Annotated in this window: 48 protein-coding genes, 1 tRNA gene and 3 pseudogenes (1 of these 52 running past the window's edge); 23 read left to right on the top strand and 29 right to left on the bottom strand. The window is 64.4% G+C overall.

Going from position 1 to position 57,423, the window contains the following annotated elements; genetic code table 11:
* Positions 1-1,079 carry the 3' portion of a S10 family peptidase gene (locus tag ACUXH0_RS10525; RefSeq protein ID WP_182594293.1) on the top strand. It extends 736 nt beyond the left edge of the window, so 1,079 of the gene's 1,815 nt are visible here — the last part of the coding sequence; the start codon falls outside the window, past its left edge; it ends in the stop codon at positions 1,077-1,079.
* 72 nt (positions 1,080-1,151) lie between these two features.
* Here the strand turns inward: ACUXH0_RS10525 and ACUXH0_RS10520 are convergent, their stop codons facing one another.
* A complete protein-coding gene (locus ACUXH0_RS10520) occupies positions 1,152-2,087 on the bottom strand; it encodes a DMT family transporter (protein ID WP_182594266.1) in 936 nt (311 codons plus the stop codon).
* 118 nt (positions 2,088-2,205) lie between these two features.
* Here ACUXH0_RS10520 and ACUXH0_RS10515 point away from each other — a divergent pair, with 118 nt between their 5' ends.
* Positions 2,206-2,640, top strand: a complete 435-nt coding sequence (locus ACUXH0_RS10515) for a DUF1841 family protein (RefSeq protein ID WP_012435197.1) — start codon at positions 2,206-2,208, stop codon at positions 2,638-2,640.
* Between the two features lie 68 nt (positions 2,641-2,708).
* Here the strand turns inward: ACUXH0_RS10515 and ACUXH0_RS10510 are convergent, their stop codons facing one another.
* Entirely contained in the window at positions 2,709-3,107 is a 399-nt protein-coding gene (locus ACUXH0_RS10510) for a c-type cytochrome (protein ID WP_012435196.1), read from the bottom strand.
* Positions 3,108-3,118: 11 nt separating this feature from the next.
* Positions 3,119-3,487, bottom strand: a complete 369-nt coding sequence (locus ACUXH0_RS10505) for a c-type cytochrome (protein WP_012435195.1) — start codon at positions 3,485-3,487, stop codon at positions 3,119-3,121.
* A gap of 300 nt (positions 3,488-3,787) precedes the next feature.
* On the opposite strand from ACUXH0_RS10505, the gene ACUXH0_RS10500 reads away from it, so the two are divergent.
* The 4 genes from ACUXH0_RS10500 (at position 3,788) to ACUXH0_RS10485 (ending at position 7,043) form a co-directional block, all read left to right on the top strand.
* Positions 3,788-4,681, top strand: coding sequence for an AAA family ATPase (locus tag ACUXH0_RS10500; RefSeq protein WP_004629029.1), 894 nt, complete (start codon positions 3,788-3,790; stop codon positions 4,679-4,681).
* 13 nt (positions 4,682-4,694) lie between these two features.
* The gene (locus ACUXH0_RS10495) at positions 4,695-5,303 is read left to right on the top strand and encodes a GNAT family N-acetyltransferase (protein ID WP_182594265.1); all 609 of its coding nucleotides are present in this window, start codon (positions 4,695-4,697) and stop codon (positions 5,301-5,303) included.
* Between the two features lie 16 nt (positions 5,304-5,319).
* Positions 5,320-6,495 (top strand): vWA domain-containing protein, encoded by a 1,176-nt coding sequence (locus ACUXH0_RS10490; protein ID WP_024973123.1) that lies wholly within the window; start codon positions 5,320-5,322, stop codon positions 6,493-6,495.
* Positions 6,496-6,644: 149 nt separating this feature from the next.
* Positions 6,645-7,043 (top strand): nuclear transport factor 2 family protein, encoded by a 399-nt coding sequence (locus ACUXH0_RS10485; protein ID WP_182594264.1) that lies wholly within the window; start codon positions 6,645-6,647, stop codon positions 7,041-7,043.
* Positions 7,044-7,113: 70 nt separating this feature from the next.
* Here the strand turns inward: ACUXH0_RS10485 and ACUXH0_RS10480 are convergent, their stop codons facing one another.
* The 3 genes from ACUXH0_RS10480 to ACUXH0_RS10470 form a co-directional block, all read right to left on the bottom strand.
* Positions 7,114-7,989 (bottom strand): class I SAM-dependent methyltransferase, encoded by an 876-nt coding sequence (locus ACUXH0_RS10480; RefSeq protein ID WP_182594263.1) that lies wholly within the window; start codon positions 7,987-7,989, stop codon positions 7,114-7,116.
* Positions 7,990-7,997: 8 nt separating this feature from the next.
* Positions 7,998-8,756: a tetratricopeptide repeat protein gene (locus ACUXH0_RS10475; protein WP_182594262.1), complete on the bottom strand. Its 759-nt coding sequence runs from the start codon at positions 8,754-8,756 to the stop codon at positions 7,998-8,000.
* 177 nt (positions 8,757-8,933) lie between these two features.
* Complete coding sequence (locus ACUXH0_RS10470; RefSeq protein ID WP_024973127.1) at positions 8,934-9,443, bottom strand: DUF1993 domain-containing protein; 510 nt, start codon at positions 9,441-9,443, stop codon at positions 8,934-8,936.
* Positions 9,444-9,876: 433 nt separating this feature from the next.
* Between ACUXH0_RS10470 and ACUXH0_RS10465 the strand changes: the two genes are divergently transcribed.
* Entirely contained in the window at positions 9,877-10,608 is a 732-nt protein-coding gene (locus ACUXH0_RS10465) for a type IV pili methyl-accepting chemotaxis transducer N-terminal domain-containing protein (protein WP_012435190.1), read from the top strand.
* Between the two features lie 78 nt (positions 10,609-10,686).
* Here ACUXH0_RS10465 and ACUXH0_RS10460 read toward each other — a convergent pair.
* Both ACUXH0_RS10460 and ACUXH0_RS10455 read right to left on the bottom strand, forming a co-directional pair.
* Positions 10,687-11,067: pseudogene (locus ACUXH0_RS10460) on the bottom strand (DNA-deoxyinosine glycosylase); the annotation flags it as partial.
* Positions 11,068-11,182: 115 nt separating this feature from the next.
* Positions 11,183-12,226: an MBL fold metallo-hydrolase gene (locus ACUXH0_RS10455; protein WP_249262894.1), complete on the bottom strand. Its 1,044-nt coding sequence runs from the start codon at positions 12,224-12,226 to the stop codon at positions 11,183-11,185.
* A 594-nt stretch (positions 12,227-12,820) separates the two neighbouring features.
* On the opposite strand from ACUXH0_RS10455, the gene ACUXH0_RS10450 reads away from it, so the two are divergent.
* Positions 12,821-13,576, top strand: a complete 756-nt coding sequence (locus tag ACUXH0_RS10450; RefSeq protein WP_012435187.1) for a substrate-binding periplasmic protein — start codon at positions 12,821-12,823, stop codon at positions 13,574-13,576.
* Positions 13,577-13,633: 57 nt separating this feature from the next.
* On the top strand, positions 13,634-14,068 hold the full coding sequence (locus ACUXH0_RS10445; RefSeq protein WP_182594261.1) for a hypothetical protein: 435 nt from the start codon (positions 13,634-13,636) through the stop codon (positions 14,066-14,068).
* A gap of 139 nt (positions 14,069-14,207) precedes the next feature.
* On the opposite strand, the gene ACUXH0_RS10440 is transcribed toward ACUXH0_RS10445, so the two are convergent.
* From ACUXH0_RS10440 to ACUXH0_RS10430, 3 genes are all read right to left on the bottom strand, one after another.
* Positions 14,208-14,711, bottom strand: a complete 504-nt coding sequence (locus tag ACUXH0_RS10440) for a DNA-deoxyinosine glycosylase (RefSeq protein ID WP_182594260.1) — start codon at positions 14,709-14,711, stop codon at positions 14,208-14,210.
* Positions 14,712-14,719: 8 nt separating this feature from the next.
* Positions 14,720-16,642, bottom strand: coding sequence for a molecular chaperone HtpG (gene htpG, locus ACUXH0_RS10435; protein WP_182594292.1), 1,923 nt, complete (start codon positions 16,640-16,642; stop codon positions 14,720-14,722).
* A 100-nt stretch (positions 16,643-16,742) separates the two neighbouring features.
* A complete protein-coding gene (locus tag ACUXH0_RS10430; protein WP_182594259.1) occupies positions 16,743-18,221 on the bottom strand; it encodes an aminotransferase-like domain-containing protein in 1,479 nt (492 codons plus the stop codon).
* 131 nt (positions 18,222-18,352) lie between these two features.
* On the opposite strand from ACUXH0_RS10430, the gene ACUXH0_RS10425 reads away from it, so the two are divergent.
* The 7 genes from ACUXH0_RS10425 (at position 18,353) to ACUXH0_RS10395 (ending at position 24,744) form a co-directional block, all read left to right on the top strand.
* A complete protein-coding gene (locus ACUXH0_RS10425; protein ID WP_182594258.1) occupies positions 18,353-19,072 on the top strand; it encodes an alanyl-tRNA editing protein in 720 nt (239 codons plus the stop codon).
* A 9-nt stretch (positions 19,073-19,081) separates the two neighbouring features.
* Entirely contained in the window at positions 19,082-20,020 is a 939-nt protein-coding gene (locus ACUXH0_RS10420) for a DMT family transporter (RefSeq protein ID WP_182594257.1), read from the top strand.
* Positions 20,021-20,065: 45 nt separating this feature from the next.
* A complete protein-coding gene (locus tag ACUXH0_RS10415) occupies positions 20,066-20,536 on the top strand; it encodes a RidA family protein (RefSeq protein ID WP_004629056.1) in 471 nt (156 codons plus the stop codon).
* A gap of 131 nt (positions 20,537-20,667) precedes the next feature.
* Positions 20,668-21,858: an aminotransferase-like domain-containing protein gene (locus ACUXH0_RS10410; protein ID WP_182594256.1), complete on the top strand. Its 1,191-nt coding sequence runs from the start codon at positions 20,668-20,670 to the stop codon at positions 21,856-21,858.
* Between the two features lie 47 nt (positions 21,859-21,905).
* Positions 21,906-22,547 carry a glutathione S-transferase family protein gene (locus ACUXH0_RS10405; protein ID WP_004629060.1) on the top strand — a complete coding sequence of 214 codons (642 nt, stop codon included), beginning with the start codon at positions 21,906-21,908 and terminating at the stop codon, positions 22,545-22,547.
* Positions 22,548-22,636: 89 nt separating this feature from the next.
* The gene (locus ACUXH0_RS10400; RefSeq protein ID WP_004629063.1) at positions 22,637-23,923 is read left to right on the top strand and encodes an MASE1 domain-containing protein; all 1,287 of its coding nucleotides are present in this window, start codon (positions 22,637-22,639) and stop codon (positions 23,921-23,923) included.
* An 8-nt stretch (positions 23,924-23,931) separates the two neighbouring features.
* Positions 23,932-24,744 (top strand): alpha/beta hydrolase, encoded by an 813-nt coding sequence (locus tag ACUXH0_RS10395; protein WP_024542241.1) that lies wholly within the window; start codon positions 23,932-23,934, stop codon positions 24,742-24,744.
* A gap of 12 nt (positions 24,745-24,756) precedes the next feature.
* Here ACUXH0_RS10395 and ACUXH0_RS10390 read toward each other — a convergent pair whose 3' ends face one another.
* From ACUXH0_RS10390 to ACUXH0_RS10380, 3 genes are all read right to left on the bottom strand, one after another.
* Entirely contained in the window at positions 24,757-27,912 is a 3,156-nt protein-coding gene (locus tag ACUXH0_RS10390; RefSeq protein WP_182594255.1) for an efflux RND transporter permease subunit, read from the bottom strand.
* Between the two features lie 2 nt (positions 27,913-27,914).
* Positions 27,915-29,096, bottom strand: a complete 1,182-nt coding sequence (locus ACUXH0_RS10385; RefSeq protein WP_182594254.1) for an efflux RND transporter periplasmic adaptor subunit — start codon at positions 29,094-29,096, stop codon at positions 27,915-27,917.
* A gap of 170 nt (positions 29,097-29,266) precedes the next feature.
* A complete protein-coding gene (locus tag ACUXH0_RS10380) occupies positions 29,267-31,630 on the bottom strand; it encodes a patatin-like phospholipase family protein (RefSeq protein WP_182594253.1) in 2,364 nt (787 codons plus the stop codon).
* Positions 31,631-31,891: 261 nt separating this feature from the next.
* On the opposite strand from ACUXH0_RS10380, the gene ACUXH0_RS10375 reads away from it, so the two are divergent.
* Together ACUXH0_RS10375 and ACUXH0_RS10370 are read left to right on the top strand one after the other, a co-directional pair.
* Entirely contained in the window at positions 31,892-33,568 is a 1,677-nt protein-coding gene (locus ACUXH0_RS10375) for an L-lactate permease (protein WP_004629075.1), read from the top strand.
* A gap of 537 nt (positions 33,569-34,105) precedes the next feature.
* A complete protein-coding gene (locus ACUXH0_RS10370; RefSeq protein ID WP_012435176.1) occupies positions 34,106-35,938 on the top strand; it encodes an ABC transporter ATP-binding protein in 1,833 nt (610 codons plus the stop codon).
* Positions 35,939-35,941: 3 nt separating this feature from the next.
* Here the strand turns inward: ACUXH0_RS10370 and ACUXH0_RS10365 are convergent, their stop codons facing one another.
* The 10 genes and pseudogenes from ACUXH0_RS10365 to ACUXH0_RS10320 form a co-directional block, all read right to left on the bottom strand.
* Positions 35,942-37,261 carry an MFS transporter gene (locus ACUXH0_RS10365; protein ID WP_012435175.1) on the bottom strand — a complete coding sequence of 440 codons (1,320 nt, stop codon included), beginning with the start codon at positions 37,259-37,261 and terminating at the stop codon, positions 35,942-35,944.
* Positions 37,262-37,305: 44 nt separating this feature from the next.
* Positions 37,306-38,688, bottom strand: a complete 1,383-nt coding sequence (locus ACUXH0_RS10360) for an amino acid permease (RefSeq protein WP_012435174.1) — start codon at positions 38,686-38,688, stop codon at positions 37,306-37,308.
* A gap of 238 nt (positions 38,689-38,926) precedes the next feature.
* Positions 38,927-39,472, bottom strand: coding sequence for a chromate transporter (locus tag ACUXH0_RS10355; protein WP_170816368.1), 546 nt, complete (start codon positions 39,470-39,472; stop codon positions 38,927-38,929).
* Positions 39,454-40,032 carry a chromate transporter gene (locus ACUXH0_RS10350; RefSeq protein ID WP_012435172.1) on the bottom strand — a complete coding sequence of 193 codons (579 nt, stop codon included), beginning with the start codon at positions 40,030-40,032 and terminating at the stop codon, positions 39,454-39,456. The genes ACUXH0_RS10355 and ACUXH0_RS10350 overlap by 19 nt, the downstream gene beginning before the upstream one ends.
* A 4-nt stretch (positions 40,033-40,036) precedes the next feature.
* Entirely contained in the window at positions 40,037-42,379 is a 2,343-nt protein-coding gene (parC, locus tag ACUXH0_RS10345; RefSeq protein ID WP_012435171.1) for a DNA topoisomerase IV subunit A, read from the bottom strand.
* Between the two features lie 49 nt (positions 42,380-42,428).
* Positions 42,429-43,319 (bottom strand): lytic transglycosylase domain-containing protein, encoded by an 891-nt coding sequence (locus ACUXH0_RS10340; RefSeq protein ID WP_012435170.1) that lies wholly within the window; start codon positions 43,317-43,319, stop codon positions 42,429-42,431.
* 16 nt (positions 43,320-43,335) lie between these two features.
* Positions 43,336-45,321 (bottom strand): DNA topoisomerase IV subunit B, encoded by a 1,986-nt coding sequence (locus ACUXH0_RS10335; RefSeq protein ID WP_012435169.1) that lies wholly within the window; start codon positions 45,319-45,321, stop codon positions 43,336-43,338.
* Between the two features lie 172 nt (positions 45,322-45,493).
* Positions 45,494-45,754 (bottom strand): hypothetical protein, encoded by a 261-nt coding sequence (locus tag ACUXH0_RS10330; RefSeq protein WP_404944695.1) that lies wholly within the window; start codon positions 45,752-45,754, stop codon positions 45,494-45,496.
* 303 nt (positions 45,755-46,057) lie between these two features.
* Positions 46,058-46,369, bottom strand: a pseudogene (locus tag ACUXH0_RS10325) (ATP-binding cassette domain-containing protein); the annotation flags it as partial.
* Between the two features lie 201 nt (positions 46,370-46,570).
* Positions 46,571-47,404 (bottom strand): annotated as a pseudogene (locus tag ACUXH0_RS10320) (ABC-F family ATP-binding cassette domain-containing protein); the annotation flags it as partial.
* A gap of 174 nt (positions 47,405-47,578) precedes the next feature.
* Between ACUXH0_RS10320 and ACUXH0_RS10315 the strand changes: the two are divergent.
* Together ACUXH0_RS10315 and ACUXH0_RS10310 are read left to right on the top strand one after the other, a co-directional pair.
* Positions 47,579-47,785: a hypothetical protein gene (locus tag ACUXH0_RS10315; protein WP_012435167.1), complete on the top strand. Its 207-nt coding sequence runs from the start codon at positions 47,579-47,581 to the stop codon at positions 47,783-47,785.
* 472 nt (positions 47,786-48,257) lie between these two features.
* Positions 48,258-49,166 (top strand): amino acid ABC transporter substrate-binding protein, encoded by a 909-nt coding sequence (locus tag ACUXH0_RS10310; protein ID WP_004629099.1) that lies wholly within the window; start codon positions 48,258-48,260, stop codon positions 49,164-49,166.
* 92 nt (positions 49,167-49,258) lie between these two features.
* Here ACUXH0_RS10310 and ACUXH0_RS10305 read toward each other — a convergent pair whose 3' ends face one another.
* The gene (locus ACUXH0_RS10305; protein WP_182594252.1) at positions 49,259-49,462 is read right to left on the bottom strand and encodes a hypothetical protein; all 204 of its coding nucleotides are present in this window, start codon (positions 49,460-49,462) and stop codon (positions 49,259-49,261) included.
* A gap of 312 nt (positions 49,463-49,774) precedes the next feature.
* On the opposite strand from ACUXH0_RS10305, the gene ACUXH0_RS10300 reads away from it, so the two are divergent.
* Positions 49,775-49,849: transfer RNA gene (locus ACUXH0_RS10300), tRNA-Arg, on the top strand.
* 113 nt (positions 49,850-49,962) lie between these two features.
* Here the strand turns inward: ACUXH0_RS10300 and ACUXH0_RS10295 are convergent.
* A complete protein-coding gene (locus ACUXH0_RS10295) occupies positions 49,963-50,151 on the bottom strand; it encodes a hypothetical protein (protein WP_012435166.1) in 189 nt (62 codons plus the stop codon).
* Between the two features lie 499 nt (positions 50,152-50,650).
* Here ACUXH0_RS10295 and ACUXH0_RS10290 point away from each other — a divergent pair, with 499 nt between their 5' ends.
* The gene (locus ACUXH0_RS10290) at positions 50,651-52,534 is read left to right on the top strand and encodes a DEAD/DEAH box helicase (protein WP_009238611.1); all 1,884 of its coding nucleotides are present in this window, start codon (positions 50,651-50,653) and stop codon (positions 52,532-52,534) included.
* A gap of 139 nt (positions 52,535-52,673) precedes the next feature.
* Here the strand turns inward: ACUXH0_RS10290 and ACUXH0_RS10285 are convergent, their stop codons facing one another.
* Together ACUXH0_RS10285 and egtD are read right to left on the bottom strand one after the other, a co-directional pair.
* Complete coding sequence (locus tag ACUXH0_RS10285; protein WP_004629107.1) at positions 52,674-53,972, bottom strand: ergothioneine biosynthesis protein EgtB; 1,299 nt, start codon at positions 53,970-53,972, stop codon at positions 52,674-52,676.
* A gap of 67 nt (positions 53,973-54,039) precedes the next feature.
* A complete protein-coding gene (gene egtD / locus ACUXH0_RS10280) occupies positions 54,040-55,086 on the bottom strand; it encodes an L-histidine N(alpha)-methyltransferase (protein ID WP_024542244.1) in 1,047 nt (348 codons plus the stop codon).
* A 516-nt stretch (positions 55,087-55,602) separates the two neighbouring features.
* Between egtD and ACUXH0_RS10275 the strand changes: the two genes are divergently transcribed.
* On the top strand, positions 55,603-56,295 hold the full coding sequence (locus ACUXH0_RS10275) for a TerC family protein (protein ID WP_182594251.1): 693 nt from the start codon (positions 55,603-55,605) through the stop codon (positions 56,293-56,295).
* On the opposite strand, the gene ACUXH0_RS10270 is transcribed toward ACUXH0_RS10275, so the two are convergent.
* Entirely contained in the window at positions 56,292-57,293 is a 1,002-nt protein-coding gene (locus ACUXH0_RS10270) for a threonine dehydratase (protein WP_182594250.1), read from the bottom strand. The two genes, ACUXH0_RS10275 and ACUXH0_RS10270, sit on opposite strands and share 4 nt — an antisense overlap.
* Between the last annotated feature and the right edge of the window lie 130 nt (positions 57,294-57,423).

Here is a 57,423-nt window from a genome sequence, read left to right as displayed (position 1 = left end):
AGAACTCGCGCTGGAACTCACCCAAGTTCCTGTACGGCGAGTCGTATGGCACGGCGCGCAGTGCGGTGCTGTCGTGGGTGCTGCATGAAGACGGTATCGAGCTGAACGGGATCACGCTGCAATCGTCGATCCTTGACTACGCGAATGCACTCTCGGCCGTCGGCACCTTCCCGACGCTGGCCGCCGACGCGTTCTACTGGAAGAAGACGACGCTCAACCCGGCACCGACCGACCTCGACGGCTACATGGTCCAGGCCCGCAACTACGCCGACAACACGCTCGCCCCGCTGGCACAAGCGCCGAGCGCCGCAGATGGCGGGTTCGTCAACGTGCGCCTGAACCTGAACCTGTCGACGGCGCAGACGATGGGCTCGTACATCGGCACCGATCCGGTCTCGCTGATCCAGACGTTCGGCAACCCGGCGGCGCTGGGCAACGTGCCGTCGCAGAACAACAACCCGCCGTACACGTTCTTCCTGACGCTCAACCCGGGCATCCAGATCGGCCAGTATGACGGCCGCGCCAACTACACGGGCCAGGGCATCGCGCCGTTCATCTTGCCGAACTCGGGCAGCAACGATCCGTCGATCTCGAATATCGGGGGCGCGTACACGGTGCTTTGGAACAGCTACCTGAACACCCAGCTCAAGTACACGTCGACCTCCTCGTTCGTGGACCTGAACGACGCCGTGTTCAACAACTGGGATTTCAGCCACGTCGACCCGACGGGCGCCAACAAGGGCGGCGGCAACACGCTGTACACCGCCGGCGATCTCGCCTCGACGATGAGCCTGAACCCCGACCTGAAGGTGCTGCAGGCCAGCGGCTATTTCGACGCCGTCACGCCGTTCCACCAGACCGAGCTGACGCTGGCGCAAATGCCGCTCGACCCGACGCTGAAGGCGAAAAACCTGACGATCAAGAATTACCCGTCCGGCCACATGATCTATCTGAACGATGCGTCGCGCACCGCACTCAAGGGTGACCTGGCTTCGTTCTACGATGGCGTGATGGCCGATCGTCCGGCCCTGATGCGGGTGCAGAGCCTGCAACGCCTGCCGAGCGGCCCAAAGAAGTAACCGCCTGAAGGCCGAAAGCAAAACCGCCCAGTTCTTGCTGGGCGGTTTTTTGTGGGGCGTGAAGATTCCGCTTCAGGCCATTTCGTCCGCGCTGTGACCGGCAGGCTTGGCATCTGCGCGGGTCAACCACAGCACGCCCGCCAGGATCAATGCGCCGCCTGTCATCTGCATGGGCGCGATCGACTCGCCGAGCAGCAACGCCGCGAGCAGCACGGTCACCACCGGCTCCAGCGTCGACAGCATCGACGCCTGCGCCGCCCCCAGTTTCTGCAGGCCGGCAAAGAAGGACAGGATCGCCACCACGGTCGACAAGCCGGCAATGGCGAGCGCCGCTGCCCAGCCCCCGAATGTGCCGGGCAGGTGCACGGGCGCGCCAGCCAGCGCCATGCCCGTGTACACGACGGCCGCAGCGGTACAGATAACGGTCGTGCACGCCAACGGATCCACACCGCGCGTCACACGGGCACCGACCGTGATGTAGATCGAGTAGATCACCGCGGAAGCCACGCCGAGCGCAATGCCAAGCACGCTGCCCCCCGACAGCCCTGCACCGCCCACTGTCAGCCCCGCCCCCACCGAGCACAGCACCAGCGCGATGATTGCCGTGGCGGTCAGCCGCTCGCGCAGGAAAATCGCTGCCAGCACTGTCACGAACATCGGATACAGGTACAGCAGCAGCGCCACCAGGCTGGCCGGTGCGTAGTTCAACGCCGTGAAAAACGCGAACGACTGTCCGGCATAGCCGATGCCGCCCATCGCCGCCAGCCCCACCACGCGCGACCACGGCGGGATGCCGATGCGACGAACACGCATCACAGCCATCAGCGAGGCGGCCGCGATCACAAAGCGCACGATCAGCAGACCGACCACATTGGCGCCGCTCGCATAGGCGTAATGCGTGAAGATGGCCATCGCGCCGAAGGATGCGGCGGACACGGCGATCAGCATCACGCCGAGGAGCTTGTCGGCGGCGCGTGCGGCGAGGGAGGAATCGGCGGCTTGTCTCATGGCGTGCGGCGTTTTTGTTTGGTGTCGCCGTCTGCGGGTGCGGGGCGGCCATTGTAGCGTTGCCGTCTCGCCAAGCGGCCCGGCAGGCATGAAGGCGCGCCGGTACAATGGCGAAATCATGTTCAATCCCTCCCGCGACGAAGTCCGTCAATTCTTCTGCGGCGCGTGGCGCAAGCACCGCCAGGCAGAAATCCTCACGCCGCTCGAGGCCATGGCGCTCGACTGGATGCTGCAGCATCCCGAATACCACGACACCCTGGAAGCCGGCGAAGAAGCGCTCGCCCGCGACTACACGCCGGAAAGCGGCCAGAGCAACCCGTTCCTGCACCTGTCGATGCACCTGTCGATCAGCGAGCAGGTGTCCGTGGATCAGCCGCGCGGCATTCGCGCTGCGTATGAAGCGCTGGCCCAGCGGCTCGACTCGCCGCACGAAGCGCACCATCAGGTGATGGAATGCCTGGGCCAGATGCTGTGGACGGCGCAGCGCACCGGCCTGCCGCCCGACGGCGACGCCTATATCGAATGCGTGCGCAAGCGCGCCACTGCCCGCTGAATCTGATGCTCGAACGCCAACAAAAAACCGCTCCGAAGAGCGGTTTTTTTTTGACCGGCGATGCCGCATCACTTCTTCAGCACCAGCGAGCCCGGCAGCGATTCGATGTACGCGGCAATATCCTTCAGCTCAGCCTGCGTGAAGGGACGCGGCTTGCCGTCGGCACCGATCGTGGCAGGGTTGCTGTTGACCTGGCCCGCCATGATGGCGTTGCTGCGACCCACCAGCGGGTTGTTGCTGGTCTGATAGGCCAGCAGCGCGTGATAGATATAGTCGCCGTGCTGGCCGGCGAGCTTCGGATAGTCCGGCGAGATCGGCGCGTTCAGGCCGGCGCCATGGCAGGCCACGCAAGCGCCCTTCTCCACCAGTTGCTTGCCCTTTTCAATATCGGCAGCTTGCGCCGACACGGTGGCAGCCAGCATCAGCGCGCCAAGATTGAACGAGATTGCGAGGGAGATCTTCTTCATATTGTTCCTCGTCACTTCTGCGGATTGTTTTGGGTGGCCGGCGTCTGCGCCGCGTAGTAGGCGGCCAGGTTGGCGATGTCCTGGTCAGTCAGCGACCCGGCGATGGCGCGCATGGTCGGGTGCTTGCGGTCACCCTTTTGATACGCATGCAGCGCGCTTTCAATGTATTTGGCGTTCTGGCCGCCCAGATAGGGCACGCGATACACCTCGGGGAACGACGTCTTGTAGTCGGGGATGGCATGGCAGCCGATACACATGGCGACCTTGTTCTCGGCGGCGGCCGCGTTGCCCTGAACGTCGGCAGCGGCGGCGCTGTTGGCTGCGGCGGACAGTGCGCCTAATGTGCCCAAGGCGGCCACCATGGTGAGGATCTTTTTCATCTCGTTCTTAAGCGTGGAGTTTCAGAATCCTGCTCGCCCTGCCGGCTTGGCTCGTCTCAGCCGGCTGTCTCGCTGGGCGCATTCACCCGCCGTTGGCAACAAGCCAGAAGACGGTCATTTGAGGTGCGTCAAACCGGCGCATTGTACCGCACCGCTTTTTTGCCAGTCCAGTTAGGGCTCCCGTGACTTGACAGCAAGGAATGGCACGACGCATCCGCCCCGCTGCCGCCCGGCGTCAAACGCCCAAATGCTCTTATACTGGCCGCTTCCAAATCTTTTACCGCTCAGTAGGCTTGCACGATGAACACCACCACCTCGCCTGCCCCATCCAACCAGCGCTCACGCTTCGAAGGCTCCGACCAGTACGTCGCCACCGATGACCTCAAGCTTGCCGTCAACGCGTCGATGACGCTCCAGCGCCCGCTGCTCATCAAGGGCGAGCCGGGCACGGGCAAGACCATGCTGGCTGAGGAAGTGGCCGCCGCGCTGGGCATGCCGCTGCTGCAGTGGCACGTGAAGTCGACCACCAAGGCGCAGCAGGGCCTGTACGAATACGACGCCGTCTCGCGCCTGCGCGACTCGCAGCTGGGCGACCAGGAAAGCAGCAACCGGGTCCACGACATCCGCAACTACATCGTCAAGGGCGTGCTCTGGCAGGCCTTCGAGGCGGACGAGCCGGTCGTGCTGCTGATCGACGAAATCGACAAGGCTGACATCGAATTTCCGAACGATCTGCTGCGCGAACTGGATCGTATGGAGTTCTACGTGTACGAAACGCGTGAAACCATCCGCGCCAGACACCGCCCGCTGGTGATCATCACGTCGAACAACGAGAAGGAGTTGCCCGACGCCTTCCTGCGCCGTTGCTTCTTCCACTACATCAAGTTTCCGGATGCCGAGACGATGCAGGCCATCGTCGACGTGCACTACCCCGGCATCAAGCCCGCGTTGGTCAAGGCCGCACTGGATGCGTTCTATGAGATGCGCAACCTGCCGGGGCTGAAGAAAAAGCCGTCGACATCCGAGCTGATCGACTGGCTCAAGCTGCTGCTGGCGGAAGACATTCCGCCGGAATCGCTGCGCAGCCAAGACAAGAACGCTGCGATTCCGCCGCTGCACGGGGCGTTGCTCAAGAACGAACAGGACGTGCACCTGTTCGAGCGCCTGGTGTTCATGAACCGCGCCAACCGCTGAGCCAGCCCACACCATGCCGCGCCTGATCGAGCCCGTCACGCTGTCCGGCCCGCACGCCTGGCTGGAGCCGCTCGGCCCAGAGCACGAGGACGAGGTGCGCGCCGCGGCCGCCGATGGCGAGCTGTGGAAGCTCTGGTACACCTCGGTGCCCTCGCCAGACAAGACCGGCGAGTGGCTGGCCATTGCCCTCGACATGCGCGAACGCCTGGGCGCCATGCCGTTCGTCGTGCGAGAGATGCACGATGGGCAGCCGGGCAAGGTGGTCGGTGCCACGCGCCTCTTCAACGTGGACGAAGCCAACCGCCGGCTCGAAATTGGCCACACGTGGTACGCCAAATCCGTACAGCGCACGGCCGTCAACACCGAATGCAAGTTGCTGCTGCTCACGCACGCATTCGAGACACTGCGCTGCATTGCGGTGGAATTCCGTACGCACTGGATGAATCACCAGAGCCGAGCCGCCATCGCCCGCCTCGGCGCCAAGCAGGACGGCGTGCTGCGCAATCACCAGCGCATGCCGGACGGCAGCTTCCGCGACACGGTCGTGTTCTCGATCATCGAATCGGAATGGCTGACCGTGAAACGCCATCTGCAATACAAGCTCGAGCAACCGCGCGCCTGAGCGCCGGAGGACCAGCATGCTCATCGACTTCTTCTTCACCCTGCGGCACGCCAAGCTGCCGGTTTCGGTCAAGGAATACCTGACGCTGCTTGAAGGGCTCAAGCAGCAGGTCATCGCGCCGTCGCTCGACGAGTTCTACTTCCTGGCGCGCATGACGCTGGTCAAGGACGAAAAGCACTTCGACAAGTTTGACCAAGCGTTCGGCGCCTACTTCAAGGGCGTGGAAGGCGCGGTCGATTGGCGCGCGGACATTCCGCTGGATTGGCTCACCAAGAAGCTGGAGCGCGAACTGTCGCCCGAGGAGAAGGCCAAGATCGAGGCCATGGGCGGCCTCGACAAGCTGATGGAGCGGCTGAAAGAACTGCTGAACGAGCAGCACGAGCGCCACGAAGGCGGCAACAAGTGGATCGGCACGGGTGGCACGTCGCCGTTCGGGCACGGCGGCTACAACCCGGAAGGCATCCGCATCGGCGGGCCATCGAAGGGCAACCGCACTGCGGTCAAGGTATGGGAAGCGCGCGCGTACAAGGACTACGACGACACCGTTGAACTCGGCACACGCAACATCAAGGTGGCGCTGCGCCGCCTGCGCAAGTTCGCGCGCGATGGGGCCGATATCGAGCTGGACCTGGACGACACCATCCACTCCACCGCCGCCAATGCCGGCCTGCTCGACATCAAGATGCGCCCCGAGCGGCACAACAACGTCAAGGTGCTGATGCTGATGGATGTGGGCGGCTCGATGGACGACCACATCAAGCGCGTGGAAGAACTCTTCTCCGCCGCCAAAACCGAGTTCAAGCACCTCGAGTATTACTACTTCCACAACTGCGTCTACGAATGGCTGTGGAAGAACAACCGCCGCCGTCATGCGGAGCGGTTCTCCACCTGGGACGTCATCCGCAAATACCCGCCCGACTACAAACTGATCTTCGTGGGCGATGCGACCATGAGCCCGTACGAAATCCTGCAGGCGGGCGGCTCGGTCGAATACAACAACGCCGAAGCGGGCGCCACGTGGCTCAAGCGCCTGATCGAACAGTTCCCGAAGTTCGTCTGGCTCAACCCCGAGCCGGAGGGCCTGTGGGAGTACCGCCAGTCCATCTCGGTCATCAATCAGATCGTTAAGACGCGGATGTATCCGGTGACGATTGCCGGGTTGGAATCGGCGATGCGGTTGTTATCCAAGTAACGCGCCTCCTCGCGTTTCTCCGGGCATGGAACGCGGCGATTACCTGACGCGTAATCGACACCATCCACGCTGGCGCCGAAGATGAAGCCATCCAGCGCATGATCCGTCACCGCGCTGGGCAAGCGCCCCACTTCGAACGGAGAAACGTCATGACATCCACCCAACTCGCCGCCAACGACACGCTCGCCGATACGCTGGTCGACCGTTACATCGCCGCATGGAACGCAACAGACGCTGCGCAACGCCGCGCGCTCGTCGCGCAAACCTGGACTGAGAGCGCCACGTATGTCGATCCGCTGATGCAGGGCGCCGGCCATGACGGCATCGAGGCGCTCATTGCGGGCGTGCAGGCCAAGTTCCCGGGTTTCCGCTTTGCGCGCGACGGCGGCGCGGATGTGGTGCAGGACACGATCCGCTTCCGATGGACGCTCGGCCCCGATGGACAGGCGCTGGTCAAGGGCACCGACTTCGTGCGCCTTGAAGGTGGCCGCATGCAGGCGGTGACCGGCTTCATCGATCAAATGCCAGGTATGGGCGACGCCGCCTGAGTGCGCCTCCAAACAAAAGCAAACGCCCCGCAAATCGGGGCGTTTTGCATGGGACGGCGCGCAGCACCGATCAGATCGACAGCGCGTCTTCCTGGCCGGCGTTGGCACTGCGCAAACCGTCGGCCCAGCCCTTGGTCGGCAGCTTGAGCGAGGCCTGCAGCGCGGCAGCCCGCGTCTGCACATCTTCCCAACTGACGTGCAGCGGCGGCCCATTGAACGCCAGCGCGATCACATTGCCATCGTGCACTTCAGGGAAGACAAGCACGCGATTGTCGAACGCGTCACAAATGCGCTCGATATTGCGCGGAAAGCTGGTGTGATCGCCAAACAGGTTGATCGTCATCACACCCGGCGAGCGCAACACCTGGCGGCAAGCCTTGTAGAACGCGGGCGTATCGAGCACGGGGCCGCGCGCGGTGGCGTCGTACAGGTCGATCTGCAGCGCATCGACTGTGCCGTGGTGGCTGGCGTCCATCACCCAGTCGTAGGCGTCCTGTTCGAGCACGCTCAACCGCGCGTCGTCAAACGGCAGGCCGAACATGCTGCGCGCCGCGACGATCACGGACGGGTTCAGCTCCACTGCCGTCACCTGCGCCGGCGCGAGATGACGATGGCAGAACTTGGTGAGCGCTGCAGCCCCCAGACCGAGTTGCACGACGTGGAAGTCCGCTCGTGCGGCCGGGTCGAGAAACAGCAGCCACGCCATCATCTGCTGCGCGTATTCCAGTTCGATGGCATCGGGCTTGGACAGGCGCATGGCGCCCTGCACCCATTCCGTACCAAAGTGCAGATAGCGCACACCGGCCAGTTCAGAGAACGTGACCGGCGCAAAGCGCGGGGCCATGCGCTTCGGTTCGTCATCGTGGGTCTGGCGGTCTTCGCGCTTGGCACGGGCCGGACGGCGCGAGGCGACGGCCTCGATGGATTTACGTTTCAACAGCGTCATAAAGCGGGTCAACGGGAAGAAGACTGAGCGGCCGCTGCACGCTGCAGCCATTCGCGATTGTGGTCTTTGGCATAGCGCGTCCAGTGCTTGGCGTCGCGCAGGATTTCTTCAAACAGGGCCTGCGCGCGCCGTTTGTCGGCGTCGTTGTTCTGCGCGAGCAGCCATTCGCCGAAGAGGCAACGGGCGGCGGCATCGTTCGCGCAGGTCAGCGCTTGCTCGAAGGCTTCACGCGTATTCGGCGCGTTGGTTGCGGCCAATGCGCGTGCGTACAGCAATGTCGGCTCGGGCTGCTGGCGCGTCACCCGATGCGCTTCGAACAGTTTGTCGAGCGTGTCCCTGGCGAGTGCCGCGTCGCCGGTGGCAAACTGCGCGCGAGCCAGGCCGAGCAGCACGGCCGGGTCGCCAGCAAATGGGCCGGTGGCCGCTTGCTCGAAGTGCTGGCGTGCTTCCTTCGCGTCGCCGGCTTCCAGCAGTGCTTCGCCCAGATGCAGGCGGTGCTGCACGGTCGGCGCGCGGTCGAAATCGTTGCGGGCTTCGCGCACGGCGCGGTTCGGATCGATCAGTTGCGTCACAGCGCGGCTGGCAACGCGGGCGCCGCGCGAGTGGCGCATCTCCGGAAGATAGATCGCGAAGAAATACACCACGCTGCCCAGCAGCGGGAACGCAAACAGGATGAACAACCAGTACATGTTCTGGTTGTTGCGCACGACGTGCACCGCAAAGAACAGCGCGACGATGACGTGAAACCCGATTCCAAGAAACGGCATGTGAAGGCCCGATAGTGAAATGCACCGACGCCCCCCGCGTCGGCCTCGGGCGCGATTGTGACAGATGCGCTGCGGCGGGGGGATGCCGCGCCCTTGACGTTTGCGCCCTGCTCGCCCGGAAGCGGCATAGAGCCGGTCTTCAGGGTCGATGGGGCAATGGCCTTAGCGAAGCGAACCTCAGGGATGACCCAGGAAGTCCAGCTTGCCGATTTCCACGCCGTTGTGGCGCAGCAGCGCGTAAGCCGTGGTGACATGGAAATACAGGTTCGGCAGCACGAAACCGCGCAGATAATCCAGGCCCGTGAACTGCAGTTCACGTGTCGGGCTCTTGAGCGTGATCTGGCGATCTTCGCTGCCGGCAAATGCCGCGGGGTCGATGCTGTTGACGAACTCCAGTGTCTTGGCAATGCGCGCCTTCAGCTCTGGAATGGTCGTCTCCACATCCGGGTACGACGGCACCTCGTTGCCCGACAAACGCGCCGCGCCGCCCTTGGCCTGATCACAGGCAATCTGCACCTGCCGCGTGAACGGATGCATGTCTGGCGCCAGACGCGCGGTCATCAGATTGGCCGGGTCGAACTTCTTCGCTTCTGCGTGGGCAGCCGCCTTGTCGAGCAGCGCCGACAGGTTGCCGAGCATGCGGTTGGCAGTCGGTACGAGAAACTCGTACATCGAAGGTGTGGTCATGGGAGTGCTTTCCTTGGTATCCATCGTTGTGGCCGCCGACGATCTTCTGCGCGACCCTGCGGCAGCGCGCTCTTGCGCAGGGCACAGTGTAGGCCAGCGATTCGGCCGGTGCATGGCGCACGCGCATGCCTCGTCATGAGGCATCTGGCACGAGATTAGTGCGGCAGAACCTCTTGGCGTGTGCGGATCGACGGGCCCGCCGGCCTCTCTTGCGTGGCATGGCTATTGCATCGGCAAGGACAAGGCCAACGGCGGCCTTGATCTACCTTGGCACTTCGCGATAACGCGCTCCGCACAGGAGCGTCCGGGGCAACGGCGCTCCGAGGCGACACGGCACGTCCCCGGCAACCGGTGCGTCGCCGTCTCGCTTCGGGGCGTTTTTTTTCTGGCCGGCGCGATTCCATCAGCGCCGACACCACCTGCAAGGCATGACATGAACGCTCCCTCCTTCCCGGCTTCCGCGGCCGATGTGTCCGTCGAGACCATTGGTGAGCTGATCAACCTGTCCGGACGGCAGCGCATGCTGTCACAGCGGATCGTGCTGCAAATGGTATTGGCGGCTCAGGGTCATACCGCCGCGCTCGACATCGCACGATCGTGCCTGGCGACATTCGCGTCGGCACACACCGAACTTGTGGACGGCAATGCGCGGTTGCCCGGCGCGTTCTCGGAGGCATTGCGTCAGTTGTACTCGGGCAAGCTGCGCGGCGATGCTCGCGTCCGCGAGTTCATCGCGCTGGCCAAAAGCGCCATCGATACCCTGTCGACCGGCACGACCCACCGCAACCCGTCGCTCGATGCGCTCGTCGCGCAGGCCACGCCCATGCTGGAATTGCTACAGACCATCACGCAGGCGTACCAGGAGGAAATGCACGTATGCGAAGTCGCACTGCGCAAGCGTCAGGCGGACATCGCCACGCACCTTGGCCGCATCTCGATGCAGGCCAACATCGTCGCCATGAACGCGCGCGTCTCCGCGGCGCGGGCGGGTCCTTACGGGCGCGAGTTCTCGGTCATCACGACGGTGCTCGCAGACATCATCCAGGAGATGGACCAACTGATCCGCAATGTCGTCGGCACGAACGACGCCGGCCAGTCCGGCGCCGGCACGCGCCGGCCATCGACGCCGGCATCGCAAACCTTCGGGCACATGTCGCTGCGCTGATCGCAACCAGCGAGCGCATTCTTCAGATGATGGATGACGTGACCGGCTTGTACGAAGGGCAGACCAGGTAGCGGGAAGCTACGACAGCCACTCACGCAGCGCTTGCCACGCCGCCAACTTCTGGGCATACGGCACGGCTGCATAGGCCGGACTGCTGGAAGGGAGTTTGAGGATGGTGTGGCGGTCGCCGATGTCGCCCAGCGCCTTTACGCCAATGCGCGACGCGGTGCCGCCGTTAAAGGCAATGAGCGCCAGTTCCGGCAAAGAGGCGATCAAGCCGGCAAGGTCATTACCGGCATGGTCCCGGATCTTGCTGTCGAGACTGCCTTCGCGCTTGGCTTCGGCCACCACATCCCACAGGCCGATGCGATGCGCAAGCAGCACCTGCAAACGCGCGGCGTATTCCATGCCCGGTAAATCCTGGCCGATCACCTCGCCGGCCAGGCGCCAGAACTGGTTGATATTTTGGTTAATTTGACACCTGGGCAGCAAGCTTCTCGCACAGAATGATTGCGAACGACCCGGGCCGGGACCACTGTGTTGCGAAGATGGATTGAATTGAGTGGACGTAGGGTCAAAACTCCATCAGGTCCTTGGCAACGACCACTTGTCCGGAGAAGAATTTCTTCACCTCAGGCACGTAGCGCTGATAATCGTCATGCTCGTTGACCGTCGGCAACAGGTGCGTTAGCACCACCGTTTTGACATGAGCGCGTGCCGCCATTTTTCCGACAGCATCCGGCGTTAGATGCTCCTCGACTTCATGCCGCATGAGCGCCGCCTGTTGCTCCGGTGTCATGCCTTGCCAAGTCCCGTTCTTGATGAACACCTGCTTAACGTCTTCGCTTGAGCCCACCTCCGACACGAGGGTATCGGCGTCCCTTGCCAGCTCAGTCACTGCGTCGCTGGGGCCAGTGTCACCGGTAAAGACAATGACACGGTCGGGGGTCTGGAAACGGTAGGCATAGGATTTGTACTTGCCGTGGTACGGGCTGCCTTCAGGAATATGGAAGTGCGTGTTCTCCACAGCAGTGACCTTGATGTTCTGGTCCTGGTAGATCAGCCCCGGCGCAACGTCATGGCCAACGAAGACATCGCCAAGCGGTGTGCGCCTGCCTTCGGCCCAGCGGATTTCCGCATTCACCGTGAAATATTGAATCGCGCCTTTCACGAGCGCGGCGGTCCCGGGCGGGCCGTAGACGTCGATGGGATCATGGCGCTGAAAATCCCATGCCACTGACATGAGTGCACCCAGACCTGCAGTGTGATCGTCGTGGCCGTGCGTGATGAACACTTTCCCGATCTGCCGGAAATTAGCCCCCGCCTGCGTCACTCGGCGCAGCACGCCATCACCGGCGTCTACAAGGTAGTACGTCCCGTTGACGATCAACAGATTCGACGACTGCGCCCGATCCTTGGCCGGAATCGGCCCGCCGCGCGTACCGAGCGTGATGAGGTGCGTGCCGGTTCGGGTCTCCGTTGCTTCGCCGCTCGCCCGCCTCAGAGGGAGGAGGCTCAAGACAACGATGCTCGCAAGCAACAACCGGCCGATTTTCATCTCCATCTCCATCACTCGAACGATGCTGACCAAAATCAAAAACACCTGATTGAACGACACGACAACCCGTCACCATCCATTATCAAAATGGTTGCCGACACCTTGGCAAAGGCACATAGAAATCCATTCCGTCCATCGCGGGGCAAGGCTTTCCTGAGCATGCGTTCCAGGCGACGCCACGACGAAAGCCAGAGCTGAAGTCGCCATTGCCAGTCGACACGTATGTCGGAGCGCGGTCGCTGGGGAGTGCGCAGAGGCAATGTGGAGCAACATTCATGCTGACATCGGCAGGACAAGGTTTTCGGGTTCCTGATCGCCACGGAGAGCCGATTCGGAGCCCAAGCCGTTTCAGAACTGAAACAATGCCGACGGTATCGAGTGGGCGCACTGATCGAGAACCGGCTTATGTAAACGTATACGGCGATGACTGAGCATCAAGCATCCGGCGCGGCAAGGCACATCAGTCGACGCAATTCAGTCGATGCAATTCGCAGGTTGCTTCATGCTTGAACGACTTTGGCCTGGAATCAGTCCCGCCGCAGCCTCCGCGGCCCCGAAACCCCGGTCGTACGAGCACCGGTACGAATCTTGCCGACCTCCGCAGATCGCGCAAGGTGCGTGGCAGGGATTGCCTCATCCGTTACGGAGATATTCATGAAACCGTTCTTGGCTGCAACAACGGCTGCATTCGCGCTCCTGCTGCTTGCTGATCCTGGCGCATCCTCTGCGCAACCGGTGCTGAAAGCGGGCAGCACCACAGCAGGCCAACCAACGTCGGGCCTGAATCCGCAAACGAAGCAGCTCGAAGGTATATCGGTGGAGGTTCTTCAGGCGATTGCGAAAGATACTGGACTGCAGATTGAATTCAAGCCGATGACTTTCGCGGAACTGCAGCCAGCCTTGCTGGAAGGGAAGATCGATATCATCGCCGCCTCCTTTGGGATCACCCCTACGCGACAAAAAATCGTCGAGTTTACTGACGTCTATGGGTCATATCGAGACAAGCTGCTGGTCTCCATCAACGACACAAAGACGTACCGATCAGCGGCCGATTTCAAGGGGATGGCGATCGCAATTCCAAAAGGAAGTACATACATAGATGGCCTGAAAGACGCCGGTGCCATCCTGACATTTGTCAGCACACCTCCAGAAGCGATCGGTGAACTGGAAGCAGGCCGCGTTGCCGGCGTTGTCGACAACGGACTGCAGATCGCGTATCGCATGCAGAACAACGCGCACCCCGCGCTCAAGATTGTGGATTCGTATCAACCGATCCAGGAAGGCAAGCTGGCATTTGCTGTGAGGAAAGGCGATGCAGACCTGCTCGCAAAGCTCAATACATCACTGAAGAAGCTGCAAGCCAATGGCACGGTTAAGGCGATTTATTTCAGGTGGGGACTCGATCTGTGACCACACCTAGGAAGCGCTCTTAATGTCCGGAGAACAAGCCCTTGCGTTGGCGCGCCTATGGAAAACATGATGAGAAAGATCGTTGTATTGACACTCAGCTTCGTCTGCGTCGCTCCTGTCGTTGCACTGGCGCAGGAGTACAACTGCTCAGCACAGACGCTCAACGGCGAATACATCTTCGCCGGTCGCGGGTTTATCGAGCCGGGCGAACCTGGGGTGCAGCGAGTGCGCAGCGGTGTGCTGATCTTCGCCGGCGCTGGCAATGTTGCAGGTAAGCAATCATCAAGTCGCGGCGGGAACATCAGCCGAGACAGGCTGCAGGGTACCTATGCACTTGATGCCAATTGCTCCGGAACGGCAACTTTTGGCTCGGTAGCAAAACCTGGCAGCCCAATTCATTGGGATCTGTATGTCGCCCGAGGCGGCAAGATAGGACATATGGTTCGCATGGATGACGGAAGCATGGCGGTCCGCACCTTTCAAAAAGAGTAGACCAAACCTCCAGCCCTCCCTTGCTCAACGCCGTAGATCGTTGACAGTCAGTCCCGGGGATGGACACCCAGCATCGGGCGATGCCAAGTCAAGACGTATCGCACTGAACAACAATCGCGATTTGTTGGCACCCCCAACATCAGTCAGCTTTACCGAGCCATGACTCCAACTCGCGCCAAGCATGCAGTTTTTCCGCGTACGGCATCGTATGCGCCGGACTGCTGGAGGGGAGCCGGACAATCCGATAACTGCCGCCATGCGAGCCGAGCGCTTTCAAGCCGATGCGCTCGGCCGTGCCGCCATTAAAGGCAATCACCGCCAGGTTTGGCAACGAGGTAATCAAGCTGGAGAGGTCGTTGCCAGCGTGGTCCCGGATCTTGCTGTCGAGACTGCCTTCGCGCTTGGCTTCGGCCACCACATCCCACAGGCCGATGCGATGCGCAAGCAGCACCTGCAAACGCGCGGCGTATTCCATGCCCGGTAAATCCTGGCCGATCACCTCGCCGGCCAGGCGCCAGAACTGGTTCTGCTTGTGTGCGTAGTACTGCGATTGCGCAAGCGATGCTTCACCGGGCAGGCTGCCCAGGATCAGCACGCGCGTGTGCGCGTCGACCACGGGCGGAAAGCATCGCTTGAGCGTCACGCTTGTCGTCAGGCCAGCAGGCGGTTCACACGTTGCACGTAGGCTGCCGGGTCGGCCAATGCGCCACCCTCTGCCAACAGTGCCTGATCGAACAGCACATGCAGGCGATCTTCAAACGCGGCGCGGTCGGCTTCGTTGCCGGTCACGGTTTCCAGCAGCGCGAGCTTGCGCACAAGCGGGTGCGTCGGGTTCAGTTCCAGCACGGGTTTGCTGTCAGGCGCCTGTTGGCCGGCCTGCTTGAGCAGACGGGCCAGCGTGCCGCTGATGTCGCCTTCATCGGCCACCAGGCACGACGGCGAATCGGTCAGGCGATGCGTGATGCGCACGTCCTTGGCCTTGTCGCTGAGCACCGCCTTGGCGCGCTCGACCAGCGGCTTGAACTCGCCTTCCACCTTGGCGTGCTCGGCCTTCTCGGCTTCGTCTTCCAAGGCGCCCAGGTCGAGATCGCCACGCGCAACCGACACCAGTTCCTTCTCTTCGAAATCGTGCAGGAACGAGAGCATCCACTCGTCCACGCGGTCGGTCAGCAGCAGCACTTCCACACCCTTCTTGCGGAAGATTTCCAGATGCGGGCTCGACTTGGCCGCCGTCCAGTTTTCGGCGGTCACGTAGTAGATCTTGTCCTGACCTTCCTTCATGCGGCCGACGTAATCGGCCAGCGAGACGGTCTGGGCGCTGTCTTCGTTGTGCGTGGAAGCAAAGCGGAGCAGCTTGGCAATGCGGTCCTTGTTGGCGTGGTCCTCGCCGATGCCCTCCTTGAGCACCTGACCGAAGTTCTGCCAGAACGTGGCGTACTTCTCCTTCTCGGCTGCGTCATCCGACTCGGCCATCGATTCGAGCATGCCGAGCACGCGCTTGGTCGAACCCTCGCGGATGGCTTTCACGTCGCGGCTTTCCTGCAGGATTTCGCGCGAGACATTCAGCGGCAAATCGGCCGAATCGATCACGCCCTTCACGAAGCGCTGGTAGGCCGGCAGCAGTTGCTCGGCGTCGTCCATGATGAAGACGCGCTTGACGTACAGCTTCAGGCCGCTGCGGCGCTCGCGGTCCCACAGGTCGAACGGCGCGTTGGTCGGGATGTACAGCAGCTGCGTGTATTCGCTGCGGCCTTCCACGCGGTTGTGCGTCCAGGCGAGCGGCTTGCCGTTTTCGTGGGCAATGTGCTGGTAGAACGCGATGTACTGATCATCGGTCACGTCAGCGCGCGGGCGTGCCCACAGGGCGCTGCCCTGGTTGATCGTTTCCCATTCGTCCTGGGCCACCATCGCCTTCTTCTCTTCGTCCCACGCTTCCTTGCGCATCTGGATCGGCAGGGAGATGTGGTCCGAATACTTTTGCACGACCGACTTGATGCGCCAGGCGGAGAGGAAATCGTCCTCACCCTCGCGCAGGTGCAGCGTGATGGTGGTGCCTCGCTCGGCACGTTCGATGGTGTCGACAGTGAATTCGCCGTCGCCGGTGCTTTCCCAGCGCACGGCTTCATTGGCGGCCACACCGGCGCGGCGCGATTCCACCGTCACGCGGTCGGCCACGATGAATGCCGAGTAGAAGCCCACGCCAAACTGGCCGATCAGCGCAGCATCCTTCTGCTGGTCGCCCGAAAGCTGGCTGAAGAACTCGCGCGTGCCCGAGCGGGCGATGGTGCCGAGGTTGCGGATGGCCTCGTCGCGGCTCATGCCGATGCCGTTGTCGGCAATCGTGATGGTGCGCGCGGCGGCATCAAAGCCGATGCGGATGCCTAGCTCACCGCCGCCTTCCAGCAGCGACGGATTGGCGATACCCTCAAAGCGCAGCTTGTCCACCGCATCTGAAGCATTGGAAACCAGTTCCCGCAGGAAGATTTCCTTGTTGCTGTATAGCGAGTGGATCATCAGGTGCAGAAGCTGCTTCACTTCTGCCTGGAAAGCCATCTTCTCGTGCGGTGCGCTCATGGTGTGCATAGAAAATCTGGAAAGTGGAAAGAGAAGCGGGCTACACCTTGCGCGCGCCCGCATGAATTTGTGAAGCTAGATAGGGCGTGGCGCCCGGTTTTCAAGCCCCGCGATCGAGCTGCTCCGCCAGGAACCGGAGCAACTCCGGATCGGCGCTGGTTGCGATGTTGAAGCGCATCCACGTCGACGGCATCTGCGACGGCGAAAACAGGCTCCCCGGCGCAAACACATAGCCCTGTTCGTGCCCGGCGCGGGCAATGGCGTTGGTGTCCTGCCCGGTATCGGCCCAGAGGAACATGCCCGCACCCTGCTGCGCAAACAGCTTCAGGCCCATGCGCTCGAGGCTGCGCTGGACGCCGTCGCGGGCGCGGTCCAGTCGGGCGCGTATGCGTTCGACATGCTTGCGGTAGTGGCCTTCAGTGAGGATCTTGTAGAGCACGCGCTCGTTGATCTCGGGCGTGACGAGGCCGGTCAGCAGTTTGCCGTCGACCAGGTTCTTGGCCAGCTCGGGGTGGCAGGCGATGAACCCCACACGCAGGTTGGCCGCGAGCGTCTTGGAGAAGCTGCTCAGGTAGATCACGCGGCGCAGTTGGTCGAGGCTCGCCAACCGCGTGCCGGGGTGTCCGGGCGGGGCGAGATCGCCGTAGATATCGTCTTCGACGATCAGGAAACCGTACTGCTCGGCCAACCGCAGCAACTGAAACGCCTTGGCTGCCGACAGTGAGGTGCCCGTCGGGTTGTGCAGGATCGAGTTGATGATCAGCAGCTTGGGCCGGCGCACCTGCACCAGCCCTTCCAGCGCCACCAGATCCGGCCCCTCGGCGGTGTACGGCACACCGATCACCTGCGCCCCTTGCGCGGCAAAGCGGCCGAACATCAGGAACCACGCCGGATCGCCCACCAGCACCGTATCGCCGGGCTGCACGTACTGGCGCGCGATCAGGTCCAGCGACGAGGTGATGCCCGAGGTCATCACGATCTGGTCCGGCCGGGCGCCGATCTCCAGCTCCGCCAACCGCGTCTGCAACTGCTGGCGCAGCGGCAAAAAGCCCTGCGGCGATCCCCACGCCAGAAACTGGTTGCCGTTCTGCCGGCCGAGCGTGCGCAGCGCGTTGGCGATCAACTCGCCGTCGAGCCAGCCGTTGGGCAGAAAGCCGATGCCCGGCGCCTTGCGCGGCTCGGCGGAATGGAACATGTTCCGCAGCAGCCACGTCACGTCGATCTTGCGCGCGGCGGTCGGTGGCGGCGCGACGGGCTCTTCGGGCAATAGCGCCTGGCGCTCCTTGACGTAGAAACCCGAACCGCGCCGCGATTCCAGATATCCCTGCGCCACCAGCCGCTCGTACGCCTCCACCACGGTGAAGCGCGAAATGCTCTTCTCCTGCGCCAGTTGCCGGATCGACGGCATGCGCATGCCGGCGCGAAACACGCGCTCGTCAATGCGCATGCGCGCCCACTCGGTGAGCTGATCCACCAGCGTCATCTGCGCCGACGGAATCGGATCGGGCAACTGCTCCGCCGCCGGGCGGGCGGCCGCGCGGCGGGCATCCAGGCTGATGATGTGGGAGGTGGGATTCATGACCGGGTAGGCTTCAAGCGCGCCGAAAACTGTACAGAAAGCGCCACGACAAAGTGTACAGGTACTGTACAGACGCAGTTCGGTAGGATCAAGGTCAGAATTCCGCCCCCAGCGAACCCGGAGACGGCCCCATGCCAACGTTGAAACGTTTTGACGAAGACGCCTACCGCGCCACCTGCGACGCCACCGTCGTCGCCGTGCATTCGGAAGGCATTGAGCTGGACGCCACGGTGTTCTACGCACGCAGCGGCGGCCAGGCTGGCGACACCGGCACACTCGCCCTGGCCGATGGAACAACCATCAGGATTGCCGACACCGTCTACAGCCCGGATCGCCAAACCGTCCTGCATGTGCCCGCCGACAATGCTGGCCTCACGCTGCTCGCGCCCGGCACGGCCGTCACGGCCACCATCGACTGGGACCGCCGCCACCGGCTGATGCGGCTGCATACGTGCCTGCACCTGCTGGGCTCACTGATTCCGGTGCCCGTCACGGGCTGCGGTATCTCGCCAGACGCCGGCCGCATCGATTTCGACCTGCCGGAATCAGCGCTCGACCGCGACACGCTGACCACACAGCTCAACGAACTCATCGGCCGTAACACGCCGGTGCGCATCGACCTGATCACCCCGGAAGAACTGGCCGCCCAGCCCGAACTCGTGCGCACCATCGGCGCGGCGCCGCCGGCGGGCGCATCGGCCATCCGCATCATCCACATCGACGGCATCGACCGGCAGCCGTGCGGTGGCACCCACGTGCGCGCCACCGGCGAAATCGGCCGCGTGATCGTCACCAAGATCGAAAAAAAGAGCCGCCAGAACCGACGCGTGGCCGTGGCGTTTGCAGATTGAGTGGCCACCATGAACAAGTCCGCCGCCCTCCCCATGCAACACGCCGACCACGCCGAACGCCGGGGCTTGCTGCTCGGCCTCATCGGCGTGGCCATCTTTAGCCAGACGCTGCCGTTGACGCGCATGGCCGTGGCCGAGCTGGATGCGACCTTCGTGGCGCTGGCGCGCGCGGTGCTGGCGAGTGTGCTGGCGCTGGCGATGCTGGCGGCCACGGGGGCGTTCTCCGCCGCCAAACGCCCGCGCGGCCATCAATGGTGGCAGCTGGCGGTGACGGCAATGGGCGTGGTGGTCGGCTTTCCGCTGTTCTCCTCGCTGGCGATGCGAGACGTACCGGCCGCCCATGGCGCCATCATCACCGGCCTGCTGCCGCTTGCGACCGCCATCTTCGCCGCCTGGTTCGGGCGCGAGCGGCCGTCTGCCGGGTTCTGGCTGTGTGCGCTGGCGGGCAGTGTGCTTGTCGTCTCCTTTGCGCTGCTGCAAGGCGCGGGGAGCCTGCATCGCGCCGATTGGCTCCTCTTCGCCGCCATGGTGACCGGCGCGCTCGGCTATGCCACCGGCGGCAAGCTCGCGCGAGAACTGGGCGGCACGCAGACGATTGCCTGGGCGCTGATCGTCTCCCTGCCTGTGCTTCTGCCCCTGGTGAGCGCGCTGGCGTGGCTGCCGTCGACCCATCAGGCCGAGGCGCTGGCGCATGCGTCGTCCCGCGCCTGGATGGGGCTGGCTTATGTATCGGCCTTTTCCATGTTCATCGGCTTCCTGTTCTGGTACTCCGGCCTGGCCGCCGGCGGTGTTGCGCGGGTCGGGCAGATACAATTGCTGCAACCTTTCATGACGTTGATCGGCGGCTGGCTGCTGCTGGGTGAATCGCTTGACGCGCCCACCGTGTTGTTTGCGCTGGCTGTGATTGCCGTGGTCGGCATCGGCCGGCGCACGTCGGTACGCCGATAGCAACGTCTTCCCTCTTTTGTTGACCGCACTTACCAAGGAGTCTTCATGACCGCCTCGCACGACGCTCAGGCCAAGCTCAAGCAACTCGGCATCGAACTGCCTGCCGCTGGCGCCCCCGCTGCCGCCTACGTCATGGCCGCGCAAACCGGCAATCAGGTCTTCCTGTCCGGCCACATCGCCAAGAAAGACGGCAAGCCGTGGGTTGGCAAGCTGGGCGCCGACATGACTACCGAGCAAGGCAAGGCAGCGGCACGGGCCATCGCCATCGACCTGATCGCCACGCTGAACACGCACCTGGGCGGTGACCTCAGCCGCGTCAAGCGCATCGTCAAGGTGATGAGCCTGGTCAACTCCACGCAGGAGTTCACTGAGCAGCACCTGGTGACCAACGGCGCATCGGAACTGTTTGCCGACGTATTTGGCGACGCCGGCAAGCACGCCCGCAGCGCCTTCGGCGTCGCACAGATTCCGTTCGGCGCGTGCGTCGAGATCGAGCTGATTGCGGAAGTCGCCTGAGCAGCGCTTTTTCCCGCAGTGTCTAAGGTGGCGGCCCAATGTTGGACGGGCCGCTTGCCTGCTATTCTCATCGTTTTGCCCACCCACGGCGCCTGCTCACGAGGTGGGCGCCGCAACACTAGGACCACACCATGGACCACACCGCCTGTACCTTCTCCAGCCGCGCTCAGAAACTGACCAGCTCGGCGATCCGGGAAATCCTCAAGATCACCGAACGTCCTGAGGTGATTTCGTTTGCCGGCGGCCTGCCCGCCCCGGTCACCTTCCCGGTCGAAGCGATTCAGGCGGCGTGCGCCCGCATGTTTGCAGACAACCCGCAGGCTTCGCTGCAGTACACCCCCACCGAAGGCCTGTCGGTGCTGCGCGAGTGGATTGCCCAGCGTCATGGCACCACCGCCTCGCGCGTGCTGATCACCACGGGTTCGCAGCAGGGGCTGGACCTGCTCGGCAAGATCTTCATCGACCCGCAAAGCAAGGTGCTGGTCGAAACGCCGACATACCTCGGCGCGCTGCAGGCGTTCTCGCTGTTCGAGCCGGCCTATACGTCCATCGCCACCGACGACAAGGGCCTGTTGCCCGACGCGCTCACGCCAGAGCTGGCTGCCGGCGCCCGCTTCTTCTACACGATCCCGAACTTCCAGAACCCGACCGGCCGCCGCCTGCCGCTGGACCGCCGCCAGGCCCTGGTGGCCCGCGCGAAGGAACTGGGCGTGCTGCTCGTTGAAGACGACCCGTACGGTGAACTGAGCTACACCGGCGACGCGTTGCCGTCGCTGCGCTCGCTGAACCCGGACGGCGTGGTCTACATGGGCTCGTTCTCGAAGATCCTGGCACCGGGCATGCGCCTGGGCTACATCATCGCGCCCGAACACATCCACTTCAAACTCGTGCAGGCCAAGCAGGCATCGGATCTGCACACGCCGAGCTTCACGCAGCGTGTGGCGTACGAGGTGCTGAAGACCGGGCTGCTCGATACGCACATCCCGAGCATCCGAAACCTCTACGGCAAGCAATGCGAAGCGATGCTCGACTCGCTCACGCGCCATATGCCGGCCGGCGTGCACTGGAACCGTCCGGAAGGCGGCATGTTCATCTGGGTGGAAGTGCCGGAAGGCATCGACACGATGGCGCTGCTGGAGAAGGCCGTCGCGCGCAACGTGGCGTTCGTGCCGGGCGCGCCGTTCTATGCCAATGCGCCGCGCCGCAACACACTCCGCCTCGCGTTCGTGACAGTGGCACCGGAGCGTATCGAGCAAGGCATTGCCGTGCTGGGCGAGTTGATGCGCGCGGAAATCGCGGCGCTCACGCCCAAGGCCGCCTAAATTACCTAACTAACCACTCCATCCATTCAAGAAAGGAGCCGTCGTCGATGCTGCGGATCTGGGGAAGACTCTCTTCGGTCAACGTTCAGAAGGTCGTCTGGTGCGCGCATGAGCTGTCGCTGGACCATGAGCGCATCGACGTCGGCGGCGCCTTCGGCGGCGTTGACACGCCGGAATTCAAGGCAATGAACCCCAACGGCATGATCCCCGTCATCGAAGATGGCCTGGACGATGCCGGCGACACGCGCTTCGTGCTGTGGGAGTCCAACGCCATCGTGCGCTATCTCTCGGCGCGCTACGGCCCGGGCAACCTCTACCCGCTAGAACTTCACGAGCGCGCCGATGCCGACCGCTGGATGGATTGGCAGACCACGTCCTACAGCCCGTCGATGGTGGATGCGTTCCTGCAGCTCGTGCGCACGCCGGAAGACCAGCGCGACGCCGCGCGCATTGAACGCTCGCGCCAGGCCGCGGAGCGCAGCACCGCCATCCTCGAAGCCGTGCTGGCCAAGCAGCCGTACGTGGCCGGCCGTCGCTTCACCATGGCCGACATCGTCTGCGGCTGCGCCACGCACCGCTGGCTGGGCCTGCCGATGGACCGTCCTGCGCGACCGAACCTCGAGCGCTGGATGGCCGAACTGCGCGACCGCCGCGCCGCGCGGGAAGTCCTGGCACTGCCCGTGGTCTAAGCCCGCCTGAAACCGATTGCGATAGCATCATCAACCGCGCACGGCACCTACGCCGGCGCGGTTTTTTGTTTTCACCGAGGGAAACCCGGATGCCATTGAACCGACCTTCCACCACCGTCGCCACGGCCCTCTGGGGCGCGCTTTATCTGGTGGCCGCCATCGTGTCGCACCGGCTGAATGGGCCAATCGACATGACGGGCTACATCTGGCTGCCGGCGGGCGTGGCCATGGCCGCGTTCATGCTGCGGCCGTACCGCGAATGGCCCGGGCTGGGGGCAGCGTTTGCCGTGGCGCAGCTGGTGCTGGCGGCGATCGAGCGCACCAACCCCGCGCACGCGATGCTGTTCGTGCTGGACGAAGCAGGTAGCGCGGCGCTGGCCGTGGCACTGGTGCGACTGGCACGCGTCCCGCTCGAAGGGCTTTACTTCGTGCGCGCGATGCTGGTGGCGGGCGCGGTCAGTGCGCTGCTTGGGGCGTTGTTCGGCGCGGCATGGTTTGCGTGGTCGCAAGGCGGCTCGTTCGGGCACGTGCTGCGCATCTGGGCGGCATCGGATTTCCTGGGCGTGCTGATCGTCACGCCGGTGCTGGCGGCGTGGTCGCGCTTTCGCGCGTTCCGCTCGGGCGGCACCGACCGCACGGATTTCCTGCTCGGTCTGGCGGCCGTCGTTGCGCTGGCGCTGTCGTCGTACATCATTTTCGATGGCAACAGCGATGCCAAGTTTGGCGATGGAATCGGCTTTGCGCTGACGTACGTCCCGCTGTTCTTTGCCGTGGTGGTGGCGCTGATGTGGGGCGGCCGCGGTGGCTCGTTGGCGGTGCTGCTGCTCACGCTGGTGGCGCTCACGCAAACCGCCGAAGGCGACGGCCCGTTCGCCGTGCTGGATCACCACTATGGCCAGTCGCTGCTGGAAACGCAGCTGTACCTCGGCATTGCCGCGCTGCTGGTGCTGCTGGTGAGCGCACTCAAGACCACGCGCGAACAACTGCACGAGCAAAGCGCGCAGTGGCAAAACCGCGTCGAACTGGCGCTGGCGGCATCGGGCCAGCTTGTCTACACCATCGACCCTGCCAGCGGCCGCATTGACTGGGGCGGCGACGTCGCGCTCATGTTCGGACACGAACCGGCAAGCATGGCGTCGATCTCGACCGTACTGCAACTGGTGCATCCGGATGACCGCGATGCGCTGCGCGCGCGCTGGCTCGGGGCCGCCGTGCTGGAGGGCGATGCAGCAACGCCCGCACGCCGCCAGACGCTGCGCATCACCGCACGCGACGGCACGCTGCACACCGTGGTGGATACCGGTCGCCCCCTGACGGATGCCGTTGGCAACACGGCGCTCGTGGCCGGGACCTGGTCGGTCGAGACCGCACTGTGACCCCATCGGTGCCCGGCAGCACGGCCGTGCTGCTGATCCATGGTCTGGGCGGCACGGCCTACGACGTGGGCGTGCTGCAGAAAGCGCTGCGCAACGCCGGCGCGGTCACGCACGTGCCGACCTTGCCCGGCCACGGCACGCGCCCGGAAGACCTGATCCACATGCCTGCCGAGGCGTGGCTTGAAACGCTTACGCAAGCGTATGAACGGCTCGCCGCCGAGCATGACACCGTGCATATCGCCGGCATGTGCATGGGCGCATTACTGGCGCTGGTGCTGGCGCACCGCGTTCGGCATGGCATTGCGCACCCGCAGGACAGGCTGGCGCTGCTCGCCACGCCCATCCATATCGATGGCTGGTCGACGCCGTGGTATCGGGATCTGCGCTACGCGGTGTATCGCATCCCGGGCATGGCGGCGCGCATGCGCGTGGAAGAGGACGAGCCGTTCGGCATCAAGAACCCGCTGTTGCGGCGGATCATCAAGGCGAAGCTCGCACGCGGCGACAGCTTCCACTATCCGTGGGTGCCGCTGGCGTGCATTCGGCAGGTGGACCGGCTGCGACGCTGGGCACTGGCCGGGGCGCCCGATACGCAGTGCCAGACGCTGGTGATCCATTCCCGCGAAGACGAACTCACCAGCCTGCGTTCCGCCCAAACGCTGCAGGCCACCCTGCCCCATGCGCGCAGCGTGGTGCTGGAAAACAGCTACCACATGATCTGCGTGGACAACGACCGCGATCAGGTCGCAGCAGAGGTCCTTGGCTTTTTCGGTTTCGACCCGGCAGCGGCCAGGCGCAAAGGCCCAGCCGCCGCAGATTGATGACGACGCCGATCAGGCTGCCGGCCCGGCCGTCTCGTGCTCGTGCGCCGCATCCAGCCGGCGCTGCCGCTCGCTGCCTTTGAACACGTGCCGCACCACCACAAAGAACACCGGCACCAGGAACACTGCCAGCACCGTTGCCGCGATGATCCCGCCCAGCACGCCCGTGCCGATAGCGCGCTGGCTGGCCGATGCCGCGCCGCTTGCAATCGCCAGCGGCACGACACCAAATGCAAACGCCAGCGACGTCATCACGATCGGCCGGAAGCGTAACCGTGCGGCCTCCAGCGTGGCTTCAATCAGGCCCATGCCTTGCGCCACCAGATCCTTGGCCACCTCGATGATCAGGATCGCGTTCTTGGCCGACAGGCCGATGGTCGCAATGAGCCCGACCTTGAAGTAGATATCGTTGGGCAGGAAGCGCAGCGTGGCGCCCAGCAGCGCACCCAGCACGCCCAGCGGCACCACCAGCATGACCGCCAGCGGAATCGACCAGCTCTCGTACAGCGCCGCCAGACACAGGAACACGACGAGGATCGACAACGCAAACAGCGCCGGTGCCTGCGCACCCGACAGCCGCTCCTCGAACGACTGCCCCGTCCACTCGTAGCCGAAGCCTTCGGGCAGACCGCGCGCAATCGACTCCATCGCCGCCATCGCCTCGCCCGAGCTGTGACCCGGCGCGGGCGAGCCGGTGATCGTCATGGCCGGAAAACCGTTGTAGCGATCGAGCTTGAGCGGCCCCACGATCCACTTCGTCGTAGTGAACGCGGAGAGCGGCACCATCGCCCCCGCCGCATTGCGCACATGCATGCGGCCAAGCTGCTCGACCGAGACACGCTGCTTGCCGTCGGCCTGCACGATCACGCGGCGCACCTGGTTGCGATAGACGAAATCGCCCGCGTAGTCGGAGCCGAACATCACGGCCAGCGTGCGGTTGATGTCCTCAATCGACACACCCATCGACAGCGCTTTCTTGCGGTCCACATCAATCAACACCTGCGGTGCATCGCCCTGGCCCGCAAACGTGACTTCCGACAGCGCGGGATGCTGCGCGGCCTCAGCAAGCATGCGGTCGCGTGCCTGCGCGAGGCGCTCGTAGCCGGCACCGCCGCGGTCCTGCAGACGCAGGTCGAAGCCGGGCTTGCTGCCCAGCTCCGGCAGCGCGGGGGAGTTCATCGCCATGACCATCGCACCCTTGATCCTGCCGAACGCTGCGTTGGCACGCTCGACCACGGCATCGACGTGCTGGTCAGCGCCCTTGCGTTCCTTCCAGTCCTTGAGCGTCAGAAACAGCATGGCCGCGTTCTGCCCGTTGCCGTACAGGCTGAAGCCCGTGATGGCCAGCGTCGACGCCACCGCCGGCTCCTGCGTCATGAAGTGCTGCTCGGCTTGCCGCACGACGTCGAGCGTCTGCGCCTGCGTGGCGCCGGTCGGCAGCATGACGACGGTCATGAATTCGCCGGTGTCCTCTTCCGGCAGGAAGGCCGTGGGCAGTTGCGTGAACAGCAGCACCACCACGCCGATGACGGCGCCGTACGCCACCAGCGCGCGGCCCGTGCGGTTCAGCAGCTTGGCAACGCCGCCTTGGTAGCGTGCCGTCAATCGCGCAAAGCCCCGGTTGAATGCGCCGAAGAAGCCCTTGCGCTCGGCACCGTGGCCGGCCTGCACCGGCTTGAGCAGCGTCGCGCAAAGCGCCGGCGTAAGCGTCAGTGCCAGGAATGCCGAGAAGACCATCGACACCGCCAGCGACAGCGAAAACTGCCGGTAGATGTTGCCCACCGCGCCGCCAAAGAACGCCATCGGCACGAACACCGCCGTCAGAACCAGCGAGATGCCGACGATGGCCCCGCTGATCTGCCGCATCGCCTTGGCCGTCGCCTCGCGTGGCGAGAGCCCGTCTTCGTGCATCACGCGTTCGACGTTTTCCACCACCACGATGGCATCGTCGACAAGGATGCCGATGGCGAGCACGAGGCCGAACAGCGTCAGCACGTTGACGGAGAAACCCATGGGCAGCATCACCGCGAACGTACCCAGCAGCGCGATCGGCACGACCAGCGTCGGGATGAGCGTCGCGCGCAGGTTCTGCATGAACAGCATCATCACCAGGAACACCAGCACCACGGCTTCGAGCAGCGTCTTGACCACCTGCTCGATGGCGATGCCGACAAAGCGCGAGCTGTCGTACGCCACCTCGTAGCGCACGCCCGGCGGGAAATGCGCCTGCGCTTCGTCCAGCACCGTGCGCACGCGCTTGGCCACGCCCACGGCATTGGCGCCAGGGGCAAGTTTGATGCCGATGGTCGTAGCCGGCTTGCCGTTCATGCGCGAGAGGTACAGGTAATCGCTGCCGCCCAGCTCCACGCGCGCCACATCGCGCAGCAGCACCATGCGGCCCTGCGCGTCCGCACGCAGCGGGATCTGGCCGAATGCATCGGGCGTGGTGAGCCCATCGTCACCGGTGACGCTCGCGTTGATGGGTGCGTTGCCCGGCACGGCGCCGCTGCCGATTTCGCCCACGGTGATGCGTGCGTTGTAGCGGCGCACGGCGTCGCTCAGGTCGCCGGCGGTCAGGCCCAATGCGGTCAGCTTGTCGGCATCGGGCCAGATGCGCATGGCGTATTCCGCATCGAACAACTGCGCGGTGCCAACGCCCGGCACGCGGCGCAACTGCGGAATCAAATCCGACGAAGCGAGGTCGCCCAGGTCGATGCCGTCAAAGCGGCCGCGCTCGGCCGTCAGCGACAAATACATCATGTAGTTCTCGGCCGCCTTCTCGATGCGGATGCCGTTGCGGCGCACGACCTCGGGCAGGCGTTCCTCGACGATCTTCAGGCGGTTCTGCACTTCCACCGCTGCAAGGTCGGGGCTCGTGCCCTGCGTGAACGACAGGTTGATCGACACGTTGCCCGACGCGTCGGACGAAGACGACATGTACAGCAGCCCCGGCGCGCCGTTCATCTCGCGCTCGATGATGGCGGTGACGGCGCTCTCCACCGTGCGCGCAGACGCGCCCGGATAGTTGGCCGAGATGCTGACGTTGGGCGGCGCGATGTTCGGGTACTGCGCCACCGGCAGCTTGGGCAGCGCGAGCACGCCGGCCAGGATGATGGCCAGCGCAATCACCCAGGCAAAGACCGGGCGGTCGATAAAGAAGCGCGCCATGGTCAGCCCCTCTTCGTCTTCGTATCAGCGCGCGGTGCGGCAGGAATCGGCTTGACTGCCATGCCGGTCTCGAGCGTCTGCATGCCTGGGATGGCAACCCGCTCCCCACCGGATAGCCCGCCCGTCACCAGCCATTGGTCACCGGCCAACGTTTGCGCAGCCACGGGCTGGGCCGCCAGCGTATTGTCGGCCTGCACCACAAACACCGATGCCCCCTGGCGGTCGCGCTGCAACGCGCCCTTCGGAACCGTCACCGCGCCCTGCTGCACGGCGTGCGAAAGCTTCACCCGCACGTACATGCCGGGCAGCAGCAGGCCATCGGGATTGGGCAGCACCGCGCGCATCGAGACGTTATCCGTCGCACGGTCCACCGTCAGATCGGAGAACAGCAGCCTGCCCGGGCGCTCGTACGCCACGCCATCGCTCAGGATGACCTGCACGCCGATGTCCTGGCCGCTCAATGCAGCGGCCTGGCCCTTCTTGAGCGCGCGCTGCAAGGCGAGCACTTCGGCAGCGGGCTGCGCGAAGTCGACGTAGATCGGGTCGATCTGTTCGACCGTGGTGAGCGTCGTCGCAGCGTCTTCCTTGACCAGCGCACCTTCGGTGACCTGCGCGCGGCGCGAGCGGCCGGCAATCGGGGCCGTGACGGTGGCATAGCCCAAGCGCAGTTGCGCGGTTTCCAGCGCGGCACGGCTGGACACCACGTCTGCGGCGGCCTGACGCTCGGCGGATTGCGCTTCAGCGTATTCCAACTCGCTCACGGCACGCGTGGCGGCCAGCCCCTTGTAGCGGGCAGCCTTGTCGCGCGCGATGGCCAGTTGTGCCTGCGCACGGGCAAGCGCGCCTTGCGCGGCGTCCACCTGTGCCTTGAGCGGCGCCGGATCGATGCGGAACAACACCCGGCCGGCCTTGACCACCTGGCCTTCTTCATAGGCGCGCTTGAGGACGATGCCGTCGACGCGCGCGCGCACTTGCGCCGTGCGATACGGCTCCAGGCGGCCAGGCAGTTCGGTCACCAGCGGCGCATCGGAGCGCTGCGCAACGGCAAACTCGACTTCCGGCGGGCCGGCTGGCTTGGCAGCCTCATCAGCATGCTTGCCGCACGCCTGCAACACAGCCAAGGCGCACGCGCACAGCAACCACCGGAACGAACGGTAACGACGGAACAACACGGAGAACATCATGGGAAAGAGGGCTGGGCGCGACCGCGCCCGAGGTCTTGAACGAAGCGAAGCGGAAGGCTAGCACGCACGTCCGCCGCTAGCTGACCGATTGATTTCCCCAGTCTGATCAAGACCTTACGAAGCAGGCGCTGACCGTACGCCAGGCAGGCCTGCTGCCCCTTGATGCGGTTTCAGAAGACGCGACCGAGCTGCAGGTACACGTTCCACACGCCCTGCGGCGCCACCGCAAAACCGAAGTACAGCGGCCCGATCGGGCTGGTGCCACCGACGAATACGCTGCCGCTCTTCAGGTAAGGGCCCTTGCCAAAGTTGTTGCGCAGCTGCCAGACATTGCCGGCCTCGGCGCTGGCGCCGAACACCGGCGCGCGCAGGCCCAGCAGATCGTCAACGCGCAGGTCGTACAGATAGGTCAGGCGGCCATACAGCATGTACTGGCCGTTGAACTGATCCTGCGCATACGCCGAAAGGTGCTGGAAGCCGCCCAGGAAGAAGCCTTCGTTGGCGCCGTTGCTCGTGTTGCCACCGTTTTCCCGCGTCGGGCTGTTGACGCCAAACAGGCCGGCCCCTTCCAACGCCACATTGAACGTGTGGCGGCCGTAGCTCGTCGCCCATAGGCCCTTGGCCTGGGCGGTGTTGAACTTCTTGTCGGGCGAACCGAAGCCCACTTCCACGCTGCTGTAGAAGTAATAGCCGCTGCGCGGGAACAGCGGATCGTCGAGCTGGTCCAGCGTAAGTTGGGCGCGAAAGGCCGGCTGCTGGGTGCGCAAGGTGTCAACAGCCGTCGCATCCACGACATTCCCGGACTCGTCCGCGATCAATTGCAGGTAATTGAACGTTGCCGTCTTCCTGACGTAGTTCACGCCCAGGCGCAGCTCACCCTTGCGGCCCAACGGGATGCCCAGGTCAACGCCGGCGCGCGCCGTCTCGATGGTCAGGTTGTTGAACGGCTTGGCGTCCCGGGTGGGCGGCTGATCGTCAAAGTAGAGATCCGATCTGCGACGCGAGTACTCGGCATACGGCGCCACGTAAAACCCGCGCGCCTGCCACAGCGGCTGCCGCAGCTCGGTATGGATGCTCGCCCGGTTGCTGCCGAGGACGATGTCGTTGCGCCACTCCAGCCCGCTCTGCGTGAGCCACGGATACCGATGGCCAAGGTTGATGTTGAATGCGCCACGCCCGTCGAAGTTGGTCGACATGCCCAGCCCGAACAGGAAGAACTGGTTGCCCCACGACTTTTCGTGCGCGTCGATCTTCAGCGTATGCACACCGTTCTGTTCCACCAGTTGCTGCGTGACGGTTTCGAAGTCGCCCGTGGTGGCCAGCGCCGACAGTTCGCGGTTCAGCGCCTCGGCGTCATACGCATCGCCTTCACGCACCTTGATCAACTGACGCACGCGCGCGGGCGGCACGCGGCCGCTGGTGGTCACATCGATGGCGTCAATGCGTGCGCCCGCCACGAGCGTGCCCTGCGGCTCGTGGGTAGCGCGGTACGCGGCATACGCGTGCGGCGACAGCGACAACGTCGCGAGCTTCGCCTCGACGCCCTGCGCCGCGCGTTCACCCTGCCGCACACCCTGCGGGCCCTTGGCGAAATCGGTGAACGAAAGCTCCGAGAGCTGCGGCTCGATCAGCACATCCTGGCCGCGCAGCAGCGCCTTCTGCGCACGGACGTTCTGGCCGACGAGGATGGTGATCATCTGTTGCGTCACCGCCGCAGGCGAGGCCAGGTCTTCAGGCCGCTCCAAGTCCGACCCGATGTTGACGGCGATGATGATGTCAGCCCCCATGTCGCGCGCAAGCTGCACGGGCAGGTTGCTCACCAGGCCGCCATCCACCAGCGTACGCCCGCCCACCTCGAAGGGCGCGAACAGCCCCGGCACCGCCATGCTGGCCCGCATCGCCAGCGGCAGCGAGCCGTGGTCGAGAATCACTCCGTCGCCCGTGGCCAGATCCGTCGCCATGGCCTTGAACGGAATGGGCAGGCGCGAGAAGTCGATGTTGTCGGGCCACTGCGCCGTCCAGTTCTTGAGGAGCGCGAGCAGGCGGTTGCCCTGCACCAGCCCGGCCGGCAGCTTGAGGTTGCCGTTGCCATAGCCGGCCGACAGGCCGATCGGGTACTGGAAATCATCCTCGCGCAGCGACTGCGGCAGCTTGGCGCGATCGTTGCGATCGAAGGCGATGTCGCTCAGGTCCACCTGTGAGAGCTTCTGCTCCAACGCGTCCGCCCGCATACCGCTGGCGTAGAGCCCGCCCACCACGGCGCCCATGCTGGTGGCGGCAATCACATCCACAGGAATGCGCATGCGCTCCAGCATCTTCAGCACGCCAATATGCGCATAGCCGCGCGCCCCGCCGCCCGAGAGCACCAGACCGATTCGCGGCCGCGTCGATTCGGTGTTCGCCTGCACTGGCGCCGCCGCAGTCTGGCCATGCACGGCGGGCGGCAACGTCGTCAGTGCCACAAACGCGGTAAGCACGGCGGCAGCCAATCGGGAGCCGCGGCGGCGAAACAGGAAGGCCGTCAGAGAAGCCATGAATGGAGGGCGAATTGGAGTGGGTGGGCAGCGCAGCAGGCGCAATGATTCCACAACCCGGATTTACCCGGTGCAATTGCTTGCGCCACGCGAAACCACGCACCGGCGCCGATGAATACTTTTCAAGGCGAAAGTGACAGAATATTGCGGGGACCCGGACACGCTTGTTCCTACAATCCGTGGCTGCCCCTTAAAAAAGGGGCGACAGAAGACGTTCGGTATCGAGAAGATACTGAAACGCCCAAACAGGAGGAGATCAAGATGTGGAATCAAGTCTATGACCCGCTCGGCAGTGCCGTGTGGTCAACCCTAGCGGCCGGGATACCGGTGGCGGTACTGCTGTGCTCGCTGGCGTTCTTCCATATGCAGGCGCATCTGGCAGCCGGCCTGGCGCTGATTGTCGGGGTGGGGATCGCCTCGTTTGTGTTTGGCATGCCGACCGCAATGGCTGGCAAGGCTGCGGGCCTCGGCATCGTCTCGGGCCTGTTCCCAATTGGCTGGATTGTTCTCAACATCATCTTCCTGCACCGGCTCACCACCTTGAACGGGTCGTTCAAGGTCTTGCAGAGCTCGATTTCCGGCATTACCGAAGACCGCCGCCTGCAGCTGCTGCTGGTAGCGTTCAGCTTTGGCGCGTTCTTTGAAGGCGCCGCGGGCTTCGGCACGCCGGTGGCCGTCACGGGCGCCATCCTGATCGGCCTGGGCTTCTCGCCACTGGCCGCGTCGGGCCTGGCCCTGATCGCCAACACCGCACCGGTGGCCTACGGCGCGCTGGGTGCCCCGCTCATCGGGCTGGCTTCGGTCACGGGGCTGGACCTGCTGCAGCTCTCTGCCATGGTTGGCCGCCAGTTGCCGTTCTTCTCGGTGCTGGTGCCGTTCTGGCTGATCTGGGCGTTCGCGGGCTTCCGCGGCATGCTGCAGATCTGGCCAGCAATCCTGGTGGCGGGCGTGTCGTTTGCGATTCCGCAGTTCCTGGTGTCGAACTTCCACGGCCCGTGGCTGGTGGACGTGATTGCGGCGCTGGTGTCGATGGGCACGCTCACGCTGTTCCTGAAGGTGTGGAAGCCCAAGACGATCTGGACCTCGACCGCCCTGCGCAACCGCGAAGACAACTCCCGCGTCGACCCCGAAGCTGCTGCCGAAGCCCGCGAAACCACCACGGCCACCAACGGCAAGATCACGCGCGTGCAGGCATGGTTGCCGTGGGTCATCCTGACCGTGTTCGTGTTCATCTGGGGCGTGCCGCAGTTCAAGGCGTTTGCCGACGGCCTCTGGGCATTCAAGTTCGCCATCCCGGGCCTCGACAAGATGGTGCTCAAGGGCCCGCCGGTGGTGCCCAAGGTGATTGCCGAAGGCGCAGTGTTCAACTTCAACGTCCTGTCGATGGCGGGTACGGGCATCCTGGTATCGGCCATCGTCGGCGGCCTGCTGATGGGCTACTCGCTGCCGCGCATGCTCAAGGAGTACTGGAACACCATCAAGCTCACGCGCTATTCGCTGCTGACGATCTGCGCGATGTTCGGCATCGGCTACCTGACGCGCTACTCCGGTCTGGACGCGACGCTGGGCCTGGCCTTCGCCCACACGGGCGTGCTGTACCCGCTGTTCGGCACGATGCTGGGCTGGCTGGGCGTGGCGCTCACCGGCTCCGATACGGCATCGAACGTGCTGTTCGGCGGCCTGCAGAAGACCACGGCCGAACAGCTTGGCCTGTCGCCGATCCTCATGTCGGCGGCCAACAGTTCGGGCGGCGTGATGGGCAAGATGATCGACGCGCAGTCCATCGTCGTGGCTTCCACCGCCACCAAGTGGTACGGCCACGAGGGCGACATCCTGCGCTACGTGTTCTTCCACTCGCTGGCGCTGGCCTTCCTGGTGGGGCTGATGATCACCCTGCAGGCTTATGTGGAGCCGTTCTCGCGGATGGTGGTGCACTGAGCCCCGCTCCCGACGGAACCCGAAAGCCGCTCAATCGAGCGGCTTTTTTCATGGCGCGATGCGTCTCGCGAACCGCCTGGCGCCTCCCACGGATCGCAGCTGACGCTCTGAACTGCAATCGCCGAGCAAAAAGCCTCACGTGCCGAGCTCTGAGCCCCAACCGTCGAGCAAAAAGCCTCACGTGCCGAGCTCTGAGCTCCAACCACCGAGCAAAAAGCCCCACGCGCCGAGCTCTGAGCTCCAACCACCGAGCAAAAAGCCCCACGCGCCGAGCTCTGAGCTCCAACCTCCGAGCAAAACACCCCACGCGCCGAGCTCTGAGCTCCAACCTCCGAGCAAAACGCCCCACGCGCCGAGCTCTGAGCTCCAACCTCCGAGCAAAAAGGCCGACGCGTCGAGCTCTGAGCACCAACCTCCGAGTCCTGCTCTCCATAAGCCAGGCCGCCAGCAAGGGCACTTTCACGCGCGTATCATGGGCGGCTCTTCCGCGCACGTCCCGCCCTGGGGCGTCGGTCTCCTCTTCACCCCCGACCCGACATGCTGCTGCGCCGCCTGGAAAAGCTCATCGATCCGTTCCGCCCGCTGCCCGACACCCAGCCTCCGGCCAATGTCTGGCGCTTCTACGCCCACTTCCTGCGCGAGGTGCGCGGCGTCTTCGCGTTCCTGCTGCTCGTGGGGTTGCTGGGCGCGCTGATTGAAGTCGCGCTGTTCGACTTCCTCGGCCGCATCGTCGACATGATCCAGGCAACCCCCGGCGCGGAGTTCTTCGGCCGCCACCGCAGCGAACTGCTGTGGATGGCCTTTGTGGCGCTGATCGCGCGGCCGGTCATCTTCGGCTTGCACGACGTGCTCGTGCACCAGGTCATCAACCCCAACCTGTCGAACCTGATCCGCTGGCAGAACCACCGCTACGTGCTCAAGCAGAGCCTGACGTTTTTCCAGAACGACTTTGCGGGCCGCATTGCCCAGCGCATCATGCAGACCGGCTTTTCGCTGCGCGATTCCGCCGTGCAGGCCGTGGACGCGCTCTGGCATGTCGTCATCTACGCGATCAGTGCGATGGTGCTGTTCGCCAGGGCCGACTGGTGGCTCGTTGTGCCGCTGCTGGTGTGGATTGGCTGCTACATCGCGGCACTGAGCTATTTCGTGCCGCGCGTGAAAGCGCGTTCGGTCATCGCCACGGAGTCGCGTTCCAAGCTGATGGGCCGCATCGTTGACGGCTACACCAACATCACCACGCTCAAGCTGTTCGCGCATACGCAGCATGAAGAAAGCTACGCGCGCGACGCCATGGCCGAGCAGACGGACAAGACGCGCCTGTCCGGCCGCATGATCAGCGGCATGGATTTCACCATCACGGCCATGAACGGCCTGTTGATCGTGGGCACGTCGGCGCTCGCGCTGTGGTTGTGGAGCCAGGGCCGTGTGAGCGCCGGCACCATCGCGTTGACCACGGGGCTGGTCATCCGCATCAACAACATGTCGGGCTGGATCATGTGGGTGGTCAACGGCATCTTTGAAAACGTCGGGCAGGTGCAAGATGGGATGCAGACCATCGCGCTGCCGCGCGCCGTGATCGACCACCCCGGCGCCAAGCCGCTGCACGTGACGCAGGGCGAAGTGCGCTTCGAGCACGTGGGATTCCACTACGGCAAGGGCAGCGGCGTGATCGAAGGGCTGGATCTCGTGGTGCGCCCCGGCGAACGGATCGGCCTGGTTGGCCCGTCGGGTGCGGGCAAATCGACGCTGGTCAACCTGCTGCTGCGCCTGTACGACGTGGAGCGCGGCCGGATTCTCGTCGACGGCCAGGACATTGCGGCCGTGACACAGGAGAGCCTGCGGGAGCAGATCGGCATGGTCACGCAAGACACGTCGCTGCTGCACCGCTCCATCCGCGATAACCTGCGCTACGGCAAACCCGACAGCACGGAGGCGGAGTTGATGCAAGCCGTGCGCCGGGCCCGCGCCGACGAGTTCATCCCGCAGTTGTCCGATGCGCAAGGGCGACGGGGCTTTGATGCGCTGGTGGGTGAGCGCGGGGTGAAGCTGTCGGGTGGTCAGCGGCAGCGCATCGCGATTGCGCGCGTGCTGCTCAAGGACGCGCCGATCCTGATCCTGGACGAAGCCACGTCCGCGCTGGATTCGGAAGTGGAAGCCGCCATCCAGGAAAGCCTGGAAACGCTGATGCAGGGCAAGACCGTGATTGCCATCGCGCACCGGCTCTCGACCATCGCGCGCATGGACCGGCTGGTCGTGCTGGATGGCGGGCGCATCGTCGAGAGCGGCACGCATGCGGAGTTGCTGGAACACGGCGGCCTGTATGCACGGCTGTGGGCGCACCAGACCGGCGGTTTCGTTGGGGTCGATTGAGCGTTACGACAGGCGGCGGCCGAGCGTCTCGGGCACCATGGCCAGCCCGATCAGCGAGACGAGGCCGCAGCCGATCACGTAGAAAGCCGGTGCGTTGGCATTGCCTGTGAGCTGGATCAGCTCGGTCGAGAAGAACTGCGCAAAGCCGCCAAAGATGGCGATGGCGACGCAGTAGGCAATCGACAGCCCCGTGGCGCGCAGCCGCTGCGGCAGCACCTCGCTCACGAGCACCATCGAGGCCGGCGAAGTCATCGACATCGGCACCGACAGGCAGCCGACCACGATCAGCAACCGGGCGAGCGATGGGTCTACGTTGATGAGCGCAAAGGCCGGATAGATCATCGCCAGCAGTGCAACGCGCGACCACAGCACCACCCTGCGGCGCCCCACGCGGTCGGCCAGCCGCCCCGCGAACGGCGACAGCACCACCTGCACCAGCGCAGCGATGCACGCCGCCCAGATGCCCAGCGACAGCGGCATGTGCAGCACGCTCACAGCGTAGTTGCTGAGGTAGTAGACGATGATGTACGTGGACGACGCCACCCCGATCATCAGCAGGATGCTCGCCACCAGCGTGCGACGGTGTTCGCGCAGCAACGGCAGCGTGGCGTCGGCTTCGCGCGTGCTGGGCGGTGCGGCGGTTTCCTCCAGGCGGCGGCGGATGATCAGGCCGACCGGGATGACGAGAATGCCGATCACGAACGCCAACCGCCAGCCCCACGACTCCAGCGCCCCAGGCGCCAGCACGTTGCTCAGCAGCAGGCCGACCAGCGCGCCGAACAGCGCCGCCAGCCCCTGGCTGAACGGTTGCCAGCTCGTATAGAAGCCGCGCGAACGATCATCAGCGTATTCCAGCAGCAGCGCAGTCGAAGCACCCATCTCGCCACCGATGGCAAAGCCCTGCACAAGCCGCGCAAGCACGACGAGGATGGGCGCGAGGATGCCGATCTGGGCGTAAGTGGGCGTGACGACGAAGATCAGCGACGACAGACCCATCAGCCACAACGTGAGCGCCACCGCCGGCTTGCGGCCCGCCCGATCGGCGTACATGCCGATCAGCAAACCGCCGAGCGGCCGCATCAGGAAACCCACGCCAAATGTGGCGAACGACATCAGCAACTGGCCGGTCGCGTTGCCGACCGGAAAGTACAGCCGGCCGATCAGCGTGGCGAAGAAGCTATAGACCACGAAGTCATAGAACTCGAGGCCGTTGCCGATGGTGATGGCGGCAATGGCGCGCGTGCGTGACAGCGGTTGCGCGTGGCCTGTCGCCTGCGCATCGGCGCGGCCGGCGTACGACGGCGCAGAGGTTTGGTTCGACATGGGGTGTCTCCGAAACTTGTCTTGTCTTTGCGGGCGGGCGGGGCTCACACCCCGCTTGCCTCTTCAGCCAGAACGGCTGCTGCGTTGGGCTTCACGCGCAGATACCACGCTGCCGACATGAGCAGCACCCAGCCTGCGCCGACGTAAAGCGCCACCCGGGTGTCTTCCATGGTGCCCAGCACGCCGATCACGAAGAGCATGAACGCGATGGCAAGGGCCGGCCCCACGGGCCACAGCGGCACCTTGAACTTGAGCGCACGCACTTCTTCGGCCGACAGGCGACGGCGCATCGCCACCTGCGACAACAGGATCATCAGCCAGACCCACACGGTGGCGAACGTGGCGATCGACGCGATGATCACGAAGACGTTTTCGGGGATCAGGTAGTTCAGCACCACGCCGCACAACAGCGCACCGGCCATGAACAGCACCGTCACCCAGGGCACACCGTGACGCGACGTGGCCGCAAAGATGCGCGGAGCCTGGCCCTGCTCCGCCATGCCGTACATCATCCGGCCCGCTCCAAAGATGTTGCTGTTGATGGCCGAGATGGCTGCCGAAATGACGATGAGGTTGAGGATTGCCGCCGCCGACTGGATACCCAGCCCTGAGAAGATCTGCACGAACGGGCTGCCCTGGCCGTCGATGCCTGTCCACGGGAAGATCGCCATCAGCACGCACATGGTCAGCACGTAGAACAGCAGGATGCGCGCCGGTACGGCGTTGATGGCCTTCGGGATGACCTTGTCGGGGTTCTGCGCCTCACCGCCGGTGATGCCGATGATCTCGACGCCGCCATACGCGAACATCACCACGGCAAACGACGCCACGAGGCCGCCCACGCCGTGCGGCAGGAAACCGCCATGCGACCAGAGATTGCTGAGGCCCGACGCGTGCTCGCCGTTCATCTTCACGCCGAGGAACAGGATGACGGTGCCGCCGACGATCATGGCGCCAATCGCTACGATCTTGATCAGTGCGAGCCAGAATTCCATCTCGCCGAACACCTTGACGTTGCAGAGGTTCAGGCCGCAGATGAGCATGACGATGCCGAGCACCCAGAGCCATTGCGGCACCTCGGGAAACCAGAAGCCCATGTAGATGCCGAAGGCGGTCACGTCGGCCAGGCAGACGATCACCATTTCGAGGATGTACGTCCAGCCGGTGAGAAAGCCGGCGAGCGGACCGAGGTTGTCGCGCGCATAACGCCCGAACGAACCGGAGACCGGCTGGCGCACCGCCATCTCGCCGAGCGCGCGCATGACCATGTAGACGGCCGCGCCGCCGATGATGTATGCAAGGATCACGGCCGGCCCGGCCAACTGGATGGCCGAAGCGGACCCGTAGAAAAGGCCCGTGCCGATGGCCGAACCGAGCGCGAGAAAGCGGATATGCCGCGCGCGCAGGTTGCGTTGAAGGTGTTCCAAACTGTCTCCTCTTTATGTCGGCAAGGCTGTCGGCGCAGTTCCGGGCGGGACGCAGGCGTCGAACGGACCGGAGTTCACATACAGACAACATCGCGTTTATCGATATGTTGTTGTATATACATCATGAACGGCATTGGGGTATTCCCGAGGGCTGTGCGCCCATCTCGGTGGCGAGCGGGCCAAGAAAAAAGGCGGACATGCGTCCGCCTTGGATTTCGCAGGCCGGACGGCGCGGGCGCTACACCCAGCCCATACCGCCGACCAATGCCCCCAGCCCCACCAGCACCAGCGGGTGGACGCGGGTGAAGGAGGACGCCACGACCGTCGCCACGGTCAGCGCAATGGTGCTGAAGCTGCTGTCTGCGCCGCGCGCCAGCACCCAGCCGGTGGAGAACAGCAGGCCGATCGTGAGCGGTGCGAGGCCACGGCGGACCAGCGCAATCCAGCGCGCGTCAGGCTTGCGGTCCATGACGCGCGCGATGACGGCAGCAATTACGCACGATGGCCCGCAGATGCCGACCAGCGAGGCAATCGCCCCACCCAGACCCGCCGCCTGCCAGCCGAACAACTCAACGAAGAGCACGTTGGGGCCCGGTGCGGCCTGCGAGATGGCGTACATGGCGCTCAACTGCTCGCTCGTCATGTAGTGCCGGGTGTCGACCAGAAAGCGGTGCATGTCGGGCAGCGTCGAGCTGGCCCCGCCGATGGCGAGAAACGACAGCACAAGAAAGTGCCAGAACAGGTCGAAGACGGTGGTGAGGTAGCTCATCGCATCGCCCACCATTCGAGCACGAGTGCGAGCGGAATCAGCACCAGCATCACGGGAAGCAGCGGCCACTGCAGGACGCCAATGGTCAGGAAAACCGCCAGGCCGATGCCGAGCGCCCGCCAGGTGCGCGACTGGCCCTGCGCCAGCTTGACGGCCGTTGAAAGCACCAGCCCCGCTGCCACCGCCGCCATGCCCTTGAGCAGGTTCTGCACCACCGACAGCGCACTGAAGTGGTCGTACAGCATGACGATCAGCAACAACAGCACCGCAGGCGTCAGCACCAGTCCGGCCATTGCGGCAGCGGCGCCCCGCACCCCGTGAAAGCGGTAGCCGAGCATCACCGAAAGGTTGACCACATTCGGGCCGGGCAACACCTGGCCCAGGCTCAGCAACTCGGCGAACTCGGTGTTGGAGAGCCACCGGTTGCGATCGACAATGCCGGCGCGCGCAAAGGGCAGTACGCCGCCGAAGCCCGACAGGCCCATCCGCGCAAACTCGGTGAAGAGCTTGCTGCAGGACGGAATGTTTGCGTTTGCTGCGGCGTTGGCGTCAGGTGCGGCGCTCGGATCGCTCATGGGTTCAGGCGGCGTCCGGCGCGGGCTTGGGCAACGAGAGCTTCGGGTCGCGCAGCTTGGGCTCGAGCGTCTTGCCCTTGCGTGCGCGCTTGCCGGCGTACGGCTCTTGCGCGCGGGTCGTCATGGTCTGCTCGACCGCCTTGCCGCCGCGCGGGCCGGTGCCCGAGAGCACGAAGCCCGCTGCACCGAAGGCCACTGCCTGAAGCAGCGCTTCGTTCTTCTCCAGTTCCATCAGGATCACGCCACGACCACCGCTGGCGAGCGTCTTCAACTCGCTGATCTGGAAGAGCAGCATGCGGCCGCCTTCGGACAGGCACGCCACGCCATAGGCGTCAGCCGGCACCGGCGCTGGCTTGTTGGGCTGGTCGCCCTCATCCAGCGTCAGGAACGCCTTGCCAGCCTTCTGGCGGCCGACCATGTCACCCACCTTGGCCAGGAAGCCGTTGCCGCCGCGCGTGGAAATCACCAGATTCTGTTCGGCATGGCCTGCGAACGTGTGGGCGATGTGCGTACCCGGCGCGAGTTCGATCAGCGTCGTCAGCGGCACGCCGTCGCCACGGCCGCCGGGCAGGTTCGCCACGGCCACGGAATAGACCCGGCCCGTGCCCTTGTCGTCGCGCGTGCCGAAGATCAACAGCGCATCGGTGGTCCGGCATTCAAACGTGTCGTAGAGCGTGTCGCCTGCCTTGAAGGTGAATTGCGTGGCGTCGTGGCCATGGCCCTGGCGCGTACGCACCCAGCCCTTCTGCGAAACGATCACCGTGACGGGTTCATCAACGACCTTCACTTCGGCTGCGGCGCGGCGCTCTTCCTGGATGAAGGTGCGGCGGTCGTCACCGTATTGCTTCGCGTCGGTCTCGATCTCCTTGATGATGCGACGGCGCATCATGGTCTCGGACTTCAGCAGCACGTCCAGCTCGCCCTGCTCTTCGCGCAGGTTCTTCAGCTCCTGCTCGATCTTGATCGCTTCCAGGCGAGCAAGCTGACGCAGGCGGATTTCCAGAATGTCTTCGGCCTGGCGATCGCTCAGGTTGAAGACCTGGATCAGCGCGGCCTTCGGGTCTTCGCTCTCACGGATGATGCGGATCACGTCTTCGATGCGCAGCAGAACCAACTGCCGCCCTTCGAGGATGTGGATACGGTCTTCCACCTTGCCCAGACGATGGCGCGTGCGACGCGTGACCGTGGCGAAGCGGTAGACGATCCACTCTCGCAGGATCTCTGCCAGGCCCTTCTGGCGCGGACGGCCATCCGTGCCGATCATCACCAGGTTGATGGCCGCACCCGACTCCAGCGATGTGTGGGCCAGCAATGCATTGGCAAATTCCTGCTGGTCGATGTTCTTGCTCTTGGGCTCGAACACGAGGCGCACCGGAGCGTCCTTGCCGGATTCGTCGCGCACGGCATCAAGCAGGCCCAGCATGGTCTGCTTCATGGTGAGCTGATCCGGCGACAGCGACTTCTTGCCCGTGCGCACCTTCGGGTTCGTCAGCTCTTCAATCTCTTCCAGCACCTTCTGCGACGAGGTGTTCGGCGGCAATTCGTTCACCACGAGCTGCCACTGGCCGCGCGCGAGTTCTTCGATCTTCCAGCGCGCACGCACCTTCAGGCTGCCGCGACCGCTTTCATACACCTGCGCAATGTCGGCCGCCGACGAGATGATCTGCCCGCCGCCCGGAAAGTCCGGCCCCGGCATGTACTGCATCAGGTCGGTGCTGGTGAGCTTGTCGTCGCGGATGAGCGCCACGGTGGCGGCCGCCACTTCGCGCAGGTTGTGCGACGGGATCTCCGTGGCCATCCCGACCGCAATGCCCGATGCGCCGTTGAGCAGCACGAACGGCAAGCGCGCTGGCAGCAGCTTCGGCTCTTCCATCGAGCCGTCGTAGTTCGGGATGAAATCGACGGTGCCCTGGTCCAGCTCTTCGAGCAGCAGACGCGAAATGGGCGTGAGGCGCGCTTCGGTATAGCGCATCGCCGCCGCACCGTCGCCGTCGCGCGAGCCGAAGTTGCCCTGCCCGTCGATCAGCGGGTAACGCAGCGAGAAATCCTGCGCCAGGCGCACGAGTGCGTCGTAGGCGGATTGATCGCCATGCGGGTGGAATTTGCCCAGCACGTCGCCGACCACGCGCGCCGATTTGACAGGCTTGGCATCGGAGCGCAGGCCCATCTCGTGCATCGCGAACAGGATGCGGCGCTGCACCGGCTTCTGGCCATCGGCCACCTCGGGCAGTGCGCGGCCCTTGACCACGCTGATGGCGTAGTCGAGGTAAGCGCGCTCAGCATAGGCGCCAAGCGTGAGCGCTTCGGCCGGCTCGCTGGGGTCGAAGAGGATGTCTTGTTGTTCCATGGAGACTCAAGCGAAAGCGGCGCGCTTCAACGTTGCGGCGCCGCCAGGATCAATGTTGAGGTACGTTCGTGGCCACGCCGGTGGCCGGGTCCAATACGAGTTCGATGCGTGCGGGCCGGCCCGTGCGGCCCGGCTTGCGCGTGGCGATGACGCCGTTGGCGCTCACATTCATGAATCCGGGCACGGCGGCGACCGGGTTGTAGTAGCGATAGAACTGCAGCACCGTCTTCACGTAGTTCTGCGTCTCGGCGTAGGGCGGAATGTCGTTGCCGTGCTTCTGCACGGCGCCCTCGCCCGCGTTGTAGGCGGCCAGCACAAGCTCAAGGTTGCCTGAGAACATGCGCAGCAGATCGCTCAGGTAACGCACGCCGGTGGTGATGTTGGTCTTCGGGTCGGCCAGCTTCTGGGCGGCCGTGCGGCGGGCGTCGCCGGTCACGCCGTAGCGCGCGCCGGTGTCCGGAATCACCTGCATCAGCCCGATTGCACCCTTGGGCGACACGGCCTGCGGGTTGAAACCGGATTCGGCGGCAATAACGGCTTTCACCAACGCGGGGTCGATACCGTGCTTGCTCGCGGCCTGGCGGATCAGCGGTTCCACCGTCGGCACGTTCGGATGCTGCAACACCGCGCGCACCAGGCGCTGGCGCATGCCGGCAGCGTTGTCGAGTGCATCGCGCTTGCTGGCGTTGAGATAGGCGTCGGCGTCGGGCAGCTCGGTTGCCGGCAGGGCGATGGCGCTATCGTCCTTGGCCTTGTCGTCGCCCTTGCCCGCCACCGCCACGCCCTTCATGAACAGCACGTAGCGATCGTCTATCCGTTCGGCAGCGAAGTGCGCCAGACCGTTTTCATCGATGTAGCCGTAGACGTCCGCGCGCGCCGGCTGGCTGGCCAACAAGGCCAGCGCCGTCAATGCGAATGCGAAACGTACGAAAAGCTTCATCGTTGTCGGTTTGCGATCAGATATCGGCTTCGACTTCGTTGCCGCGCGCTTCCAGCCACGTGCGGCGCGCGCCGGCTTCGCCCTTGCCCATCAGCATGTTCATCATGTTGATGGTCTGGTCTTGGCCCAGTTCGCCCAGCGCCACGGGCAGCAGACGGCGCGTGTCGGGGTTCATGGTGGTTTCCCAGAGCTGCTCGGCGCTCATTTCGCCCAAGCCCTTGAAGCGGGAAATCTGCCAGGCGCCCTCTTTCACGCCATCCTTGCGCAGTTTGTCTTCAATGGCTTCCAACTCGCCGTCATCCAGCGCGTAGAGCTTTTGCGCGGGCTTCTTGCCACGCGCCGGGGCATCGACACGATACAGCGGCGGACGGGCCACGCATACGTTCCCGCGATCGATCAATTGCGGGAAGTGCTTGAAGAACAACGTGAGCAGCAGCACCTGGATGTGCGCCCCGTCCACGTCAGCATCGGACAGGATGCAGATCTTGCCGTAGCGCAGGCCGGAGAGGTCGACCGTATCGTTCGGCCCGTGCGGGTCCACGCCGATGGCGACCGCAATGTCATGCACCTCGTTATTGGCGAACAGGCGGTCGCGCTCGGTTTCCCAGGTGTTCAGCACCTTGCCGCGCAACGGCAGGATGGCCTGGAATTCCTTGTCGCGGCCCATCTTGGCCGAGCCGCCGGCGGAATCGCCTTCCACCAGGAAGAGTTCGTTGCGGGTGACGTCGTCGGATTCGCAGTCGGTCAGCTTGCCGGGCAGCACGGCCACACCGGAGCCCTTCTTCTTCTCGACCTTCTGCGCGGCACGTGTACGCGCCTGCGCCTGCTTGATGACGAGTTCGGCCAGCTTCTTGCCGTGCTCGACGTGCTGGTTCAGCCACAGTTCCAGCGCCGGGCGGCTGAAGGTGGACACCAGGCGCACCGCATCGCGGCTATTCAGGCGTTCCTTGATCTGACCCTGGAATTGCGGGTCGAGCACCTTGGCCGACAGCACGAACGAAGCGCGCGCAAACACGTCTTCGGACATCAGCTTGACGCCCTTGGGCAGGAGCGCGTGCATCTCGACAAAGCTCTTCACGGCCTGAAACAGGCCTTCGCGCAAACCGGATTCGTGCGTGCCGCCGGCGGGCGTCGGGATGAGGTTGACGTATGACTCACGCACCGGCGAGCCCTCTTCCGTCCAGGCCACCACCCACGATGCGCCTTCGCCGAAGGCAAAACCTTCTTCGCCGGGCTTGTCAGGGTCGGCAAAGTGTTCGCCTTCAAACAGCGGGATCACCGGCTCGGCACCGCTGCCCTGCGCAAGCGATTCGACCAGATAGCCGCGCAGGCCCTGGTCGTATTGCCATTCGAGCGTCTCGCCGGTTCTTTCCAGCGTGAGCGTGACCTTCACGCCCGGCAGCAGCACGGCCTTGCTGCGCAGCAAGCGCTGCAGCTCGGCCTGCGGGATGTTCTCGGAATCGAAATACTTGGCGTCCGGCCACGCACGCACGCGCGTGCCGCTCTTCTTCTCGCCGCGTTCGGCCTTGCGGGTGGTCAACGGTTCGATCACGTCGCCACCGGAGAATGCGAGCGTCGACACGTTGCCGTCACGCCAGACCGTCACTTCCAGCCGCGTCGACAGCGCGTTCGTGACCGACACCCCCACGCCGTGCAAGCCGCCGGAGAACGCGTATGCGCCGCCGCGGCCCTTGTCGAACTTGCCGCCAGCATGCAGGCGCGTGTAGACGATCTCGACCACCGGCACGCCCTCTTCGGGGTGGATGCCGACAGGGATGCCCCGCGCATCGTCTTCCACGCTCACGCTGCCGTCCTTGTGCAGCGTCACGGCAATCAGCTTGCCGTAGCCGCCCAACGCCTCGTCAGCGGAGTTGTCGATGACTTCCTGCACGATGTGCAGGGGATTGTCGGTGCGCGTGTACATGCCCGGCCGTTGCTTGACCGGTTCCAGGCCCTTGAGGACCTTGATCGACGATTCGCTGTATTGGGAGGTTTTGCTCATGGAAGGCGGAAAAACTGACCAGGCCTGGGTCTGTCCCCAAGCACCGGGAATGCAGCGCGCATTGTAAAGGAAGCCGTCCTCAACAATGCGGAGGGATCATCAGCGTTGGGATGCGACCCGAAACCCATATTCGGTCGACATCCCGCTGACATATTGCGTGGTTACTGCAGCGTCACACCGTGCCGGCGCGTTTGGCTTCGAGGGATTCCCAACGCTCCAGCGCCTCCAGCAACTCCAGTTCGATGGCTTCGTGGCGCTCGGCGAGCTTCTGCGCGCGCTCCGGGTCGCGGCCGTAGATCGTGCCGTCTTCCAGTTCGCCGCCGACCTGCTTCTGCTCCGCCTCCAGCGCCTCGATAGTGGCGGGCAGCGCGTCGAGTTCGCGCTGCTCTTTGTAGCTGAGCTTGACCGTGGCACGCTCGCGCGGCTTGGCCATCTCGGGCTTCTTCTCTTCGGCGGCCGGCTTGGCGGCTTGCGCCATCTGCGCCGAGCGTGCCGATTGCATCTGCCAATCCGAGAACCCGCCCACGTATTCGCGCCACCGGCCTTCGCCCTCCGCCGCAATCACCGAAGTGACGACGTTGTCGACGAACGCGCGGTCGTGCGAGACCAGGAATACGGTGCCACTGTATTCCTGCAGCAGTTCTTCCAGCAGTTCGAGCGTGTCGATGTCCAGATCGTTGGTCGGCTCGTCGAGCACCAGCACGTTGGCCGGACGGGCAAACAGGCGTGCCAGCAGCAGCCGGTTGCGCTCGCCGCCCGACAGCGAGGCCACCGGCGAGCGGGCACGCTCGGGCGGGAAGAGGAAGTCGCCCAGATAGCTCATCACGTGCTTGCGCTGACCGTTGACTTCAATCCAGTCGCTGCCCGGGCTGATAGTGTCGGCAAGCGAGCGGTTCAGGTCCAATTGCGCGCGCATCTGGTCGAAGTACGCCACCTGCAGGTTGGTGCCGTTGCGCACCGTGCCGGAATCCGGTGCCAGTTCGCCGAGGATCAGCTTCAGCAGCGTGGTCTTGCCGACACCGTTGGCGCCGAGAATCCCGACCTTGTCGCCGCGCATGATGGTGGCGGTGAAGTTGTCGACGACGGTCTTGTCGCCATAGCGCTTGGTCACGTCGATCAGCTCGGCGACAATCTTGCCGGAGCGATCGCCCTGCGAGACTTCCAGCTTGACGTTGCCCTGCACCTCGCGGCGCGCCTGGCGCTCCACACGCATCTGTTCCAGCCGCGCCACGCGGCCGACGCTGCGTGTGCGCCGCGCTTCCACACCCTTGCGGATCCACACTTCTTCCTGCGCGAGCAGCTTGTCGAAGCGGGCGTTTTCCAATGCTTCGGCGTCCAGCTCCTGCGCCTTGCGCGTCTGATACGCCGTGAAGTTGCCGGGGTACGATCGCAGCTTGCCGCGATCGAGTTCGATGATGCGTGTGGCCACGCGGTCGAGGAAGGCGCGATCGTGCGTGATGAACAACACGCTGCCGCGGAAGGCCAGCAGCAAGTCTTCGAGCCAGCGGATGGAGTTGTAGTCCAGGTGGTTGGTCGGCTCGTCCAACAGGAGGATGTCAGGCGCGCCCACCAGCGCCTGCGCAAGCGCCACACGCTTGGTCAGGCCGCCCGACAGCGAACCGATGCGCGCGCCGGGCAGCAGGCCCAGCTGGGCGATCGTCGTTTCCACGCGCGTGCGCAGTTGCCACGCGTCTGCCGCTTCCAACTGGGATTGCAGCGCCTGCAGCCTGTGCAGCGCGTCTTCATCGTGGGAGTCGCCCATCGACGTGATCAGCGCCTCGTATTCAGCCAGCAGGCCGGCAGCATGCGGCACGCCCATCGCCACGGCTTCGGCCACGGTCTGTTCGGGGTCGAATTCGGGCTCTTGCGGCACATACGCCGAGGTCACGCCGCTCTGGCGGGCGATCAGCCCGTCATCCGGCGAGGTCGTCCCCGCCACGATCTTGAGCAGCGACGACTTGCCGGTGCCGTTGCGGCCGATCAGGCCGACGCGCTCGCCGGCTTCCAGCGAGAAATCGGTGTGGTCGAGCAGCGCAACGTGGCCGAACGCCAGTTGCGCATCGGTAATGGAAAACAGGGCCATGCTGGAGAGAAAAAGGGTGCTGGCCGCGTACGGCCGGAAGGCGCGTATTGTAGTCGCCCCGCGCGTCGCCCATCGGCGACATTGCGCTTGCAGATGCCGGTGCTATAACGCTTGTGCCGCCGGACTCGCTTTTTCCGGCCGCGCCATCCATACCGTTACGAAAGGGGAATGACGATGCGCGGACTCTTCGGGCTGTTGATCATCTTGGTCGTGGCAGGCATTCCGGTGCGGCAGATCTTGCTGCGGACCGGCTTTTCACCGTGGTGGACCCTGCTTGTGCTGGTGCCGGTGGCGAACCTGGTGGCGCTGTGGATTTTCGCGTTCTCGAACTGGCCGCGGCAGTCGTCTCAGCCGGGCAACGTGCTTCCGAGTCAGAACTGACCTGGCCTCGAACGCGCAGGCGCCAAAGAAAACGGCCCGCTTTCGGCGGGCCGGAAGAGTCTCTCCTCGATGCCTTGCGAACAAGACATGGTCGGAGCATAGCGCCCCTTGTCCGTCTCGGGCAGTCGGGACAAACCCGGTAGGGAAAAACGCCTAACGCTAGGCCCGGTGCGGCTTCGCACCGCAGCAACGCATGCTGGGCCAGGTATGCACCGCGGGCGAGTCCGCTGCACCGGCTGGACGGCTGAGACGGTGCGTTGCGCACGCTGCATGTGCGTAACGCACCACTGCAAACCACGCGTCACGCATCGACTTTTAGAGGGCGAAATCCACTCTTGCAGCCTGCTTACAACACCAAAAAAGCACAGGCCTGCAGCTTGCTGCGGCGGGCCGTATCATGCGGCAGGCCCTCCGGCCACGAGCCGGGCATAACGATAAAGAGGGCCGCCGATTCTTTCCGGGGGATACAACCATGCCGTTCTTCACGCGCGCGCTGCCGGCTGCAGCGCTGCTCTTCGCTTCGCTGTCCAGTTTGCCGGGCCCTGTCCTGGCCTCCTCCACGCCGGTGCTCGACCGCATCCGCGACACCGGCACCGTCCGCGTCGCCTACCGCGAAAGCTCCGTGCCCTTCTCGTTCTACGACGCCGATAAAAAGCCCGTCGGCTATGCTGTCGATCTGTGCCTGCGCGTGGTCGACAAGCTGCGCACGGACCTCAAGCGGCCCGATCTGAAAGTGCAATATGTGCTGGTCACGCCCTCGACGCGGATGCCGGCCATCGCCGATGGCAAAGCCGACCTCGAATGCGGCTCGACCACCAACAACCGCGAACGCCGCGAGAAAGTGGCCTTCACGATTCCGCACTACATCGCGGGCATCCGCATGATCGTCAAGACGTCGTCGGGCATCCGCAGGTGGGATGACCTGCGCGGCAAGACCGTCGTCACCACCAAAGGCACCACCAGCGTGGCGGAGCTGCGCAAGATGAACGACGTGCGCGTGCTGAACATGAACTTCCTCGAAGCCAAGGACCACGCTGAATCCTTCGCGATGGTCGAAACCGGCAAGGCCGACGCTTTTGCAATGGACGACGTGCTGCTCTACGGCTTCCGCGCCAACACCAAGACCCCGGGCGACTACGCCGTCGTCGGTGACATGCTGACGGTCGAGCCCTACGCGATCATGCTGAGCAAGGACGACACCGAGTTCAAGCGCTTGGTTGATCGCGCGATGACCAACATCATCCTCGACTACGACGCCGAGAAGCTCTACAAGAAGTGGTTCCAGCAACCGATTCCGCCGCACAGCGCAAAGCTCGATATCCCGATGAGCTTCCTGCTGCGCGACTCGTTCAAGTACCCGAGCGACAAAGTCGCCGATTGAACAAAGCCGCACGCAGCATGAGCGCCGCCGTCACGCACGGCGGTGTTTTTGTTTGTGCATGACACAAACGGAAATAGGCTTTAAAGGAAGTGTTAGACGACCTGTTCTTCCAGGCCAACAAAGCGCACGAGCTGGCGTGAGCCGTCAGGGAACTGTTTGATGACGTGGCCGTCTGGCGTATCGGTGTGACGGAAATAGATCGGCCGATCAATCGACCCGGGCCGATGCTTGGGGAACAGGCTTTCCAGCGACGGCTCCACCGTCCACGGATCGTCCCGTTCTTCGGATGTCAGCATGTTGGTCGCCTAGGGGTTTCTGAAAGGGGGATGGTGAAGGATAACTTCCGTGAACAAACGTGGAAAGTTCGTAATACTTAAATCTGATTCTCCGACCGATCGTTCGTTCGCTTTAGCGTTTGCTTCATCACAAGAACGCCTGAACTGTGGGCGGCAACCCACAGAACACGTGGCGTCATCATCATTTCATATGTCGTCGGTACCGGGCGCCCGCGCGGCCCGCTGCTCCGGTGCCTCACTGGTCTTGGCCCTGCAAATTGCGTAGAATCGCGGCTCGCTCGGGCGGCCGTTTGCGTCACCCGGGGTCGGTCTCTCGCCGTAGCACAATGGATAGTGCACGCGCCTCCTAAGCGTGAGATACAGGTTCGATTCCTGTCGGCGGGACCAGCAGATACGACAAAGCCAGGCTGCACGCCTGGCTTTTTGTTCTCTTGCCCGCACAAAACAACGAGGCCCGCCACACGCGGGCGGGCCTATGGCTGCGGATGGCCCCGGGCCATCTAGGTCAGCACCGGCAGCGCTTCGAGCACGAGCAGCCCGATCAACACCCCAATGATCGTCAGAAGCACACGGATCCCTACTCGCGCACCTCGAATCACCAGTGGCGCAGACGCCAGTCCGATCACGCCCGCAACGCAAACGGCGAGCAACAGGTACAGGTTGGAGAAGGCCATCGGGAATTCCATCATCCGCCCCTTTCCGGCCGTCAGCGTGGCCGGTCCTTCGAGTATAGGCCGCGAGGCCAATCCGGCAAGCGGCGGCGGCGCGTACATCAGCGCCACCGGCAATTTTTTGCGCACTGCAAAAATTCATGCTATAGTCCGCGACTTGGCTGCTTACTGCCGTATTTTTCGGTCCGCGATTGGCCGATGTGCTGGTTCCAAACCGGCGCGCATCGTCCGAACCACCGCCCGTTGCAAGCATGCGCAGCCGATTGCCATTGTGCTTGGCATCGTCTCCGATCTCCCGCGTGGATTCACATCACGCCGAAGGGACCGCCGCCCCACCTCGCTGACCTGTTCAGCTTGAGGCCGGCCCACTCCCCCGCCTTGTCCGTTCTGCAGCCCGTCTGTCGAACCGGCCTTATCCGATTGGCGCCGACGCCCGTGATTAACCGGTCGCCGTATCCCATTTCCGTCGCCTGCATCCGTTGATGTAGCGACGCGGCAGCCTTACTACCTATTCGACATGACGCAGCCTCAAGACGGCAGCGGCGCCATTGCGCACGCTGAAACCATCAACACCAATACCGAAAACCTCATCGCCGAAACCGCGACCCGTGCAAGCGCCTTTGCTGCACTGGGCCTGGACGACCGCATCGTCCGCGCGCTTGGCGAAGTGAACTACACCACGCCCACGCCGGTGCAGGCGCAAGCCATTCCGGCCTGCCTGTCCGGCCGCGACCTGCTGGTCACGAGCCAGACTGGTTCGGGCAAGACCGCCGCTTTCATCCTGCCGGCCATCCAGCGCATCAGCGAACAGCCTGAGCCGCAGCGTCCGCGCATGGACGGCCCGCCGCAACGCATGAAAGGCCGCCGCCCACGCCCGGCACCGGCCAAGCCGTCGCTGCTGGTGCTCACGCCCACGCGTGAACTGGCCCTGCAAGTGACCACCGCCACCGCACAATACGGCCGCCATCTGCGCCGTATCGTCTGCGCGAGCATCCTGGGCGGGATGCCCTACCCGAAGCAGCTCGACATGCTGGCCCGCATGCCGGACATCATCATCGCCACGCCGGGCCGCCTGCTCGACCACATCGACTCGGGCCGCATCGACCTGTCGGCACTCGACATGCTCGTCTTTGACGAAGCCGACCGCATGCTGGACATGGGCTTCTCGGATGACATCGAAGCCATCGTCGGCGCTACGCCGGCGACGCGTCAGATGCTGATGTTCTCGGCCACCATGGACCGCCGCATCGAGCAACTGGCCGAGCGCATGATGCGCGAGCCGCAGCGCATCGAAATCGCCGCCGCCAAGGTCGACCAAAGCAACATCGAAGAGCGCCTGCACTTCACCGACGACATGTCGCACAAGCAGCAACTGCTGGATCACCTGCTGCGCGATGCATCGCTCAAGCAAGCCATCGTCTTCACGGCGACCAAGCGTGATGCCGATTCGCTGGCCGAACGCCTGACCGAGCACGGCTTCTCCGCCGGCGCCTTGCATGGCGACATGCACCAGGGCGCGCGCAACCGCACGCTGACGGCGCTGCGCCGCGGCCAGTTGCGCGTGCTGGTGGCCACCGACGTGGCAGCGCGCGGCATCGACGTGCCGGACATCACGCACGTGGTCAACTTCGACCTGCCCAAGCAAGCTGAAGACTATGTGCATCGCATCGGCCGTACGGGCCGCGCGGGCCGCAGCGGCATCGCCATCAACCTGGTGAACCACAACGACACGTTCCAATGGCGCCGTATCGAGCGCTTCGTTGATCGCCGCATCGATGCATCGGTGGTTGAGGGCCTGGAGCCGAAGCGCTCGGCCAAGCCCCGCACAGGTGGCCCGCGTGCCGGCGGCGACCGTGGCGGCTACCGCGGAAACGGTGGCAATGGCGGCGGTTATCGCGGCCAGCGTGAAGGCTACGGCGCACGCCAAGGCGGCAACGGTGGCAATAGCGGCAACAACGAAGGCCGCTTCCAACGCAGCTTCGCCGGCGACCGCGACGGCTTTGCTCCGCGCCGCGACGACCGCAACGGCAACAGCAATAGCAACAGCGGCGGCTACCAAGGCGCCCAACGCGAATGGAACCGCGACGACCGCGCCCCGCGTCCGTCGTATGGCCAAGGCCAGCAAAACCGTGGCGACTGGCAACAACGCCCCGCGCGCACGCAAGGCACGCAAGACGGCAACCGTGGCTACGGCAACAGCGCCGGCACCGGCAACGGTGGCGGTTATGGCAATCGCGATGGCAACCGCGAAGGCGCTGCCCCGCGTCGCTTCGGCGACAACAACGGCGGCAACCGCTTCGGCGACGCTGGCAACGGCGCGCAGCGTCGCAGCTATGGCAATCGCGACGGCAACCGCGACAGCTACGGCAGCAAGGGCCGTTCGCGCGACTTCGATCGTTGATCGATGAAGGGCCATTTCCTCCGGATGGCCTTAGCGGCAGCCTACAAAAAACCCCACGTCTAACAGCGTGGGGTTTTTTGTTTGGGCGGCAACCTTGATGAATTGCGTTCGACTTGCCAGTCCTGTCTACAAGCTTCCGTCAAAGCGCACAGGTTCGGAAGCCGACAAAGATGTCGTCGCGCTCCGGCAGCAGGAAGCCCCGGAAACGCGGATGACGCGCGCGCTGTGGAGTATGAGCGGCAGCACCGCGCACCGTCTGCATCGTTTGGAAGTGCGGCGCCGACAGGCTCGCCGCACGACCACGCGGCACGCCGGGCACGAAATCCGGATACGGCTCGAACGGCGATGACGTCCACTCCCACACCTGCCCCCAATGGAAGCCTGCGCGGCCTTGCACCGCGGCCATCTCCCATTCGTCTTCCGTCGGTAAGCGACGGCCGGCCCAGCGGCACCACGCCTGGGCTTCGTACAGGCTCACATGGCGCACGGGTTCGTCACGGTTGATCGTACGCGCCTGACCGTAGCGCAGTGCCTGCCAGCTGCGCGTGGTGGGATCGCGCTGCCAACCGAGCGGCGCCGAGCGCTCCTGCATCATCAGCCACTCCATGCCGGCCGGCGACCACCATTGCGGATGGTCGTAACCACGGTCCTCGATGAACTCCAGGTATTGGCCATTCGTGACGGGCTGTGCATCAATCTCGAACGCCGGCACGTATGTGCGATACGGCGGACATTCGTTGTCGAAGAAGAACCCATCGGCGTCGGGCCAGCCCATTTGGAAGCGGCCACCGGGCAACGACAATGTCTGCGCAGCCGGTACAGCCACGGCGGCCAGCGGCGGTTGCCCAGCGGGTTGCAGGCCCAATACCTGCAGCAGGCCGTGCAGATGTTCGGCGCGCAGGTCTTCGTGAAAGACCGCCCAGCGGAACGGCTCCAACGCCGCATCGTCATCGGTGCCAAGTGTGGCGAGCTTACGGAGCACACGGTCGAGCACGTCATGCGCGTACTGCTTGATCGTCGCGATGCCGGGCAGCGTCAGCTCCCAGCATGCCTCTGGTGGCATCCGGTCCATGTCGAAGAACGTGTCGGCGCCGTCGAGCGCGGCCGGCAGCGTGGCTTGCCAGCGCGCCAGTTCCCATTCGGTGCCGGCGCCGTCTTCGACGGTGTCGCTGCCGTTGCGGCGGGGCTCGCGCAGGCACCAGAACTCGGCAAACCAGGCCAGCTGGCCCAGCGTCCAAAGCGGCGGGGCGTGATGCTCGACGCGTTCAATCTGCCAGCCGCGCTGCGTGTCGCCAAACGCGGACAACAAGGCCAGCGTGCGATTGCGCGCGTCGACCAGGCTGTGCGCGATGCCCTGGCGCGGCAAGCGCCGGCCGTCGGTCCAGTCGGGAAGCGATCCGATGAAGGTCGGATCGGGGAGCATGAAGAATTCAGCCATCGCGGCACACCTCGGGCGGGAATCGATCCATTATCGCACCGGGCCGCCTGGTGTTCTGCCGCCCGGCCTAGCGGCCTACGCTCGCGTGGCAGACGGCAAAGTCGCCGCTGACATCAGTCCAGGCATGCAGGTCTTCGAAGCCGGCTTCGGCAAACATCATATGCAGGCTCGGCAGGTCGTATTTGACGGAGTTCTCGGTGTGCATGCGCTCGCCGGCAGCGAAGGCGCGCGCGTGCTTACCCCACCGAACCGTGACATCGCGACGCGCTTCCAGATGCATCTCAACGCGGTGCGCCTCTGCTCGGTACAGCGCGACATGACGCCAATCCCGCACGTCGAAATTCGCACCCAGGAGGCGATTCAGGTTGCGCAGCACGTTCAGATTGAAGGCCGCCGTCACCCCGAGCGGATCGTCGTAAGCGGCTTCGAGCCGTTGTGCGTCTTTGATGAGGTCGATGCCGATCAGCACGCTGTCGCCGGGGGCCGAAGCTTCGTGCAGGCGCGAGAGAAACGCCGCTGCCTCTTCCGGCGTGAAGTTGCCCAGGCTCGAACCGGGGTAAAACCACACGCGGCGCCCATCGCCGACGGCATCGGGCAACACCAGAGGCGCACACAGATCGGCGCCAATGCCGACCATCGGCAATTGCGGATGCTGACGCGCAAGCCCACGCAGCGTATCGCGGAGGAAATCCGCCGAAATATCGATCGCCACATATCGCGACGGTGCCAGCGTGCGGAACAGGCGCGCGGCCTTTTCACAGTTGCCGGCACCCAGGTCGATCAACGTGGCGCCGCGGCCCACGCGCATCGCGATCTCGGCCGCATGCAGGCTGAAGATGGCGGCTTCGGTGCGCGTCGGGTAGTACTCAGGCAGGTCGGTAATCGCTTCGAACAGACGCGAGCCGAGGGCATCGTAGAAAAACTTCGGGCTGATACTGGCCGCGGGTGCGAGCAGGCCTGCCTCCGCCTCGGCACGCAGCGCGGCGTCGTCTTCCGTAAAGAGCTGGTAGAAGGTCAAGCCCGCCCCAACGGCGTCGACCGTTGGCTGCGGCTGAATCAGACGGGCCAGCGCGCGGCGGGCATAGGCATCGGCGGACGGCTTGGTGGCCTGCATGGTGTCTCCCGTTGTGGGTGGAACGGCACGGTGCTGCATGGTCATGAAGGCCATCGACAGCGAGAAACGTGCCATCGCGCCTATGCCATCACCGCTCGCCGGTGGCGCGCGGATGAAATTGCAGCGTAGACGCCGCTTTGTGACAGCGCCACCGTTCTTTCGCCGGAGGGCGCCACAACGCGGCATCGCGCCAATCGTAAAAATCACCCACGCCGCTGAAAAAACCGCGCACAGCGCGTCATCGTGCCGATGTTGCGTTTTTGCAGCGCACAATCGGCCTGCTGCGATACAATGCGGACTTCCTCAAAGGGGAGTAGCTCGGGGGTTCTTCAGCCCCAGGCACGATCGTCATGACGAAGCGCAAGCTTCCGGTCGTGCCGGCACCAGCAGGTTCACAACCTGCGCGTGTCGAGCAAGACCTTTGCAACCGGATTTCATGGTCTGCAAAGCGTCCCGCCCCAGCACTCCATGCAGTCCGGTCAACCAATTTTTATTGTTGTTTGACTTGGAGCCGCCATGGAATGGTTGTCTGACATCTTCACCATGCAGTTTGCTGCCGCGCTGGCATCGATCATCGTCATCGACCTCGTGCTTGCGGGCGATAACGCCATCCTCATCGCGCTGGCGGCGCGCAACCTGCCGCCCGAGTTGCAGAAGAAGGCCATCATGTGGGGCGCCGCGGGCGCCATCATCGTGCGGGCGCTGATGACGCTGGCAGTGGTGTGGCTGCTGAAGATTCCCGGCCTGATGTTGGTAGGTGGATTGGCACTGGTGTGGATTGCGTGGAAGCTTCTGGCTGACGACGGCCCGGGCGGCGATGAACACGGCGCGGGCAGCTCCACCCTGTTGGGCGCCATGAAGACGATCGTCATCGCCGATGCGGTGATGGGCATCGACAACGTGCTCGCCATCGCCGGCGCATCGCACGGCAGCTTCCTGCTGGTGGTGCTGGGTCTGTTGATCAGCGTGCCGGTGGTGGTGTGGGGCAGCGGCGTGGTACTTCGCCTGATCGAGCGGTTCCCGATCATCATCTACGGCGGCGCGGCGGTGCTGGCTTATACGGCGGCGCACATGATCGTGGCTGAACCGGTCCTCAAGCCGTTCTTTGCTGCACATCCGCCGTTCAAGTGGGCGGTGTATGTGCTGGTGCTCCTGATCGTGCTGGGTGGCGGCTGGCTGGTGCAGCGTCGCCGCCAACAACCCGCCTAAGCCAGGATTGGCTGACCGGCGAGCACGCGCGCCAGCTTGGCGCGATCAATGTTGCCACCGGTCAGCGGCAGGCCGATACGCTGGCCGGCAATCCGCTCGCGCTGCTGCCATGCCCCCGCCAGGGCTGCGGCGGCAGCGCCTTCGGCCACGTTGTGGGTGGTGGAGAAATACAGGCGAATAGCCTCTGCCACCTCGTCATCCGTCACCGCAATGATGTGGTCGACGCCAGCGCGGATCACCTCCAGCGCCTTCGCATCCGGTGTGCGACATGCAAGCCCGTCGGCCAGCAGCGTCGATACCGGCGCCGACACCACGGTCCCGCTTGCGAAAGATTGCTCATAGCATCGCGCATGTGCTGACACGACGCCGACAATGCGCGTCGACAGCCCCAGCGCATCGCGCGCCCGCACCGCCGCGCAAATTCCCGAACCCATGCCGATCGGCACATAGACAACATCCAGCGGCGTGGCCTCGAGGAACTCCAGCCAGTAGCTTGCTACGCCGACGACCAGGTCATCGTGATACGAGGGCACGAAGTGCAAGCGACGTTCAGCGGCCAGTTGATCGGCCGCCTCGCGGCTGGCCTGGAAGTCATCGCCCGCTTCGATGAGCTCTGCGCCGAGCGCGCGTATGGCGGCGTTCTTCTCCACGCTGTTGCCATGCGGCACGACGATGTTGACAGCGATACCGTTACGACGCGCCGCCCATGCAATCGACTGGCCATGATTGCCGCGCGTCGCCGCTATCACACCACGCACCTGCGGCTCACGTTGGCGCAAGGCATGCAGATAAGTCAGCCCGCCGCGCACCTTGAACGCGCCCACTTCCGTGTGGTTCTCATGCTTCACGCACACCGCCGTGCCCATGGCTTGCGAGAGCAACGGCCAGCAGTACTGCGGGGTCGGTGGAATCACCGCATGAACGACGCTGGCCGCAGCGCGCAGATGGCGCAATTCAGCGGCACGGTCCAGCGATGCGGAGGTAGCTATGGGCGACATGATCATTCTCCGGCAGACAATTTGAAGCGATGAGGCCATCCTGCCCGCCCTGCCGCCCCTGGCACATCGACAATTCTGCGCTTTGTCAGTCCAGCCGTTCTGGCGATCCGACCGGGCCAGTTTCCAGACA

This window comes from Ralstonia sp. 110700041-2, from assembly GCF_056280165.1.
This window is presented reverse-complemented; position numbering and strand designations above follow the sequence as displayed.

Bases quoted from the DNA above. Each gene is read 5' to 3' on its own strand.
- ACUXH0_RS10405 (WP_004629060.1), top strand. From the start codon at position 21,906: ATGCTGCGGATCTGGGGAAGACTCTCTTCGGTCAACGTTCAGAAGGTC.
- ACUXH0_RS10445 (WP_182594261.1), top strand. From the start codon at position 13,634: ATGGAAAACATGATGAGAAAGATCGTTGTATTGACACTCAGCTTCGTC.
- ACUXH0_RS10355 (WP_170816368.1), bottom strand. From the start codon at position 39,472: ATGGTGGGCGATGCGATGAGCTACCTCACCACCGTCTTCGACCTGTTC.
- ACUXH0_RS10290 (WP_009238611.1), top strand. From the start codon at position 50,651: ATGACGCAGCCTCAAGACGGCAGCGGCGCCATTGCGCACGCTGAAACC.
- ACUXH0_RS10270 (WP_182594250.1), bottom strand. From the start codon at position 57,293: ATGTCGCCCATAGCTACCTCCGCATCGCTGGACCGTGCCGCTGAATTG.
- ACUXH0_RS10295 (WP_012435166.1), bottom strand. From the start codon at position 50,151: ATGATGGAATTCCCGATGGCCTTCTCCAACCTGTACCTGTTGCTCGCC.
- ACUXH0_RS10450 (WP_012435187.1), top strand. From the start codon at position 12,821: ATGAAACCGTTCTTGGCTGCAACAACGGCTGCATTCGCGCTCCTGCTG.
- ACUXH0_RS10515 (WP_012435197.1), top strand. From the start codon at position 2,206: ATGTTCAATCCCTCCCGCGACGAAGTCCGTCAATTCTTCTGCGGCGCG.
- ACUXH0_RS10385 (WP_182594254.1), bottom strand. From the start codon at position 29,096: ATGATGTTCTCCGTGTTGTTCCGTCGTTACCGTTCGTTCCGGTGGTTG.
- ACUXH0_RS10470 (WP_024973127.1), bottom strand. From the start codon at position 9,443: ATGACCACACCTTCGATGTACGAGTTTCTCGTACCGACTGCCAACCGC.
- ACUXH0_RS10495 (WP_182594265.1), top strand. From the start codon at position 4,695: ATGCCGCGCCTGATCGAGCCCGTCACGCTGTCCGGCCCGCACGCCTGG.
- ACUXH0_RS10400 (WP_004629063.1), top strand. From the start codon at position 22,637: ATGCCATTGAACCGACCTTCCACCACCGTCGCCACGGCCCTCTGGGGC.
- ACUXH0_RS10315 (WP_012435167.1), top strand. From the start codon at position 47,579: ATGCGCGGACTCTTCGGGCTGTTGATCATCTTGGTCGTGGCAGGCATT.
- ACUXH0_RS10425 (WP_182594258.1), top strand. From the start codon at position 18,353: ATGCCAACGTTGAAACGTTTTGACGAAGACGCCTACCGCGCCACCTGC.
- ACUXH0_RS10415 (WP_004629056.1), top strand. From the start codon at position 20,066: ATGACCGCCTCGCACGACGCTCAGGCCAAGCTCAAGCAACTCGGCATC.
- ACUXH0_RS10285 (WP_004629107.1), bottom strand. From the start codon at position 53,972: ATGGCTGAATTCTTCATGCTCCCCGATCCGACCTTCATCGGATCGCTT.
- ACUXH0_RS10390 (WP_182594255.1), bottom strand. From the start codon at position 27,912: ATGGCGCGCTTCTTTATCGACCGCCCGGTCTTTGCCTGGGTGATTGCG.
- ACUXH0_RS10510 (WP_012435196.1), bottom strand. From the start codon at position 3,107: ATGAAGAAGATCTCCCTCGCAATCTCGTTCAATCTTGGCGCGCTGATG.
- ACUXH0_RS10465 (WP_012435190.1), top strand. From the start codon at position 9,877: ATGAACGCTCCCTCCTTCCCGGCTTCCGCGGCCGATGTGTCCGTCGAG.
- ACUXH0_RS10370 (WP_012435176.1), top strand. From the start codon at position 34,106: ATGCTGCTGCGCCGCCTGGAAAAGCTCATCGATCCGTTCCGCCCGCTG.
- ACUXH0_RS10310 (WP_004629099.1), top strand. From the start codon at position 48,258: ATGCCGTTCTTCACGCGCGCGCTGCCGGCTGCAGCGCTGCTCTTCGCT.
- egtD (WP_024542244.1), bottom strand. From the start codon at position 55,086: ATGCAGGCCACCAAGCCGTCCGCCGATGCCTATGCCCGCCGCGCGCTG.
- htpG (WP_182594292.1), bottom strand. From the start codon at position 16,642: ATGAGCGCACCGCACGAGAAGATGGCTTTCCAGGCAGAAGTGAAGCAG.
- ACUXH0_RS10340 (WP_012435170.1), bottom strand. From the start codon at position 43,319: ATGAAGCTTTTCGTACGTTTCGCATTCGCATTGACGGCGCTGGCCTTG.
- ACUXH0_RS10410 (WP_182594256.1), top strand. From the start codon at position 20,668: ATGGACCACACCGCCTGTACCTTCTCCAGCCGCGCTCAGAAACTGACC.
- ACUXH0_RS10350 (WP_012435172.1), bottom strand. From the start codon at position 40,032: ATGAGCGATCCGAGCGCCGCACCTGACGCCAACGCCGCAGCAAACGCA.
- ACUXH0_RS10520 (WP_182594266.1), bottom strand. From the start codon at position 2,087: ATGAGACAAGCCGCCGATTCCTCCCTCGCCGCACGCGCCGCCGACAAG.
- ACUXH0_RS10430 (WP_182594259.1), bottom strand. From the start codon at position 18,221: ATGAATCCCACCTCCCACATCATCAGCCTGGATGCCCGCCGCGCGGCC.
- ACUXH0_RS10375 (WP_004629075.1), top strand. From the start codon at position 31,892: ATGTGGAATCAAGTCTATGACCCGCTCGGCAGTGCCGTGTGGTCAACC.
- ACUXH0_RS10365 (WP_012435175.1), bottom strand. From the start codon at position 37,261: ATGTCGAACCAAACCTCTGCGCCGTCGTACGCCGGCCGCGCCGATGCG.
- ACUXH0_RS10275 (WP_182594251.1), top strand. From the start codon at position 55,603: ATGGAATGGTTGTCTGACATCTTCACCATGCAGTTTGCTGCCGCGCTG.
- ACUXH0_RS10485 (WP_182594264.1), top strand. From the start codon at position 6,645: ATGACATCCACCCAACTCGCCGCCAACGACACGCTCGCCGATACGCTG.
- parC (WP_012435171.1), bottom strand. From the start codon at position 42,379: ATGGAACAACAAGACATCCTCTTCGACCCCAGCGAGCCGGCCGAAGCG.
- ACUXH0_RS10480 (WP_182594263.1), bottom strand. From the start codon at position 7,989: ATGACGCTGTTGAAACGTAAATCCATCGAGGCCGTCGCCTCGCGCCGT.
- ACUXH0_RS10500 (WP_004629029.1), top strand. From the start codon at position 3,788: ATGAACACCACCACCTCGCCTGCCCCATCCAACCAGCGCTCACGCTTC.
- ACUXH0_RS10380 (WP_182594253.1), bottom strand. From the start codon at position 31,630: ATGGCTTCTCTGACGGCCTTCCTGTTTCGCCGCCGCGGCTCCCGATTG.
- ACUXH0_RS10420 (WP_182594257.1), top strand. From the start codon at position 19,082: ATGAACAAGTCCGCCGCCCTCCCCATGCAACACGCCGACCACGCCGAA.
- ACUXH0_RS10490 (WP_024973123.1), top strand. From the start codon at position 5,320: ATGCTCATCGACTTCTTCTTCACCCTGCGGCACGCCAAGCTGCCGGTT.
- ACUXH0_RS10330 (WP_404944695.1), bottom strand. From the start codon at position 45,754: ATGGCCAAGCCGCGCGAGCGTGCCACGGTCAAGCTCAGCTACAAAGAG.
- ACUXH0_RS10505 (WP_012435195.1), bottom strand. From the start codon at position 3,487: ATGAAAAAGATCCTCACCATGGTGGCCGCCTTGGGCACATTAGGCGCA.
- ACUXH0_RS10475 (WP_182594262.1), bottom strand. From the start codon at position 8,756: ATGCCGTTTCTTGGAATCGGGTTTCACGTCATCGTCGCGCTGTTCTTT.
- ACUXH0_RS10305 (WP_182594252.1), bottom strand. From the start codon at position 49,462: ATGCTGACATCCGAAGAACGGGACGATCCGTGGACGGTGGAGCCGTCG.
- ACUXH0_RS10335 (WP_012435169.1), bottom strand. From the start codon at position 45,321: ATGAGCAAAACCTCCCAATACAGCGAATCGTCGATCAAGGTCCTCAAG.